The 57,109-nt window shown below is 70.2% G+C and carries 48 protein-coding genes and 1 other RNA gene (1 of these 49 cut by a window edge); 21 read left to right on the forward strand and 28 right to left on the reverse strand.

Going from position 1 to position 57,109, the window contains the following annotated elements; genetic code table 11:
• Positions 1-124: 124 nt before the first annotated feature.
• The gene (locus OEB96_RS02875; protein ID WP_266213868.1) at positions 125-724 is read right to left on the reverse strand and encodes a hypothetical protein; all 600 of its coding nucleotides are present in this window, start codon (positions 722-724) and stop codon (positions 125-127) included.
• A gap of 57 nt (positions 725-781) precedes the next feature.
• Between OEB96_RS02875 and OEB96_RS02880 the strand changes: the two genes are divergently transcribed.
• On the forward strand, positions 782-1,927 hold the full coding sequence (locus OEB96_RS02880) for a hypothetical protein (protein ID WP_266213869.1): 1,146 nt from the start codon (positions 782-784) through the stop codon (positions 1,925-1,927).
• A 32-nt stretch (positions 1,928-1,959) separates the two neighbouring features.
• Here OEB96_RS02880 and OEB96_RS02885 read toward each other — a convergent pair whose 3' ends face one another.
• Positions 1,960-3,747: a choice-of-anchor I family protein gene (locus OEB96_RS02885; RefSeq protein ID WP_266213927.1), complete on the reverse strand. Its 1,788-nt coding sequence runs from the start codon at positions 3,745-3,747 to the stop codon at positions 1,960-1,962.
• 234 nt (positions 3,748-3,981) lie between these two features.
• Here OEB96_RS02885 and OEB96_RS02890 point away from each other — a divergent pair, with 234 nt between their 5' ends.
• Entirely contained in the window at positions 3,982-5,706 is a 1,725-nt protein-coding gene (locus OEB96_RS02890) for a hypothetical protein (protein ID WP_266213870.1), read from the forward strand.
• Between the two features lie 23 nt (positions 5,707-5,729).
• Here OEB96_RS02890 and OEB96_RS02895 read toward each other — a convergent pair whose 3' ends face one another.
• Genes OEB96_RS02895 through OEB96_RS02905 form a run of 3 tightly spaced genes read right to left on the reverse strand, consistent with a single transcriptional unit; the run spans position 5,730 to position 8,628 of the window.
• Entirely contained in the window at positions 5,730-6,140 is a 411-nt protein-coding gene (locus OEB96_RS02895) for a sirohydrochlorin chelatase (protein ID WP_266213871.1), read from the reverse strand.
• Positions 6,137-7,387 (reverse strand): 4-phosphoerythronate dehydrogenase, encoded by a 1,251-nt coding sequence (locus OEB96_RS02900; RefSeq protein WP_266213872.1) that lies wholly within the window; start codon positions 7,385-7,387, stop codon positions 6,137-6,139. The genes OEB96_RS02895 and OEB96_RS02900 overlap by 4 nt, the downstream gene beginning before the upstream one ends.
• A 29-nt stretch (positions 7,388-7,416) precedes the next feature.
• Complete coding sequence (locus tag OEB96_RS02905; protein ID WP_266213873.1) at positions 7,417-8,628, reverse strand: 3-phosphoglycerate dehydrogenase family protein; 1,212 nt, start codon at positions 8,626-8,628, stop codon at positions 7,417-7,419.
• Between the two features lie 191 nt (positions 8,629-8,819).
• On the opposite strand from OEB96_RS02905, the gene OEB96_RS02910 reads away from it, so the two are divergent.
• The 7 genes from OEB96_RS02910 to OEB96_RS02940 all read left to right on the forward strand — a co-directional run bounded on the left by OEB96_RS02910 (position 8,820) and on the right by OEB96_RS02940 (position 15,453).
• Positions 8,820-10,901 carry a hypothetical protein gene (locus OEB96_RS02910; RefSeq protein WP_266213874.1) on the forward strand — a complete coding sequence of 694 codons (2,082 nt, stop codon included), beginning with the start codon at positions 8,820-8,822 and terminating at the stop codon, positions 10,899-10,901.
• Between the two features lie 111 nt (positions 10,902-11,012).
• Positions 11,013-11,348 carry a PilZ domain-containing protein gene (locus OEB96_RS02915; RefSeq protein WP_266213875.1) on the forward strand — a complete coding sequence of 112 codons (336 nt, stop codon included), beginning with the start codon at positions 11,013-11,015 and terminating at the stop codon, positions 11,346-11,348.
• A gap of 71 nt (positions 11,349-11,419) precedes the next feature.
• Positions 11,420-12,268: a hypothetical protein gene (locus tag OEB96_RS02920; RefSeq protein ID WP_266213876.1), complete on the forward strand. Its 849-nt coding sequence runs from the start codon at positions 11,420-11,422 to the stop codon at positions 12,266-12,268.
• Positions 12,269-12,342: 74 nt separating this feature from the next.
• Positions 12,343-13,365 (forward strand): peptidase MA family metallohydrolase, encoded by a 1,023-nt coding sequence (locus tag OEB96_RS02925; RefSeq protein WP_266213877.1) that lies wholly within the window; start codon positions 12,343-12,345, stop codon positions 13,363-13,365.
• A gap of 15 nt (positions 13,366-13,380) precedes the next feature.
• On the forward strand, positions 13,381-13,998 hold the full coding sequence (gene rsmD, locus OEB96_RS02930) for a 16S rRNA (guanine(966)-N(2))-methyltransferase RsmD (RefSeq protein WP_266213878.1): 618 nt from the start codon (positions 13,381-13,383) through the stop codon (positions 13,996-13,998).
• Positions 13,995-15,209, forward strand: coding sequence for a pyridoxal phosphate-dependent aminotransferase (locus tag OEB96_RS02935; protein WP_266213879.1), 1,215 nt, complete (start codon positions 13,995-13,997; stop codon positions 15,207-15,209). The genes rsmD and OEB96_RS02935 overlap by 4 nt, the downstream gene beginning before the upstream one ends.
• Before the next feature lie 64 nt (positions 15,210-15,273).
• Positions 15,274-15,453: a DNA gyrase inhibitor YacG gene (locus OEB96_RS02940; protein WP_266213880.1), complete on the forward strand. Its 180-nt coding sequence runs from the start codon at positions 15,274-15,276 to the stop codon at positions 15,451-15,453.
• Between the two features lies 1 nt (position 15,454).
• On the opposite strand, the gene OEB96_RS02945 is transcribed toward OEB96_RS02940, so the two are convergent.
• On the reverse strand, positions 15,455-17,233 hold the full coding sequence (locus tag OEB96_RS02945; protein WP_266213881.1) for a signal recognition particle protein: 1,779 nt from the start codon (positions 17,231-17,233) through the stop codon (positions 15,455-15,457).
• Positions 17,234-17,323: 90 nt separating this feature from the next.
• On the opposite strand from OEB96_RS02945, the gene OEB96_RS02950 reads away from it, so the two are divergent.
• The gene (locus tag OEB96_RS02950) at positions 17,324-18,220 is read left to right on the forward strand and encodes a DMT family transporter (protein WP_266213882.1); all 897 of its coding nucleotides are present in this window, start codon (positions 17,324-17,326) and stop codon (positions 18,218-18,220) included.
• A 106-nt stretch (positions 18,221-18,326) separates the two neighbouring features.
• On the opposite strand, the gene OEB96_RS02955 is transcribed toward OEB96_RS02950, so the two are convergent.
• From OEB96_RS02955 to OEB96_RS03010, 12 genes are all read right to left on the reverse strand, one after another.
• Positions 18,327-21,710, reverse strand: a complete 3,384-nt coding sequence (locus OEB96_RS02955) for a hypothetical protein (RefSeq protein ID WP_266213883.1) — start codon at positions 21,708-21,710, stop codon at positions 18,327-18,329.
• Positions 21,707-22,324, reverse strand: coding sequence for an RDD family protein (locus OEB96_RS02960; RefSeq protein ID WP_266213884.1), 618 nt, complete (start codon positions 22,322-22,324; stop codon positions 21,707-21,709). Before OEB96_RS02960 ends, OEB96_RS02955 begins: the two co-directional genes overlap by 4 nt.
• Positions 22,324-23,109, reverse strand: a complete 786-nt coding sequence (locus OEB96_RS02965; protein WP_266213885.1) for an RsmE family RNA methyltransferase — start codon at positions 23,107-23,109, stop codon at positions 22,324-22,326. Before OEB96_RS02965 ends, OEB96_RS02960 begins: the two co-directional genes overlap by 1 nt.
• Positions 23,106-24,050: a 50S ribosomal protein L11 methyltransferase gene (locus tag OEB96_RS02970; RefSeq protein ID WP_266213886.1), complete on the reverse strand. Its 945-nt coding sequence runs from the start codon at positions 24,048-24,050 to the stop codon at positions 23,106-23,108. Before OEB96_RS02970 ends, OEB96_RS02965 begins: the two co-directional genes overlap by 4 nt.
• Positions 24,051-24,171: 121 nt before the next feature.
• Positions 24,172-24,585: an ATP synthase F1 subunit epsilon gene (gene atpC / locus OEB96_RS02975; RefSeq protein WP_266213887.1), complete on the reverse strand. Its 414-nt coding sequence runs from the start codon at positions 24,583-24,585 to the stop codon at positions 24,172-24,174.
• Between the two features lie 43 nt (positions 24,586-24,628).
• A complete protein-coding gene (atpD, locus tag OEB96_RS02980; RefSeq protein WP_266213888.1) occupies positions 24,629-26,182 on the reverse strand; it encodes a F0F1 ATP synthase subunit beta in 1,554 nt (517 codons plus the stop codon).
• 66 nt (positions 26,183-26,248) lie between these two features.
• On the reverse strand, positions 26,249-27,136 hold the full coding sequence (atpG, locus tag OEB96_RS02985; protein ID WP_266213889.1) for an ATP synthase F1 subunit gamma: 888 nt from the start codon (positions 27,134-27,136) through the stop codon (positions 26,249-26,251).
• Positions 27,137-27,232: 96 nt separating this feature from the next.
• On the reverse strand, positions 27,233-28,741 hold the full coding sequence (gene atpA / locus OEB96_RS02990; RefSeq protein WP_266213890.1) for a F0F1 ATP synthase subunit alpha: 1,509 nt from the start codon (positions 28,739-28,741) through the stop codon (positions 27,233-27,235).
• Between the two features lie 95 nt (positions 28,742-28,836).
• Complete coding sequence (gene atpH / locus OEB96_RS02995; RefSeq protein WP_266213891.1) at positions 28,837-29,397, reverse strand: ATP synthase F1 subunit delta; 561 nt, start codon at positions 29,395-29,397, stop codon at positions 28,837-28,839.
• Positions 29,394-30,095 (reverse strand): F0F1 ATP synthase subunit B family protein, encoded by a 702-nt coding sequence (locus tag OEB96_RS03000; protein WP_266213892.1) that lies wholly within the window; start codon positions 30,093-30,095, stop codon positions 29,394-29,396. The genes atpH and OEB96_RS03000 overlap by 4 nt, the downstream gene beginning before the upstream one ends.
• The gene (locus OEB96_RS03005) at positions 30,092-30,496 is read right to left on the reverse strand and encodes an ATP synthase F0 subunit B (RefSeq protein ID WP_266213893.1); all 405 of its coding nucleotides are present in this window, start codon (positions 30,494-30,496) and stop codon (positions 30,092-30,094) included. Before OEB96_RS03005 ends, OEB96_RS03000 begins: the two co-directional genes overlap by 4 nt.
• Positions 30,497-30,891: 395 nt before the next feature.
• Positions 30,892-31,251: a bactofilin family protein gene (locus OEB96_RS03010; protein WP_266213894.1), complete on the reverse strand. Its 360-nt coding sequence runs from the start codon at positions 31,249-31,251 to the stop codon at positions 30,892-30,894.
• A gap of 216 nt (positions 31,252-31,467) precedes the next feature.
• On the opposite strand from OEB96_RS03010, the gene OEB96_RS03015 reads away from it, so the two are divergent.
• Positions 31,468-32,487 (forward strand): FHA domain-containing protein, encoded by a 1,020-nt coding sequence (locus OEB96_RS03015; RefSeq protein WP_266213895.1) that lies wholly within the window; start codon positions 31,468-31,470, stop codon positions 32,485-32,487.
• A 302-nt stretch (positions 32,488-32,789) separates the two neighbouring features.
• Here OEB96_RS03015 and OEB96_RS03020 read toward each other — a convergent pair whose 3' ends face one another.
• From OEB96_RS03020 to OEB96_RS03035, 4 genes are all read right to left on the reverse strand, one after another.
• Positions 32,790-33,491 carry a hypothetical protein gene (locus OEB96_RS03020; protein WP_266213896.1) on the reverse strand — a complete coding sequence of 234 codons (702 nt, stop codon included), beginning with the start codon at positions 33,489-33,491 and terminating at the stop codon, positions 32,790-32,792.
• Between the two features lie 100 nt (positions 33,492-33,591).
• Positions 33,592-34,974, reverse strand: coding sequence for a DUF1552 domain-containing protein (locus OEB96_RS03025; protein WP_266213897.1), 1,383 nt, complete (start codon positions 34,972-34,974; stop codon positions 33,592-33,594).
• A gap of 2 nt (positions 34,975-34,976) precedes the next feature.
• Positions 34,977-36,686: a DUF1592 domain-containing protein gene (locus OEB96_RS03030; RefSeq protein ID WP_266213898.1), complete on the reverse strand. Its 1,710-nt coding sequence runs from the start codon at positions 36,684-36,686 to the stop codon at positions 34,977-34,979.
• 26 nt (positions 36,687-36,712) lie between these two features.
• A complete protein-coding gene (locus OEB96_RS03035) occupies positions 36,713-38,701 on the reverse strand; it encodes a nucleotide-binding protein (RefSeq protein ID WP_266213899.1) in 1,989 nt (662 codons plus the stop codon).
• A gap of 596 nt (positions 38,702-39,297) precedes the next feature.
• Between OEB96_RS03035 and OEB96_RS03040 the strand changes: the two genes are divergently transcribed.
• Entirely contained in the window at positions 39,298-40,623 is a 1,326-nt protein-coding gene (locus OEB96_RS03040; protein ID WP_266213900.1) for a CotH kinase family protein, read from the forward strand.
• A gap of 124 nt (positions 40,624-40,747) precedes the next feature.
• On the opposite strand, the gene OEB96_RS03045 is transcribed toward OEB96_RS03040, so the two are convergent.
• Together OEB96_RS03045 and OEB96_RS03050 are read right to left on the reverse strand one after the other, a co-directional pair.
• The gene (locus OEB96_RS03045) at positions 40,748-41,620 is read right to left on the reverse strand and encodes an FKBP-type peptidyl-prolyl cis-trans isomerase (protein WP_266213901.1); all 873 of its coding nucleotides are present in this window, start codon (positions 41,618-41,620) and stop codon (positions 40,748-40,750) included.
• Between the two features lie 9 nt (positions 41,621-41,629).
• Positions 41,630-43,072 (reverse strand): DUF4215 domain-containing protein, encoded by a 1,443-nt coding sequence (locus OEB96_RS03050; protein WP_266213902.1) that lies wholly within the window; start codon positions 43,070-43,072, stop codon positions 41,630-41,632.
• A 296-nt stretch (positions 43,073-43,368) separates the two neighbouring features.
• Between OEB96_RS03050 and OEB96_RS03055 the strand changes: the two genes are divergently transcribed.
• From OEB96_RS03055 to rnpB, 5 genes are all read left to right on the forward strand, one after another.
• A complete protein-coding gene (locus tag OEB96_RS03055; protein ID WP_266213903.1) occupies positions 43,369-44,469 on the forward strand; it encodes a hypothetical protein in 1,101 nt (366 codons plus the stop codon).
• 105 nt (positions 44,470-44,574) lie between these two features.
• The gene (locus OEB96_RS03060; RefSeq protein WP_266213904.1) at positions 44,575-45,120 is read left to right on the forward strand and encodes a gamma-glutamylcyclotransferase; all 546 of its coding nucleotides are present in this window, start codon (positions 44,575-44,577) and stop codon (positions 45,118-45,120) included.
• 79 nt (positions 45,121-45,199) lie between these two features.
• Positions 45,200-45,790 carry an RNA polymerase sigma factor gene (locus OEB96_RS03065; protein WP_266213905.1) on the forward strand — a complete coding sequence of 197 codons (591 nt, stop codon included), beginning with the start codon at positions 45,200-45,202 and terminating at the stop codon, positions 45,788-45,790.
• 256 nt (positions 45,791-46,046) lie between these two features.
• Positions 46,047-46,661: a hypothetical protein gene (locus OEB96_RS03070; protein WP_266213906.1), complete on the forward strand. Its 615-nt coding sequence runs from the start codon at positions 46,047-46,049 to the stop codon at positions 46,659-46,661.
• Between the two features lie 119 nt (positions 46,662-46,780).
• An RNA gene (rnpB, locus tag OEB96_RS03075) (RNase P RNA component class A) lies at positions 46,781-47,161 on the forward strand.
• 2 nt (positions 47,162-47,163) lie between these two features.
• Here rnpB and OEB96_RS03080 read toward each other — a convergent pair.
• Complete coding sequence (locus tag OEB96_RS03080) at positions 47,164-47,940, reverse strand: class I SAM-dependent methyltransferase (protein ID WP_266213907.1); 777 nt, start codon at positions 47,938-47,940, stop codon at positions 47,164-47,166.
• Positions 47,941-48,031: 91 nt separating this feature from the next.
• On the opposite strand from OEB96_RS03080, the gene OEB96_RS03085 reads away from it, so the two are divergent.
• Complete coding sequence (locus tag OEB96_RS03085; RefSeq protein WP_266213908.1) at positions 48,032-48,955, forward strand: hypothetical protein; 924 nt, start codon at positions 48,032-48,034, stop codon at positions 48,953-48,955.
• A gap of 39 nt (positions 48,956-48,994) precedes the next feature.
• Here the strand turns inward: OEB96_RS03085 and OEB96_RS03090 are convergent, their stop codons facing one another.
• Both OEB96_RS03090 and OEB96_RS03095 read right to left on the reverse strand, forming a co-directional pair.
• Positions 48,995-49,930: an SMI1/KNR4 family protein gene (locus OEB96_RS03090; protein ID WP_266213909.1), complete on the reverse strand. Its 936-nt coding sequence runs from the start codon at positions 49,928-49,930 to the stop codon at positions 48,995-48,997.
• A gap of 1,017 nt (positions 49,931-50,947) precedes the next feature.
• Entirely contained in the window at positions 50,948-52,261 is a 1,314-nt protein-coding gene (locus OEB96_RS03095) for a hypothetical protein (RefSeq protein WP_266213910.1), read from the reverse strand.
• 521 nt (positions 52,262-52,782) lie between these two features.
• Here OEB96_RS03095 and OEB96_RS03100 point away from each other — a divergent pair.
• Genes OEB96_RS03100 through OEB96_RS03110 form a run of 3 tightly spaced genes read left to right on the forward strand, consistent with a single transcriptional unit; the run spans position 52,783 to position 55,855 of the window.
• Positions 52,783-53,184 (forward strand): BlaI/MecI/CopY family transcriptional regulator, encoded by a 402-nt coding sequence (locus tag OEB96_RS03100; RefSeq protein ID WP_266213911.1) that lies wholly within the window; start codon positions 52,783-52,785, stop codon positions 53,182-53,184.
• Positions 53,181-54,698, forward strand: coding sequence for a M56 family metallopeptidase (locus OEB96_RS03105; protein WP_266213912.1), 1,518 nt, complete (start codon positions 53,181-53,183; stop codon positions 54,696-54,698). The genes OEB96_RS03100 and OEB96_RS03105 overlap by 4 nt, the downstream gene beginning before the upstream one ends.
• 32 nt (positions 54,699-54,730) lie before the next feature.
• Entirely contained in the window at positions 54,731-55,855 is a 1,125-nt protein-coding gene (locus OEB96_RS03110) for an SMP-30/gluconolactonase/LRE family protein (protein ID WP_266213914.1), read from the forward strand.
• Between the two features lie 4 nt (positions 55,856-55,859).
• Here the strand turns inward: OEB96_RS03110 and OEB96_RS03115 are convergent, their stop codons facing one another.
• Positions 55,860-57,109: the 3' portion of a hypothetical protein gene (locus tag OEB96_RS03115; protein ID WP_266213916.1), read on the reverse strand. 268 nt of this gene lie beyond the right edge of the window; the window shows 1,250 of its 1,518 coding nt (coding positions 269-1,518); its start codon lies off the right edge, out of view — the gene reads right to left on this strand; its stop codon occupies positions 55,860-55,862.

Consider the following 57,109-nt stretch of genomic DNA (forward strand, 5'->3'; position numbering starts at 1 on the left):
TGAGGTGGTTCATGGGGTTGGGGGGGTGGGGGACGGGGGTTGGGGGACGGTTGGGGGATCGTGGGGAATGTAAGGCTGGGGGGTGGGGGGCGTTGAGGCAACGCACGTTGCCATGGCGCGTCATTTAGAACACGAAGCCCAGGTCTGCGGTGATTCGGGCGTAGGCGCCCTCTCGCACGGTGCTGCAGTGCTCGGCTCGGGTGCAGATGATGTCCGATGCGGCGATCCGTCGACCCCAGCGCAGGCCGCCCGAGGCCCCGAGCGACAGGCCGCTGCGGTGGGTCCAGCGGAAGCCCATCCCCAAACCAGGGGCCACCGCGGTGGTCGACAGCCGAGGCAGCCGGGACAGGAACTGGTGGGCCACCGTCAGCGAAGCCTCCGCAAACACCCCGCGGAAGGTGCGGCCCAGCCACAGCTGCCCGGCCAGCGTCTCGCCGAGGCCCGGCAGGTGCCAGTAGCCGCTGCGCGGGTAGCCGAACTCGACGGCGGCCTCGACCGAGAAGCGCCGGCCCAGCGCGCGCTGGTAGCCGAGACCGCTGGCCCAGTCGGGGATCTTGGCGTGGGTGTGCAAGACGACCGCGTTGCGCCCCGGCACGATCGCCGACCCGTCCTCGACGCTCGGCGAGGACGAGGGCTCGGTGGCGAAGGCCGGGGTGGCGAGGGCCATCGAAGCAGTCAGCGAAGCGCCGAGCAGGCCCACCGCGATCCTTCTCGACGACGCCATCACGAGCACGCAACGCAGCGACCTCGCCTGCGCTTTCACACCTCGATCGAGGCATCGATGATCGGCGTGCTCGCGACGATGCTCGGCACGATCGTCGGCTGCTCTCCGTTGCCCGAGGTCGCCTACGAGACCGAGCGTCTGCAGATCGCACCCGAGTTCGATGCTCCGATCTGCGAGGGCACGCTCGCGGCGCTCGACGAGCACCTGCGTGCGGTGGAGGAGGGACTGGGGCAGATCGGCAAGCGCGATCCGTATCGCCTGTACTGGATGGTCGATGGTCTCGACGAGGTGTGCGGCGAGGGACGGGGCGGCTGCTTCTTTCCCGCCACGCGCATGATGTTCGCGCGCGGCGGCAGCATCACCCACGAGATGACCCACGCCGCGCTCGATTCCGAGGGCGAGAGCTACTTCATCGAGGAGGGCATGGCCGAGCTGCTCTCCGGCGTGGGCGTGTACTACGAGGGCCTGGGCGACGACGAGGGGCCGGGGCAGCGGCTTCGGCTGTCGCGCTCGGCCTACCGCGCGGGCCACTTCGACTACGACGCGGCGGGCCACTTCATGCGCTACGTGTACGATCGTCGCGGTCAGCACGGCGTGCGACGACTGGCGGCCGAGGTGGAGGCGGGTGCGTCACCCGAGCGCATCGAGGCCACGCTCGAGCAGGTGATGGGCGAGCGCATCGACGCGATCGAGGCCGACTACCGCGCCAAGTCGTCCCCGGCCTACGAGGGGCTCGGCTACGAGCAGACGCTCGAGCTGATGGTGAAGGCGCTCGACGACGACCCCCATGCCCTCGGTCCCGAGCGCCTGAGCTTCGAGGTGGCGGTCGACCTCGACTGCGGAGCCGAGGACACCATGGGTCCGCTGCCCGACGAGCGCGAGGGCATGTATCAAGTGCGGCGGGTGGTGATCCCGCAGAACGAGGGAGCCCTGCTGCGGGTCGAGGGCGACCCCGGGACCTGGGTCGACGTGTTCAATCCCCACGCCCGGGCGCGTCACGGGCTGATGACCGACTGGATGCGACCCGACCCCGAGATCGACGGCGGTGCACTGCGGCTCTACCCGGGCGACGCGCTCGAGCGCCCGCTGCTGCCGGGCGTGCGCGCGGTCGTGCTGGCGGCCGAGGGGACCGGAGGAGGGAGCGTCTCGCTGCACGTGGAGCTGACCCCGGTGCCGCTGGTCGATCCCGTCACGCGGCGCTGATCCGAGGGGTGGAGGAACGCACGCGGCCGCGCTCACTCTGGAAGGGGGACCAGCACCAGCTCGTAGATCGACACGGTCCCGCTCACCTCGTGGGTCACGATCAGCAAGGGGTTGCCGGTGGGGCTGTCGCCGCCGCTCACGAACAGCATGCCCTCCGGGGCCAGATCGTCGGCCGTGCCGAGCTCGGGATCTCCCGTGAAGTCGCGCGGGTTGACGTAGCCCCACTCGACGGGAGCGAGCGGATCGCCCACGTCCCACACCATGAAGCCGCCGATCCGCTCCAGCCCCACGAACACGTAGGTGGTGCCATGGGCCCACCCCACCGCGAGGCCCTCGGGCTCGGGGCCCTTGTCGTCGCTGCGCGAGTCGAACGACTCGTTGGCGTCGTGGGTGGCGTTGAAGTCCATCGGGAACGCCGCCGCCGCGGCCTGCTCGATGGCGTCGCCGCTGTCCCACAGGAGGTTGCCACCGGGGTCGAAGATGCTGATCGAGCGCGAGCCGAACGCCCACAGCTGGTCGAGGTCGCCGTCGCCGTCGGGGTCGCTCGACACGGTGCTGATGTTGAGACGCCCGAGCATGGCGTCGTCCTGCAGCATCGCCGCATTGGGGAACACCACCGGGTCGAGCGTCTGGGAGGAGATCCGCGCCTCCTCGTCGAGCCCGTCGTAGTCGCGCGCATCGCCCTCGTTGGCCGTGACCAGGTAGGTGCTGCCACCCACCACGAAGCTCGCGATCGCGTCGGGCTGACGCATGCCCCACACGGGATGCGTGGCGATCGCGATCGCATCGTCTTGGTTGCTGGGGTCCAGGCCGGTCAGCGAGTGGTCGACCAGGCCCAGGCCCACCACGTCGGTGACGGTGGCGGTGGCCAGGTCCACGATCGCCAGCGCGTTGTTCTCCTGCAGCGTCACCCATGCCGTGGCGCTGTTGGCCGACACCGCCACGTACTCGGGCTCGAGATCCTGGGCGATCGTCGAGCCGGGGCCGAAGATCCGGGTGGTGGCGTCGAGATCGCCCGGCATCAAGCCGCCGAACCCCGCCGTGCTCACGTCGAGCTGGGTTGCGTTCTGCGGTCCCGCCGAGACGTCGATGAGGCTCACCGAGCCCTCGGGATCGGTCTCGCCGGGGCCGTAGCCGGTGGGCTCGCCCTCGTTGGCGGTGATCACGGTGTTGCCGTCGGGACTCCACGCCACCATGTCGGGCAGCACGCCCACGGTCACCGCGGACAGCTCGGTGCCGTCGATGTCGAAGAAGATCACCCGGCCCGGATCGGTGGACGTGGCGCTGGGGACGGCAGCCGCCACCACGCCGTCGTGGATCGCCACCGAGGTGGGTCCGTCCAGGCTGGGATCGGTGATGAGGATCGACTGCACCAGCGTGGGCATGGTGGGATCGGAGAGATCGAGCACGTCGATGGCACCGGTCATCCCATTGGTGACCAGCAGCGACTGCGAGACGGGATCGAAGGCGGAGATCTCGGCCGCGCCCTCGTTGAAGCGATCGGCGAGCGGCTCGGGGGCATAGCGGCCGATGCGGTGGATCTCCAGCACTCCCTCGTAGGTCTCGCCCGTGGTGCCGTCGGTGCCCGTGGAGTCCTCCGTGGTGCCGCCGGTCGTGTCGCCGGTGGACTCATCGGCTGGCCCGCGGGTGCTCGACGTGTCCGCCGTGGTCTCACCCACGGTCGTCGTCGTCGTCGTGGGGGCGGCGGTGGTCGGCCCGGCGGTGGTGGGACCCGCGGTCGTGGTGCCTTCCGTGGTCGTGGCGTCACCCTCGGTGTCGGTGTCGTCCTGGCCCGAGACCGGGTCGCCACAGGCAAGCATCAGCAAGGCGGCGGGGAGGAGCCCGATGGGGAGGGGAGATGAAAGGCAATGTCGCATGGCGTGGGCAAAGTAGAATCGCGCTGGGTGACAGCTCGTTCTCGGAGCCGCAACACGACGATCGCGAGGCGGTGAATTCGGGGCCTGGGTCCCGGGAGATCGCGGACCGGGGCGATCACCACCGCGCGCTCACAGCGCTTTACACCCGGCGCTCGAGCGGCGACGCTGGGGTGGAGCATGGAGCTGCGACCGTTCTATCTGGCCCATCGAGAGCTGGTGCTGATCCCGGTCGAGCACCTGTCCGAGCGCGGGGTCAGCGAGGAGCTGGCCGCAGTGCTGCGCGCGGATCGGGGGCTCGGCGACGGGTTCATCGCGCTGCTCGATCGAGCGATGTCGAGCTACTGGGAGCGTGCCGCGTGGCTCTACGAGCGCGCGCCGGACTCCTGGTTCCCCCCGCGGCTGCAGAACCTGTGCATTGCGCTCGATGCCCAGAGCACTCGCCCCTATCACCAACCATTCCACCGCAGCTCGTGGTTGCTGTACGCGTCGGACTTCGATCCCGACGCGTCCAACCTCGAGTACGCGACCCATCAGCTGCTGCACGCCGAGCGGCTGAGTACCTCGCGCGACATGGCGATGGCCGTGATCTGCGGCATGAGCTACTGGCTCGTGCGCAGCGACGCCGAGGTCGAGGCGTTCGTGGCGGCGTGTCGCCGTAGCTCGCGGCCCGACGCGGCGGTGTTCGTGCGCCTCGCCGAGGCGATGCCCTGGGTTCGCACCCTGTTCCACGATCCGCTGCGACCCCCCGCCCCGGAGGCGAGGTCCGGGCTGCGCAAGGTCAAGGAGGCGGGCCTGTGGGTTCCCGAGGCGCTGCAGGCCGAGCTCCATGCCCTGGTGCCGGCCTTGCGGGCCGATGCGAGCGCCGTGATGGAGGCGTACCTGGCCACCGCCGCCAAGGCGCCGGCCACCGATCCGGCGGTGGCGTTCGCCAGCAGTCCCGCCGACCATGTGTGCGAGTGGTTGGAGCGCGCGAGCCCGCCGGTGCTGGTGACCGACGAGCACGAGACGGTGCTGTGGGATCCCGAAGAGCCCCGCCGCGTGGGGGCGCTGCGACGGCGCCTGGAGGGGATCGGAGGCCGTGTGGCCCAGAGCCTGCGCGAGGATCTCGAGGTGGTGGGGGAGCGCTCGGCCGCGTTCCTCGCGTCGCTGCGGGATCCCGAGCGACTGCCTCGGCCGGGGGAGGGGGTCGAGCAAGACGGAGGCATCTACGTGCATGCCACCCGACCGCTGATGGTGTACAGCCTGGCCCAGCCGGGGCTTCGCCCGCTGCTCGAGCCCGCTCCGCCGTACCACCGCATGCTGGTGGGCGCGCGTACGATCCACGAGTGGGGGCACCTGGCCGAGGAGGCGGGCTGGGTGGCCGTGCCCGAGGCCCGCCGCGACGAGCACGAGCATGCCCAGGCGGAGCTTCGGGCCGCGGTGCAGGCCCTGGTGGACGAGGCTCCCGCGCCGTTTCGTCGCGCCGTCGAGCAGGAGGCGCAGGCGGCCGGGCGCGAGCCGGGGGCGCTGGTGTGCGCGCTGGTGCTCGAGCGCATGCCGGACTTCCTCGCCAACCTGCTGGCGCGTCGCTACCTGCCGCCGTGCGAGCTGGAGGCCTACGTGCGCGCCAACGTGTACACGCACTTTGGCGAGGAGGAGCGACCGCTGCACCTCCTGGCCCGACACGTCTACGAGTATCAGTACCTGTCGCTCAGCCGCATCGACGATCCGCTGCGCTACTTCCTGCGCAGCACGTGGTGGTCGGACTTCTTCGTCGACACCGGGCTGGTGCCGCTGCCGCATCTGATGGCGATCCTGGAGGCCACGGCGCGCCTTCGTGCCTGCTACGAGGTCGACGAGGATGCGTTCGTGACCCCGCCGCGACCGGCCGAGCATTCGATCGCCGCCCCCGACGGGCGCTGATCGGGCCCACCGCGCTCGTACCGTCACCGCCGTGAGGGCGGGGAGGAGCCCGCTTCGTGCAGCGCGCGCTCGGCCGCGGCGGCGAGCGCCTCGACCACCTCGGGCTCGGCTCCCAGCGCACCGGGGCGCAGGTGGAGCTGCAGCTCGGGATGGGCGGCGGCTTGCTCGGCGACCAGCCGGGGCACGTCCTCCTTGATGTGTCGGCCGCCCGGAGAGAGGAAGGCACAGAGCACCACCACGTCGCGATGCCCCTGGTGCGCGAGCGCGTCGATCGCCTCGGCGAGCGTGGGCGCCAGGAACCCGAGGTAGGCCACCGTCACCGTGGACTGCGGGCGGCGTTCCGAGAGCCGCTGGGCCAGCGCGTCGATGGGGCGCCGCCAGTCGGGGTCGGGGCTGCCGTGGGCCAGCAGCACGACGGCGGTCGGCTCGCTCATCCCGTGGGCTCCGTGGGGCGTACCGGTGGTGCGGTGGGCTCGGGAGGCACGCCGAGCCCCAGCGCCCCGAGGTGCATGTGGGTGTCGGGGTCGAGCGCGACCGCGTCGGGAATCGAGAACGCCGACAGCTCGCGTCGCAGTCGATGGCCACGTCGCAGCGCTTCGAAGGCCGAGGGGCGCTCGCCGACGGGCTGCTGCATCGTGGCCCGCAGAGCCGCCTCGTCATCCCGGATGGGAATCGCAGCCCGGACCCAGGGGCGCCAGTCGTGGGCGGCATCGGGGTGATCGCAGCGCAGGGCGTGGGTGCCACGGGGCCCCAGGACCGCGCGCCCGTCGAAATCGGGAGGACGGCCCAAGAAGCGGCACAGTGCCTCGTGCACCATGCGGGTGGCCGCGACCTTGCCCTCGAGCGAATAGCCGGCGACATGGGGCGTGGCCAGCACCAGACCGGCGGACGGATCGAGCAGCTCGGGTCGAAGCCGGGGCTCGCCCTCCCAGACGTCGAGCACGGCGCGACCCGAGCCTTGGCCGAGCCAGTGAACCATGGCGCCGTCGTCCACGACGCCACCGCGGCTGGTGTTGAGCAGCAGCTGCCCGTGGCGCAGCCGCGAGAGCCGAGCCGCGTCGAACAGGTGCCACGTGGGGTTGGGTCCGCCGAACACCAGCGGCACGTGGAGCGAGATCACGAACGACGAGTCGAGCAAGGCGTCGAGCGAGGACAGACGCTCGTAGCGCGCCATGTTGGCCAGCGAGGGGTCGGGATCGTGGATCGGGAGCTTGGCGGCGCGACGCTCGGCCAGCGGTGGATCGCTGACCATCACGTCGTAGCCCAGGGCCCGGAGGGCTCGCACGGTCCGTCGTCCCACGTGGCCCAGGCCCACCACGCCCACCGGGCCCGGCGGGGCGCTCACGCGATGCTCACACGCATGGGCCAGCGCCGAGACCACGTACTCGGCCACCGCCTGCGCGTTGCAGCCAGGAGCATTGGCCACCGTGATCCCTCGGGACTCGAGAGCCTCGCGCTCGATGTGATCCTCGCCGGCGGTCGCCGTCCCCACGAAGCGCACGGGGGTGCCCTGCACCAGCTCGGCCGTCACGCGGGTCACGCTGCGCACGACGAGGGCGTCGGCCGACGCGAGGGCCGAGCGGTCGATGGAAGGGCCGGGCATCGCGTGGAGCTGGGCCAGGTGGCCGAACGCCTCGGTCTGCCATGCGACGGCGTCATCGATGACGAGCCGTAGCCCCACGGAGGTGAGCCTACCCCAAAACGCGGGGGTCAGCGGGTGCCCACGCGCACCGAGACCGCGAGGATGTCGTCGCGCGTCTGCAGGCGCGCGACCAGCTCGGGGCTCGGCTCGCGCGCCAGGGTGATCGTTGCGCTGGCGGCGGCACGCCCGTCGAAGATCACGTTTTGCATCTCCTGGACGTTGAGGTCTTCCTTTTGGAAGGCGTCGAGGACGGCGGCGAGCACTCCCACGCGATCGAGGTGACGGATCACCACCGTACAGCCCTCGCCGCGCGGGCGCTGGACGTTGACGCAGTTGTGGACCACGCCCTGGGCCACGTAGTCGCGGACGATTCGCACCACCTCTTCGGCGATCGCATCCTCGGCCTGCGTGGTGGAAGCCCCGATGTGGGGGGTGCCATAGACGCCCGCGACCTCGAGCACGGGGCCCTGCCACTGTGCCTTGCCCTCGGCGGGCTCGCCCTCGTACACGTCGAGCCCGGCGCGGATTCGACCCGAGGCCACGGCGGCCGCGAGCGCGGTGTCGTCCACCACCCCGCCGCGGGAGGTGTGGATCAAGGTGGCGCCGTCCTTCATGAGGGCCAGCTCCTCCTCGCCCAGCAGGTGGTGCGTGCGTCCCTTGATGTACGGCACGTGCACGCTGATCACGTCGCACGTGCGCAGCACCTCCTCGAGGGAGCTGGCCCGCACGACGTCATGGGCGGCCGCGTCGGCGTCGGTCAGGGCCACGTCGAACGCGTGGACGCGCATGCCGAACGATTGCGCGCGTACGGCCACTTCGCGGGCGATGGCACCAAAGCCCACCAGGCCCAGGCGGCTGCCGCACAGGCCCCGGGCCTTGCCGAAGCGCTTCTTGTCCCAGCGGCCCGCGCGGAGCTCGGCCACCGCATCGGGGATGTTGCGGTCGAGGGCGAGCATGAGGCCCATGGTGAGCTCGGCCACCGCGATCGCGTTCTTGCCGGGGCAGTTGGCCACGAACACGCCGTGCCGGCCGGCGGCGGCGAGATCGATGGTGTTGACCCCGGCGCCCGCGCGGATGACCAGCGACAGCGTGGGCGCGGCCGCGAACACCTCGGCGCGGACCTCGGTGGAGCGCACCACCAAGATCTCGGCGCCGCTCGCCTGCAGCGCCGCCGGGATGTCGTCGGCGCCGAGCTCGGGCCGATCCTCGATGTGTAGCCCCATGGTCGCCAACGTGGCCTTGCCGTCGGCCGAGAACTTGTCCGCGATGAGTACCCGCATGGCCGCAGCAATAACACGCCGGTGCGCGACGGGCGGCCCAACCGGTGCCCAGACGCCCGACGGGCGGTCCCTCCGGGGTCGGCCCTTGGCGATGCGCAGGCTCTTGTCGTAGGTAAGGGGGCGCGATGTTGGGTTCGTCGGTCAGCTCTCGTGGGTCCCGCGCACGGTCGCTGCTCCGGGTGGGTCCCGGCGTGGCAACGGTTTGCTGGGCGCTGGTGGGCCTGGGCACGGTCTCGGGGGCGGGCGGGTGCGATCGCGCCGAGGCGGTGGTGCCGGCCTCGGGCGAGCCCGCCTCGGAGCGCGCCGGCTCGCCCGATGCCGCGGCCGAGCCGAGCACCATCCCGGCCCCAGCCGCGGGCGAGCGGTCACCCTCGGCCGACGCGTCGGCCCCGACGGTCACGCCCCCGACCGCCGCGACCCCTCGCGAGCCGCCGTCGTCGGCCGACGCGGGCGAGTGCCCCACGGACGTCGCCGATGACTTGGGCCTGATGATCTCGCCCGAGCGCGCGATGGAGGGCGAGCCCTTGCGGATCGTGGCGGCCACCCTCTCCTCCGAGGAGCCGCTGGCGCTGCGGCTCGAGGACGACGATGGACGGCCGGTGGCGGCCGAGCTGGTGCACTACGAGGGCGTACCCGCGGCCACCATCGCTCGCCTCACCGCGCCCGCGGCCGGTACCCGCATCGAGGTGGTGGTGGGGCGCAACGGCCAGGGCCTGGGGTGCCAGACCCTACGCGTCCGCGGTCGCGTGGCCGACAAGCGCAAGGTTCGAACGGCCCTCGAGGATGGGGTGTGGCCGGTGACCCGGGCCTGGGACGCGAGCGAGGAGGCGCTCTACAGCGCGTGGGTGCGCGAGCTGTTCCACGCCCCGCCCGGCGAGGAGCTGGCGTGGTCGGCCCTGCACGAGGTCACCACCGACGCCGATCGCAACGTGCTCCACGACTTCTTCGGCTGGGGCGAGGACTCGCCCCCCATGAAGGCCGGGCTCTACCTCAAGCCCGATTGCGCCGACACGCCCTACTTCCTTCGCGCCTACTTTGCGTGGAAGCGCGAGCTGCCGTTCGGCTATCGCCTGTGCTCCCGGGGCGCCGACGGCTCGGCGCCCTCGTGCGGCAACGTGCGGGGCGTGCTGGGCAAGCCCGACATCGAGCCCGACAAGCGCCTGCCCGGCGAGCTGGGCGTGGTGCAGCGCTTCTTTCGGCGCACGCTCTCCTGGGGCGTGCACACGGGCAACGGGCGCACCGCGTACGACGACGGCGACAGCGACTTCTATCCGCTCGCGCTGTCGCGTCGCAGCCTGCGGCCGGGCATCATCTACGCCGATCCCTACGGGCACATCTTCGTGCTGGCCGAGATGGTGCCGGCGCAAGGCGAGCAGCCGGGCATCCTCTACGCCATCGATGGACAGCCCGACGGCAGCATCACCCGCAAGCGCTTTTGGGAGGGCAACTTCCTGTGGAACCCCGATCCCGCGCTGGGTGGCAGCGGGTTCAAGGGCTTTCGCCCGCACCTCGTGACCGAGGATGGCGGGCGTCGCCGGCTGGCGGCGGCCTCCGACGAGCAGCTCCGCTCGCTGCCGGGCTATGGCGACGTGAGCCAGGAGCAGGCCACGCTCGATGCGGCGGCCTTCTATGATCACATGGATGGGCTCATCACCCCGGGCGTTCGCGATCCGTTCGTGGCCCAGGAAGAAGCCATTCGCGCCCTGCACGAGTCGGCCAAGGTGCGCGTGACCTCGGTCGACAATGGGGAGGCGAACTTCGCCAAGTCCGGCCGCGAGGTCTCCATGCCCGATGGCTTCGAGATCTTCGAGACCACCGGCGCCTGGGAGAATTTCTCCACCCCGGCTCGCGATCTACGGCTGCTCATCGCCATCGACGTGGCGACCGGATTCGAGGCCAAGGTGGCCCGCAGCCCGGCCGCGTGGGGGGTCGAGGCGGCGGGTGGGTTGGAGGCGGTGCGGACCCGACTGGCCGCCGAGCGCGAGCGGCTCTTGGCCGATCCGGCGCTGGCCTTCTCCTACACCCGCTCGGATGGGAGCGAGCAGACGCTGACCCTGGCCGAGCTGGTGGCGCGGGCGCCCGCGCTCGAGGTTGCCTACAACCCCAACGACTGCGCGGAGATCCGCTGGGGCGCGCCCGAGCGCTCCAAGGAGCGCTCGACCTGCCGTCGCCGGGCGCCGGAGGAACAGCGGCGCAAGATGAGCGCCTACCGTCCGTGGTTCCGCGACCGTCGCCGACCGCCCCGGGGCGACCCCGGGCCGGCCGTGGAGTGAGGGTGGTGGCTCGTTCGAATCCTGGCCCAGGGTCCCGCGGGGCTGCGCCGGTGGCCTGGCACCCCGCCTCGTTGACGCCGGGGCCACAAGGCCCCGACACTGGAGCCACTGATGTCTCCCAACGACAAGCGCGCGTCCACGCGCTACGAGGTCGATCTTCCCATGCAGGTGACGCGGGACGGGCAGGTGGCGCTGGCCCGAACCGAGAACCTGAGCTTGGGGGGCGCGCTGGTTCGCCTTGCGACCGAGCTGAGCGTGAAGGTGGGGGACCGCGTCGAGATCTCGTTTCGCCTGCCCGACCTCGACAAGCCGCTGTCGGCCAAGGCCGACGTGCGCTGGGTCGGCGACCTCGACCAGGGGATGATCGGATTGCAGTTCGTGACCGGTTTCCGAGCCAAGGAGACGTGGGCACTGAACCGCTTCCTCGAGAACCACGGGTCCACGTGAGGCCCACGCCATCGGGGATTTCCCGAGGAGCGAAGGCGCGCGGCTTCGCTTCGCTGATCGTGGCCGTCGTGGTGAGCCTGGGGCCAGCGCTTCCGGCGGCGCAGGCGGGTGGGCTGGACCTCCTGCGCATGCGGGGCGAGCCGTCCGTCGAGGAGGACCCGGCCGGTCGTGCCTACGCGGGTCCAACGGCGGTGGCGGACGAGCCCGGTCGGGTCGCGCCCTGGAACGACCCCAATCAGAAGAAGACCGAGGTGGAGGCCGGTGACGCCGAGCCCGACGGCGCGGCCGTGGGCGTGCACCCGGAGGGTGGCGCGATGGACGATGCTCCATCCGCGGCGCACGAGGGCCCGACGCAAGGGGCTGCGTCCGCGGACGGCGGTGTAACCGCGACGGTACCGCCGCCGTCTTCGGTCCGTGATGTCCCCGAGCACGTCACGGTCGCGGTGGGTCTGGCCCCCGAGGCACCCGGCACGCGCGACGAGAAGGGGCTGCTCGATGCGCTCGAGTCGAACGCGAGGGCATCGACCGATCCCACCACGGACGTTCGGCGCCTGCGACCGGGCGCGGGAGCACCACGCCAGACATGCCGGGAGCAACGAGACGACCTGGTCGTGGTGATCGGCTACGTCGCCGATCGACAGGCCCCGGTCGTGCTGGCGCACGACTGTCGCCTCGATCGCGCGCTGTCGGTGCGCGCCGCCGACGCGGCGCACTCGTCGGGCCTCGTGAGCGCGCTGTGGGACGAGCACCAGCAGCTGCTGCGAGAGGGCGTACGCGAGCGTCGTCGACTCTCGGTCGGACCGAAGGCGCGAGCGGGTATCATTGGCGGGGTCGCGTTCGTCGTGGTCGGAGTCGCCGTGGGAGCCCTGGTCGCCAACGCCTTGCGAGAAGAGTCCGTCGTGATCACGGTGCGCCCATGAACGTCGTGGCCCCTCTTCGCTCTGCGCGAGCCCATGTCGGCGCGAGTCGGCTCCCCCATCGCTGGCTCGCGCGCGTGGCTCGACGCGGCCGCGGCGTGGTGGTGGGGCTGTTGATGATCGTGATGCTGTGGCTCGGCGCGGCGAGCCCTGCGGCCGCCATCGAGGGGCGGCCCACCGGATGGGCCGTGGATCAGGCCACCGAGGTGATCCGCGTGGGACGGATGGAGCTGCGCTACGAGCCCGAGCTCGAGGATGCCGCCCGCGACCTCGCTCGCCACGCACCGGGATGGTGGTCGGAGATCGAGACCGACCTCGCCGGCGACGTGGACGATCGCCTCGAGATCACGTTCGTGCAGCATGCCGGGCGCGTGGCCGAGGCCAGCGACATGCCGCACTGGGTGGCCGGCGTGGCGCACCCGCCCTCGGGCGAGATCATCATCGCGCGACACGGGCCCGATGGAGCGCCGACCAACCTCGAGGAGCTGCTGCGTCACGAGCTCGCCCACGTGATCCTCTACCGCGCCACGGGAGGCAGCGAGGTGCCGCGGTGGTTCCACGAGGGCGTGGCCGAGAGCTGGAACGGCACCATCAGCTTCGGGCGCGCGCAGACCCTGGCCTCGGCCGTGTTCGGTCCGGGGGTGCCCGAGCTGCCGCGGCTCGAGCAGGGCTTCCACGGTGCCGATGGTCCGCAGGCGGCGGTGGCCTACGCGGCGGCCCGCGACCTGGTCGAGTTCATGCGATCCTACGATCCCAACGGCATGCGCCTGCGACAGGTGTTCACCGAGCTGCGGCAGGGTCGCCGCTTCGAGGTCGCGGTGATTCGGGCCTACGGCGTGAGCCTCGAGGAGCTGGTGAGGGAGTGGCGAGCCGGTCTGCCCGCGCGCTTCGTGTGGTATCCGCTGGCCGCCAGCGGAGGCCTACCCTTCATCCTGGTGGCGCCGCTGGTGGCCATCGGGTGGATCCGACGCCGCCGCGCGGTGCGACGGGGCTATCGCCGGCTGGAGCTCGAGGAGCAGCTCGAGCTCCAGGCGCGGATGCCCGGGATGCCCGGGATGCCCGGGATGCCCGGGATGCCCGGGATGATGGTCGTCTCCTGAGTTCGTTCGGCAACGATGCAGAGGATCGAGGCAGGCACGCTGCGAGGCCGCAAGCTGCTCCCGTTGCCGCCGGGAGTGCCGGGTCTGCGCCCCACCGGGGCACGCGTCCGCGGGGCGATCTTCGATCGTCTGCAGCGCGAGGTGATCGATGCGCGGGTGCTCGACCTGTTCGCGGGCTCGGGCGCGCTGTCGCTCGAGGCCCTCAGCCGTGGCGCGGCCACGTGCACCATGCTCGAGATCGATCCACGCGTGGTCCGACACCTGCGCCGCCAGCTCGACGTCCTTGGCCTGTCGGCGCGGGCGCGCGTGGTGCAGACCGACGCGCTCGCATGGCTCCGGACCGACCGCGTGGATGCCGCGGAGGTTCCCATGACCAGCGGCCCCTTCGAGCTCGTATTCGTCGACCCGCCGTTTCGCATGCCGGAAGTATTCGAGCCGGTCGCGCAGGCGCTGGTCGAGGGGGGCTGGCTCGCCGAAGATGCGTGGGTGGTCTGCGAGCGCGAGCTGGTTCGCGGTACAACTAGCCCGATCGCCTGGCCCAGGGCGCTGGCGCTCGAGCGCGCTCGCGACTACGGGCAAGCTCGACTCGAGCTCTTGCGACACCACGGCGATCCGACTGGGAGCCCACCGTGACCCAAGCACCGATTTCCACCCGAGCCGATCGCATCAAGCCCTCTGCCACCCTGGCCGTCTCCGGTCGCGCGGGTGAGCTGCGGGCCGAGGGCAAGCAGGTCCTCAACTTCAGCGCAGGCGAGCCCGACTTCAGCCCGCCCTCGGCGGTGACCCGCGCGGTCGCCGAGGCAGCCGCGGCGGGTCCGATCCACTACGCGCCCGTGCCCGGCACGCCGGCGCTGCGGGACGCGATCGCCAAGACCCTCTGCGCCGTCCACGGCCGCAGCTTCGAGCGCAACGAGATCCTGGTGTCGTGCGGGGCCAAGCACAGCCTGGCCAACCTCTTCCTGTCCATGTGCGACCCGGGCGACGAGGTCGTGATCCCTTCGCCCTACTGGGTCAGCTACCCCGACATGGCGGGCCTGGCCGAGGCGGTGTCGGTGTTCGTGCCCACCACCCGGGCCGAGGGCTGGCGCATGCGCCCCGAGGCGCTCGAGGCGGCGATCTCCCCCCGCACGCGGCTCATCGTGCTCAACAGCCCCAGCAACCCCACCGGGGCGGGATATCGCGAAGCAGACCTCGCGGCGCTCGGCGAGGTCATCGCCGCCAAGGCCCCGCAAGCCTACGTCCTCTCCGACGACATCTATCGCGACCTGGTCTACGACGACTTCACCTATGCGAGCCCGATCGCGGCCCTCGGACCCGAGGTGGGCTCCCGCGTGATCGCGGTCGACGGAGTGAGCAAGACCTTCGCCATGACCGGCTACCGCATCGGCTACTTCGCCGGGCCCAAGGAGGTGGTGGCGGCGGCCTCGCGGATCCAGAGCCAGACCACCTCGGGGGCCACGACGCTGTCGATGGTGGCGGCACTCGCCGCGCTCACCGATCCCAGCGTCCCGGCCGAGGTGGCGGCGATGAAGCAAGCCTTCACGCGGCGGCGCTCGCTGGTGCTCGAGGGCCTGGCCGAGATCCCCGGGGCCGAGGCGCTGCCGCCCGATGGTGCGTTCTACGTGTTCGTCGACGTCTCGCGGCACACGGGGGAGAAGGCGCGTCACGCCGACGACATCGAGCTGGCCAAGTGGCTGCTCGAGGAGAAGCTGGTGGCCGCCGTGCCCGGCACGCCGTTCGGGGCGCCCGGGCACCTGCGGATGAGCTATGCGACCGATGACGCGACGCTCACCGAGGGACTGTCGCGAATCGGCGATGCGCTGCGCTCGCTGCCCACCGGCTGAGCCGACGTGCGCCACACGATCTCGGTTGCTACCCTGGCGGCGGCCGCGAGCCGCCATCGCCATCATGAAGATCCGCTGCCCCGCGTGTGACAAGCAAGCCGAGGTCCCCGATGACTTCCGCTGGCGACCGTTCTGCTCGCGTCGCTGCAAGCTCGCCGACCTCGGCGCGTGGCTCGACGAGGCCTACAGGCTCTCGCGACCGCTGCGGGCCGACGACCTCGAGGACGATGATCTGTTGATCTGAGCTACTTGCGCCGGTTCTTGCGCTTGGCCTTCTTTTCCTTCTTGCGCTGATCCTTGCTCTTGGACTTGCCGCCGCCTCCCGAAGGACCCGCGGGCAGGCCGGGCAGGGACATCCCGGGGGGCAGGCTGGGCATGCCGCCGCCCATTCCCGGAAGACCGGGCATCCCCGGCATGCCTCCGCCGCCCATTCCCGGCAGGCCCGGCATGCCGCCGCCGCCCATGAGGGCCTGCAGCGCATCGGGGTTCTTGGCCAGCTTGCGCATGGCTCCCAGCTGCTTCATCTGCTTGACGCCAGGCAGCTTGGACAGCAGCCCTCCTCCGCCGCCCATCAGATCGCCGAGCATGCCGAACATGTCGCGCATGGCGATGAAGCGGCCCACCAGCGCACGCACGTCCTCTTCGTCGCGGCCGCTGCCCCGGGCCACCCGGTCCACGCGCGAGTCGACGAACGCGTCGGGCGGCAGCTCGGCCATCATCTTGGTGGGATCCTTGGGCTTGGGCTTGCGCTTCTTGTTCCGGTAGCGGCTGCTGCCCTTGTCCTCGTCGCCCCCCCGTCCAGAGAGGAGGAACAGGTCGGGCTGCGCCCGCTCCTGCTTGGTCATCGAGCGGATCATCGCCTCGATCTTGATGAGCTCGCGATCGTCGGTGGCCTGCTGCATCACGTCGTCGGGGATCTCGCCCCCGAAGAGGTTCCCCAGCGGCATCTTGTCCATCAGGTCCTTGAGGCTGCCCATCTTCTGGATCGACTTGATCTGCCCCAAGAAGTCGTCCATGGTGAACGATCCGCCGAGCATCTTGGCGGCGTCCTCGGCCGCCTGCTCCTCGTCGACCACCTCCTGGAAGTCCTGCATCAGGCCCACCAGGTCGCCCATGCCCAGGATGCGGCCGGCCAGGCCCTCGGGACGGAACTCGTCGAGGCGATCGAGGGTCTCGCCCATGCCCAGGAACTTGATGGGCTTGCCGGTGACCGCCTTGATCGACAGCGCCGAGCCACCGCGGGCGTCGCCATCGAGCTTGGTCAGCACCACGCCCGAGACGTCGATGCGCTCGTCGAACGCCTTGGCGGTGTTGACCGCGTCCTGGCCGATCATGGCGTCGATGACCAGCAGGATGTTGGCGGGCCTGACCTTGGCCTTGATCCGATCGAGCTCGGTCATCAGGGCTTCGTCGACGGTCAGGCGACCCGCGGTGTCGTAGATCACGAAGTCGCAGGCGCTCGCCTGCGCCTTGGCGGTGGCCTCGGTCGCGATCTCGACCGGGTCGCCACCTTCGCGGGCGAACACCTCGATCCCCAGCTGCTCGCCGATCACCTGCAGCTGGCGCACGGCCGCGGGGCGGTACACGTCGCACGCGACCAGCAGCACCTTGTTGCCCTCCTTTTGGAGGCGGCGCGCGAGCTTGCCGGTGGTGGTGGTCTTGCCCGAGCCTTGTAGGCCCACCATCATGATCCCGGTGACGCCCTTGCTCGCCGTCTCGAGCGTGGTGTCGACGGGGCCCATCAGCTCCACGAGCTCTTCGTGGCAGATGCGGACGAAGTGATCCTCGGAGCGAACGCGGACCTTCTTGTCGCCCGACTTGGCAACCAGCTGGACCTGCTCGCCCAGCGCCTTGTCCTTGACCGCCTGCAGGAACCGCTTGACCACGCGGAACTCGACGTCGGCCTCCAGGAGGCTCATCCGCACGTCCTTGAGGGCCGCGTCGATGACGTCCTCGGTGAGCTCGCCACGACCGGTGATCCGCTCGCGCGCGGCCCGAAACCCCTTGGAGATGGTCTCGAACATGGTCGGGGTACATAGCACCGCGGGCCGGCGCCTTCCACGGAGCCGGGGTCCTTGACGACGGGGCGTCGTGGAGCGCCAGAATCGGGCCTCGTGAGCTCCGTGCGACCCGGATCCCTCGTGCTCGGCGTTGGCGGGGCGGTCACGGCGATCTCGAGCGCCGCGCTGTTCATCCTGCTCGCGCAGCCCCTGCCGGCCACGGTGATCGCGGCGGGCCGGGTGGGGGTGACGGGCGTGGTGTTGGTGCTGCTCGGGGCGCGCGCGGTGCCGCAGGCCTGGGCGGTGCTCCGCCGCCCCGGGGTGCGGGGGCGCGTGCTCGTGGCGGCGGTGCTGCTGGCCGTGCACTTCGGCACGTGGGTGGCGTCGCTGTCGATGACCACGGTGCCGCGCTCGGTCACCTTGGTGGCCACGCAGCCGCTGTTCGCCGGGCTCCTGGGGCGCATGGTGGGGGACCGAGCCCCGTGGTCGCTCTACGGCGGGGCGGCGCTGGCCGTGGTGGGCACGCTGGTGATGGTGGGGGGAGGCGGGTCATCGACCGCGCCAATGGCCCCTTTGGGGTTCAACCTCGGCGATGGGCTGGCGCTGCTGGCGGCCGCGGCCGCGGCCGGATATCTGGTGGTGGGGCGCAGCGTGGGCCAGCGGCTGCCGCTGCGACCGTACCTCGGGCTCGTGCACCTCTTGGCCTCGGTGATGCTGTGGTCGGTGGCGGCGGTCTTCGAGCCATGGTCGTGGCCCGGGGTCGGCTGGATGCACCTGGGGGCGGTGCTCTACCTGGGCCTGGTGCCCGGAGTGGTGGGGCACGGGCTGCTCAACTGGGCCGTGCGGCACGTGCCCGTGCACGTGGTGGCGCTGGCGATCTTGTTCGAACCGGTGGGTGCGACCGTGCTCACGGTGCTGGTGCTGGGACATCCGGTGGGGCTGGCCGAGCTGCTGGGCGCGGCGGTGCTGCTGCTCGGGGTCGGACTGGGGCTGCCGCGGCGGGGGCGATGACGGCCAGGAGCCGTCATGACCCACGCAGTCGCGAGTGGGTGCGTCATGGTGACTCGTGATCACCGGAGCGCATCGAGTCCCTCGCTGCACTCGGCCCGAGCGAGGCTCACGCGCCGAACATCTCGCGGCCCCGCGCTTCCCACCAGTCCATCCATGCCTTGGCGGCCACCTCGCGCGCTCGCTTGTCGCCCATGGGAGAGAACGGGACGCGGTGTCCGGTGATCCGCACCAGCTCGTCGGCGGCCCAGCGGCGCACGGGGAGATCGCGGTGGCGCAGGCTGTCGATGATCCACTCCACGCGGTGGCGCTGGCCCTGCTCGTCGTACCATGCGCGCCAGCGATGGGGCTTGAGCCCGTGCTGCTGCCCGGTGATCGAGCACAGCGACTCGAGCGCGGCCTCCTGGATGAAGCGGTCGCTGGAGGCGAGCAACTCCACGAGCTGCGGGATGGCCCCGATGTCGCGCAGGGTGCCCGCCGCCCGGGTCGCGTGCAGCTGCTGGGAGCGCGACTCGTGGTCGAGCTCCTCGCGGACGACGGCGGCGGCGTCGGAGAACCCCTCGATTCGGCGGTAGGTCTCGAGCACGCGCATCGACACGATGCGCACGTCGCCGTTGGTGTCGAAGGCCAGCTTGGCCAGCGGGCGCATGCAGCGAGGGTCCCGCAGCTCGTGGAACACGAACGCGGCGTAGAACCGCACGTCGGGGTTGGGGTGCTCGAGCAGGTCGATGATGTGCGGGACGATGGCAGCACCCACCGCGATCACCGTGCGCAGCAGCGGGCCATGGGCCGAAGGAGGCGGCAGCGATCGCAGGTCGCGGCGCAGCACCTCGAGCGGGCCCGGAAACTGGGACATCAAGCGCAGCATGGCGGCATCGCCATACTCCTGGAGCTGGTCCACGCCAGCTTCGCCAGCGACCACGGCGTCGATCACCGCGTCGATGAGCCCCTGCTGCGAGTCGCTGGCCAGCTGGGAGCCGGGCGCCACCCAGTCCTCGTCCTCGAGCTCGATGCGCCCGCGCGCGGTGGCGGGCATGATGGGGGCCGCCAGTGAGATGATGTTGACGTCGTCCTCGTCGCCCGTGAGCACGGGCTCGCCCGACGGCACCCCCGTGCGCTTCTCGCCGGACCGCGTCTTGATCTCGGGTGGAGGGAGCCCATGGATGGTGGGGCTGCGGGTCCGGCGACCGCCCGACGGTGGTGCGTCGTCCACGTCACCCTCGCCCACGGCCGACATCGGAGGCGGAGGCAGGGGAGGCGGCGGCGGCGAGGAGTGCATGGTGAGCCTGCTCAGCGACGAGGGGCGCGACTCGTCGTCCTCGGAGGACGCGGGATCGGAGCCCGACTCTCGGTGGCCCGCCGCCGGGGAGTAGATCTCCATCGTCTCGCGGGTGATCGAGGCAGGGACCTTCGAGGGATCGAGTCGTGGGAGCTCGACCGTGGGGCGCTGCGAGGCTCGGCTGGCGAGGTCGTCCTCCTCCTCTTGGGGGAGGTCCTCGTCCTCGAGCGCGGGTCGTTGGACGACCTCAGTGATCTCTTCACGTCGCAGCCGCGGCAGCTCGGCCGTTCTCATCGCGCTCGGCAAGACGATCTCGGGGGCGGACGCCGAAGGATCGACCTCGGGCTCGGACGGAGGCGGCGTGATTTCGGGCTCGTGCGCAGGTGGAGTGACCTCGGGCTCGCGTGCAGGCGGATCGACCTCGGGCGCGGGGGACGGTGGCGTGATCTCGGGCGCGGGGGACGGTGGTGTGATCTCGGGCGCGGGAGATGGAGCGGGCGCAGGCGTGGGCTCGGGGGCAGGCACCGGCGTGGGCTCGGGGGCAGGCGAGGGCTCGGGAGCCGGCACCGGCGTGGGCTCGGGTGCAGCGCCCTCGTCCGTCGTCACTCGTGCCTGCTCCTGCAGCGCACGTGCAGCGAGCTCGGGGGTCAGCCTCCAGGACTCGGGCGGCGCCGGGGCCTCGACCGGGGGCACCAGCGCGGGCTCGGGTGCTTGGTGGGGATGCTCGCGCTCGGGCGTGCTCACGCGCGAGGTCACGGGCTCGGCGGGTGAGGGTTCGGCCGTCGCATCACCATGGGCCGCCCGCACCATCGGGGGGGCGGGTCCCCAGCCGCTGGTCGGTGGCTGGCCCAGTCCTGGGTTTGGCTGCGAAGTCGGCTGCGGAGTCGGTTGCGGGGCCGTCTGCGGGGTTGGCTTCGAGGTCGGACTCGGAGCGGCCGCGTCGGGCGGACCGGCGGCACCCGGCTGACGGCGACGCTTGACGATCTCCTCGAACACCTGACCGGCGAGGTCGGCGAGGTCGCCGAGCGCGGCGAGGTCTCGGCGCTCGATGGGAGCGCCATCGTGATCGAGGTACACGAACACCACCGGACGGTCTCGCACCTGTACGCGCTGGAGCACGCACGGTGTGGTGGCGCTGACTCCGGCGGCCAGGCGCAGGTCGGCCTCGGGCGCGAGCCCGGAGAATCGACCCAGCGACATGGCAATCCCCGCGGCCGAGCCGTCGCTGGCCGCGACGAGCTTGCCGCCCAGATCGGGCAGGTGGCTCCGCGGCGTGGACAGGCCCACCAGCTCGTTGCCTCGCACGCGGAACAGGCCCACGCGAGGGGACAGCACCATGGCCGCATCCACGATCGCCTCGAGCGCCTCGTCGCGCGAGCGCGAGGCCGACAGATGCGCGCGCGCCTGCTCGAGCCGACGCAGGATGTCGGCCTCCTGGTGCATCACCCGCGTGACGTGCGGCGGAGCCTGGGCGGGCTTGGAGGGCTCGACGGGCTTGGGGGCCAACGGAACGGCCGGCCCGGGCAAGCTCATCGGCGCCGTCTCGACCACGTCGATCGAGCCGGCAACCGGACCCGGCCGCTCGTCGTCGTCATCGGGCGTGGCCTCCCGGGTCGGGCTCGCGGGGCCTTGGCTCGCGGGGCCAGGGCTGGGACTGGGGCTGGGGCTGGGGCTGGGCGCGGCCTCGGCCGCAGGCTGGTGCCCGGGTACGCCAAACGCCCCCGACGTCGATGGTCGACGTCGAACCGCGCTGATGTACGCCGCACACAGCACCGCATACCGCTGCGGCACCACCGATCCGTGTCGCTCGGCCGCCACCTTCTCGAGGCAGCACTCGGGGGTCACCATGGGCCGCAGGCGTCGCACATTGCGAAGCAGCCGACCGAGCAGATCGTCGGGCAGGTCGGGGTGCACGGCGACGAGGACCTCGTTGCCCTCGATGGCCAGCGGCTCCACCCATCGCGAGCGCTGCATGTCCTCGGGGATCTCGGTCCACGGCCGCGTCAGGCCGTTCTCGAGCAAGTCTGGGGGCACGATCGGAAAGCCGCATGCGCGCTCGAGCAGCTCGCCCAGGGTCTTGGGATCGAGCAGCTCGAGCTCGAGCACCACGGTGTCGAGACTTCCCCCGTAGATCTGCTGGCGCCGCACGGCCTCGGCCAGCTGCTCGGGGTACAGCACTCCGTGCTCTTCGAGATACCGGCGCAGGTGCGTCACGACTCCCTCACCACGTAGGTTCGCGCCAAGTGGTCGTGTAGACCACGCTTCTCACGATCGAAGGCCACCCACAGCCAGCCCATGGCTCCGAGCAGCAAGCCCAGCCCATGCCCCACCACGCGCACCGCGGCACGCCACGGCGAAGGCGGCTGCCCGTAGGCATCGATCACCCGAAGCCGCAGCATGCGGTGACCGAGGGTTCGTCCCGTGAGCGACCAGAACAAGCCAAAGTAGAGCGCCGCCATCGCCAGTGCGGGTGCGCAGCGACGGAGCACCGCGGCGGGATCGACATCGAGCATGCTCAGCATGGCGTCGAGGCCGCGGGCATCGCCGAGCAGCGGCGCAAGGTCGAGCCAGCGCAGCAACAGGAAGTTCAGCAGCCCCGCCGTCGCCAGCAGCACCACGGCGTCCACCACCCCGGCCGCCGCGCGCAACCAAACGCCAGCCACGCGCACGGGCAGCAGCGGCTGCTCGCATCGCGGGCAGCGGGGATCGTCGTCGCGGGCGGTGGCGGGGTCGACCCCGGCATCGCACGCAGGGCACGCCGTGGGACACGAGGCGCGCCACAGGTTTCGCAGCCGCAGGGCGTGCGCGTCGTCGGCTCGCAGGCCCATCACCGCGCAGGGTACCATGGCCCGCGGTCGGCACCGCCCAGCAGCCGCGCCAGCCCGGCCGAGACCGCGGTGGGCGTGCGAAGCACCCACGGCCCCAAGGGGAGGGGGACGAGCCCCGCCGCATCGGCGCAGGCTCGTTCAGCGGGCGACAGCCCCCCTTCGGGCCCCACCAACAAGCGTCCACCCGTGGCCGGGTCGAGCTGGAGGGGACTTGGGTCAGGTCTGGGCTCTGGTCTTGGGTCAGGTCTGGGGTCTGGCGACGGGCCGACCATCTCCGGGACCATCTCTGGGATTTGGGCCACCCATCCCGGCCGGTCCGCCGCGTGCTCGAGTGCCTCCGTCAGCGAGACGGGACCGTGTACTCGCGGCACGCTGGGGCGTCCGCACTGGCGCTGCGAGGCTCGCAGGGTCCGGGTGATGCGCTCGGTCGAGGGCAGGCCTCCTGGGCTGTGCTCGCCCTCGACCAGCATCACCTCGGTGGCCGCCAGCTCGCTTGCATGCGTCAGGGCCTCCAGGGTCGCTCGGGGCTCGGGAACCACCAGCACCAGCTGCAGCGGCATGGTCACCGGCGCCGGAAGGGGGCCGCGCAGCTCGAGGGTGGCGGTGGCTCCCCCCACCGCCAGCAGCACCGCGTCCCATCGGGCCGAGCGTCCGTCGAGCAGCTCGACCGTCTCTCCGGGTCTGGTGCGGCGCACTCGTACGAGATAGTGGGACTCCTCGGGCGACAGCGGGAGCCGCTGTCCAACCTCCCAGGGGCCTGGTAGCGAGAAGACTCGTGCCGTCATGGCGGGGCTCGCAGCTCGATCGCCTGCCACTCGCCGTCGACGTCGTCTGCGGCAGGCTCGAACTGCAATCCTACCGCCTGATAGGCCGCGCGCACCACCGAGGCTTCCTCCACCAGGATTCCCGACAGCAAGACTCGGCCGCCGGGGGCCAGCAGTCCGCGGAGCCGACCGGCCGATGGGACCAGCACCTCGGGGCGGATGTTGGCGAGCAGCAGCTCCACGGGCTCGAGCTCGGAGGTGGGCCCGAGCTCCATCTCGTCGACCGGCGCCACCCAGAGCTTCGCTCGCGTGTCGAGCTCGTTGAGCACGGCGTTCTCCTCAGCTGTCTCGATCGCCTCGGGGTCGTAGTCCACGCCCCACAGTCGGGCCCCGGGGAACAGCCGCGCGGCCGCCATCAGCAAGATCCCCGAGCCGCAGCCGAGATCGAGCACCGTACGGGGGCGCAGGCCCTCCGCCCACCGCATGCACAGCCGTCGCAGGCAAAGCCGCGTGCTCTCGTGGAGACCAGTGCCGAACGCCCGCCCGGGATCGAGGATCACCTCGCGCTCGGGATCGCCGGGGCGGCGCTCCACCCAGCTCGGCCGCAGCAGCAGCGCGCCGTTGCCCAGCACCTGGGGCTGGTAGAAGCGCTTCCACGACTCGCGCCAGTCGTCGTCGTGGTGCACCTCCACCTCGGTGCTCACGCGAAGGCCCACGCTGCCCGCCAGCGCCAGCGCCCGGGCCACCACGGCCTCGACGCCCGGGGGGGTGGTGTAGGCCCATTGCTCGGGGGTCGCCGCATTGACCAGCGTTCCAGGGTCACGCCGCTCCACCCCGCCCACGGCGGGCTCGTCGGCGAGCAGCAATCCCAGCGCATCCAGACGGTCGACCGCATCGTTGGCCAACGCACCATCGGCGCCCCGCACCAGCTGAATGCGAACGGTGGCCCAGGGCTCCGTCACGCGTGCACCTCGCTGGATGCGGGGCGAGCAGAGCAGGGCGCCTCGGTCGGCCCAACCAAAGCCCCCCTCTGGGGGGCAAGCTGGGTGTTCGCGTGCACCTCGCTGGATGCGGGGGGCATGACTAGTCCGCGCAGCGGAGCTGCGCCTGCAGCCAGGTGCGCTCTTGATCGAGGTCGCGGAAGGTCGCCGCCGAGATCGGGCCCGTGTACTGCCGCAGCTCCGCTTCCACCTCGGACAGCCGCGCGCGCGCAGCCTCCTTGTCGATCTCGCCCGGCTCGAGGGCACGCTCGCACAGGAGCACCACGCGGCCCGCGTCGGTCACCTCGAGAAAGCCTGCGCCCACCGCCAGCCGCACCGACTCGTTGCCCTGACGAAAGCGCACCACGCCGGGCTTGACCGCGGTCACGAACGGCACGTGCTCGGGCAGCACGCCCAGCTCGCCCAGCAGGCCCGGGAGCTCGACTCCGGGCACGTCGATCCCCTCGCGCTTGGCACCGCGGGGGGTCAGGATGTCGAGCTTCATGCGATCGGCCATGGCGGGCTCCCTCTGGGTCGGGGTCTTCGGGTCGATCCCCGCGCTACTTGGTCTCGGCGGCGAGCTTCTTGCCCTTCTCGACCGCCTCGGAGATGCCACCCACGAAGCGGAACGCCTCTTCGGGCAGATCGTCGTGCTTGCCCTCGAGGATCTCCTTGAAGGACTGCACGGTGTCGGCGAGCTCCACGAACTTGCCCGACATGCCGGTGAACTGCTCGGCCACGTGGAAGGGCTGCGACATGAACACCTGGATCTTGCGGGCGCGCGCCACGGTCAGCTTGTCCTCCTCGGACAGCTCGTCCATGCCGAGGATCTTGATGATGTCCTGCAGCTCCTTGTACTTCTGCAGGGTCCGCTGCACGTCGCGCGCGACCTTGTAGTGCTCGTCGCCCACCACCTCGGGCGTGAGGATGGTGGAGGTGGAGTCGAGCGGATCCACTGCGGGGTAGATCCCGATCTCGGTCAGCGCGCGCGAGAGCACCGTGGTGGCGTCGAGGTGCGCGAACGCGGTCGCCGGCGCCGGGTCGGTGAGGTCGTCGGCCGGCACGTAGATCGCCTGCACCGAGGTGATCGAGCCCTTGGTGGTGGTGGTGATGCGCTCCTGCAGCACGCCCATCTCGGTGGCCAGCGTCGGCTGGTAGCCCACCGCGGACGGAATGCGGCCCAGGAGCGCCGACACCTCCGAGCCGGCCTGGGTGAACCGGAAGATGTTGTCGATGAACAGCATCACGTCCTGGTTCATCTCGTCGCGGAAGTACTCGGCGATGGTGAGGGCCGACAGCGCCACGCGAGCGCGCGCGCCGGGGGGCTCGTTCATCTGGCCGTAGACCAGTGCTACCTTGCTGCCCTCGGAGTCGATCGAGTTGACCTGACGGGCCTCGTGGTCCCAGTCGGCCTTGATGACGTTGGACTCGATCATCTCGAAGTAGAGGTCGTTGCCCTCGCGGGTCCGCTCGCCCACGCCGCCGAACACCGAGAAGCCACCGTGCTTCTTGCCGACGTTGTTGATGAGCTCCATCAGGAGCACCGTCTTGCCCACGCCGGCGCCGCCGAACAGCCCGATCTTGCCGCCGCGGCGGTAGGGCGCGAGCAGGTCGATGACCTTGATGCCGGTGACGAACGGCTCGACCTTGGTGCTCTGGTCGATGAACGCCGGCGCCTTGCGGTGGATCGGCCAGCGCAGCTCGGTCTCCACCGGGCCCTGCTCGTCCACCGGCGCCCCCACCACGTTGAGGATGCGGCCCAGGGTCTTGGGGCCCACCGGCACCGCGATGGCCTCACCGGTGTCGCGCACCTCCATGCCGCGGACCAGGCCGTCGGTCGAGTCCATCGCGATCGCGCGGACCGTGTGCTCGCCCAGGTGCATCGCCACCTCGACCACCAGGTTGTCCGGCTTGTCCGAGATCGACGGGTTGGTGATGGTGAGCGCCACATTGGCCTCGGGCAGGTGGTCGTCGAATTCCACGTCGACCACGGGACCGATGACCTGCAGGATGCGGCCGGTACGCTTCTTGACCACCTCGGTGGTCGCGGGGCCGCCGAGCGGCTGGCCGGGGTTGCTGAACAGGGGGGCCGCGGGGGTGCTGGGCGTGGTCATTGTTGGCTCTCGTCTCGCGGTGGAAGCAGTGGGTGGGGGGCGCGCTGGGAGTCGTCTCGAAGGGAACTAGCCCTTGAGGGCTTCGGCGCCGCCGATGATTTCCATGAGCTCGGTGGTGATGGCGGCCTGGCGCTCGCGGTTGTACTCGAGGGTCAGGTCGGCGATGAGGCCCGACGCGTTGTCGGTGGCGGAGTCCATGGCCACGCGGCGCGCGGCGATCTCGGCCGCCACCGAGTTGAACATGGCCTGCTGGATCAGCGACTCGACCGCCACGGGCACCAGGTGCTCGAGGATCGAGCCGCGATCGGGTTCGAACGTGGGCTCGCGGCTCGGGCCCTTGCCCTCGCCGGGGGACAGCGGCAACAGCTGCAGCTCGCGAGGCTCCTGGGTCAGCACGCTGACGAAGTGGTTGTAGAGCAGCACCACCCGATCGACGCGCCTGGACTCGTCCTTGGTGGTGAACAGCTCCATCGCCGACGAGGCGATGGCCTTGCCCAGCTCCACCACGGTCTTGTCCTCGGGCGCCGGATGGATGCGGCCGCTCATGTCCTCGCCGTAGTGCTTGAAGTAGGCCTGGGCCTTGCGGCCCACCGCCATCAGCACCGCCTTGCGGCCCGCCTTGCGCTCGGCCTCGAGCAGGCGAGCGGTGGTGCGGTTGATGTTGGAGTTGAAGCCACCGCACAGGCCGCGGTCGGCGGTCAGGGCGATGATCAGCACCCGCCCGACCGGGCGCTCCTCGAGCAGCGGGTGCGCCGCCTTGCGCTCGGCCGGATCGATCCCCGCCACCAGGCTCTGCATCACCTCGTGCATGCGCTCGCCGTAGGGGCGCGCCGCCATCAGGGCGTTCTGCGCCCGGCGCAGCCGGGCCGAGGCGATCTGGCTCATCGCCGCGGTGATCTTCCGCGTGTTCTTGATCGTCGCGATGCGCAGTCGCAGCTCTTTGAGGTTCGCCATCGGGAGTCTCGTGGTGGAGGCAAGGCCTGCCCCCGTTGGGGGCATCTGGTTGCTCGCTTGCCTACCGGTGGTTGCGGGGGGGCATGGACGGCAGGCTTACTTGAACGCCTTCTTGAACGCCTTCATCGCGTCGGTCAGCTCGGTGTCGACCTCGCCGAGGTCCTTCTTGCTCGCGGTGCGGATCTTGTCGAGCAGCGCCGCGCGGTTGTCCTTGAGCCACACGTGCAGCTCGCGCTCGAAGCGACCCACGTCGCTCACCGGCAGATCGTCGAGGTGGCCCTTGGTGCCGGCGAAGATCGAGGCCACCTGGAGGGCCACGTCGAGCGGCTGGTACTGCGACTGCTTGAGCAGCTCCACCAGGCGCTGGCCGCGGTCGAGCTTGGCCCGGGTGGCCGCGTCGAGATCGGACGCGAACTGGGCGAAGGCCTCGAGCTCGCGGTAGCTCGCCAGCTCGAGCCGCAGCGTGCCCGCGTACTTGCGCATCGCCTGGACCTGCGCCGAGCCGCCCACGCGCGACACCGACAGACCCACGTTGACCGCCGGGCGAATGCCGCGGTGGAACAGCTGGCTCTCCAGGTAGATCTGGCCGTCGGTGATCGAGATGACGTTGGTGGGGATGTACGCCGACACGTCGCCGGCCTGCGTCTCGATGATCGGCAGCGCCGTCAGCGAGCCCGCGCCTTCCTTGTCGGAGAGCTTGCAGGCGCGCTCGAGCAGGCGGCTGTGCAGGTAGAACACGTCGCCCGGGTACGCCTCGCGGCCCGGCGGGCGGCGCAGCAGCAGCGACAGCTGGCGATAGGCCACGGCCTGCTTGGACAGGTCGTCGTAGATGAGCAGCGCGTGCTTGCCGTTGTCGCGGAAGTACTCGCCCATCGTCACCCCCGCGTAGGGGGCCAGGAACTGCAGCGGCGCCGACTCGGACGAGGTGGCGGCCACCACGATCGAGTACTCCATCGCACCCTCGCGGCGCAGGCGATCCACCACGGTGGCCACGGTCGACTGCTTCTGACCGATGGCCACGTAGACGCAGATCATGTTCTGCCCCTTTTGGTTGATGATGGTGTCGACGGCCACCGCGGTCTTGCCCGTCTGGCGGTCGCCGATGATGAGCTCGCGCTGGCCACGACCGATCGGGATCATCGAGTCGATGGCCTTGAGGCCCGTCTGCATCGGCTCGTGCACCGACTTGCGCTGGATGATGCCCGGCGCCTTGATCTCGACCACGCGGTCCTCGGTGCCCTCGAGCGGGCCCTTGCCGTCGATGGGCTCGCCGAGCGCGTTGAGGACGCGTCCGACCAGCGCGTCGCCCACCGGGACCGACATGATGGTGCCGGTGCGCTTGACGGTGTCGCCCTCCTTGATGAGGTGGTCGTTGCCCAGCAGCGCGGCGCCCACGTTGCCCTCCTCGAGGTTCAGGACCATCCCGCGCACGCCGTGCGGGAAGTCGAGCAGCTCGCCGGCCATGGCGTTGTTCAGGCCGTCCATGCGGGCGATGCCGTCGCCCACCGTGAGCACGGTGCCGGTCTCCTCGACCGCAAGCGCATTGTCGTAGCCCTGGACCTGCTCGCGGATGATGCGGCTGATTTCGTCGGCTCGGATTTCCATGGCGATGGCGTCTCTTGGTGGGTGGGGTGCGAGCCCGTCTACGGGCGGTTCTCGTGAGGCGGCGAGGGGAGCCCCTCGAGGGGGCATGGACGGCCCTAGCCGCGGAGGGATGACCGAAGCTGGCCGAGGGCGGAGCGGACGCTGCCATCGACCACGGTGGAGCCGACCTTGGCGATCACGCCCCCGATGAGCTCGGGATCGACCGCGGTGGTGGCGATGACCTTCTTGCCGGTGGCGCGCTCGAGCGCTGCCGTGATCTTGGAGACCGCGTCGGGGGTGAGCGGGGCGGCCGAGGTGATCTCGGCGTTGACGCGACCCGCCGCCTCGTCGGCCATGCGGCGGTAGGCACGGGCGATGTCGGGCACGCCCTCCATGCGCCCTCGGTCGAGCACGTAGTGGAGGAACTTGCCCAGGATCGGGTCGGCTCCCCCTGGAGAGAGTCGGCGCAGGAAGCTGTCGACCAGCTTCTTGCGATCGGCCAGGGAGTAGCGATCGGACGACAGCACGGTCAGCACGACCATGCCGTACGAGTCCTGGCTGCGGCACACGTCGGCGAAGGCGTCGAGGTCCTTGGCCAGCTTGTCACGCTGGGCGGCGCTGTCGGCCAGGCCGATGAGGGCCCGCGCGTAGCGACGGGCAAGGCTACCGGGGATCATGATGGGCCTCCGAAGCTCACCGAGCCCAGCTGGTCGACGTAGCGGTCGACCATGCCGCGCTGATCGGCGGGTGTGATGCGCTGGCGCAGGATGGCCTCGGCGCGCTCGACCGCACGGTCGACGATCTCGGCCTCGAGCTGGCGGCGTCGCGCGGCGGCCTCGCGCTCGGCGGTGGCCACGGCCGTCGCCTTGATCTGCTCGGCCTCGCGCTCGGCCGCCTCGACGATGCGCTTGCGATCGGCCTCGGCCTTGGCCTTGGCGTCGGCCATCAGCGTGCCGATCTCGTCGTCGAGCTCGTCGAGCCGGTCCTTGGTCTGCGCGAGCACCGACTCGGCCTCCTCACGGGCGGCCGTGGCCTTGTCGATCTCGCTCTTGACCGTGTCGTGCTTGTTGCGGGTGCGGGCGCGCAGCGGTGCGAACAGCAGCCGCTCGAGGATCCACAGCAGCGCCGCGAAGTTGATGAGGATCCACAGCAGGCCCAGCTTGCCCGAGCCGCCGAAGATCGGGGTCACCCACTCGATGCCGCCATGGGCCCCGTGCCCGGCGGCCTCGGCCGCCCCTGCGGCCCCTGCCCCGTGAGCCGCGGCTCCGGGCTCGGCCTCGGCCATCGGCGCAGCCGACACGAGCGAGGGGATGGTGACGGGCAGCATCGCCAGCGTGGCCACGGCCACGAACGCAATCGAACGAAGACGGCTCACGAGGCCCTCCCCAGCAGCTTGGCGGTGATGGTGTCGGCCAGCTCGTCCACCCGACTGGCCAGCGAGTCGCGGGCCGCACTGGTCTCCGACGCGATGCGCTCGCGCTCGCGCGAGAGGGTGGCCGCCGCCTCGTCACGGACCGCGGCGAGCTTGGTGCCCTGCGCCGTCTCCTCCTCGCGGCGCGCCTCCGAGCGCACCCCGTGGGCCTTCTCGCGCGCGGCCTCGATCCGCTGCTCGTAGTCCCTGGCCATCTCGTCCGCCTCGCTGCGCAGCGTCTTGGACTTGGCGAGCGCTCCGTCCACGGCTTGCTTGCGACGCTCTTGCGCCTCGAGCCAGGGCCGGAACAGGAGCGGCCCCAGGATGAGCACCAACCCGAGATAGATGCCCAGCTGGATGAACATGGTCCCGTCGATGTCTACGACGGGAATGGCGAGGAGAGGGCGGCAGATGTCCATCAGCGCGGGGTGGAGGACGGTGAAGGGACTCCCGAAGGGGCCCGGATCCGAAGCGGGATCCGACGACGGATCCGATGCGGGACCGGGAGGGTGGATTCCGCGGGATTTGGGGCGCTAGATGGCCGCAAACCTTGAAATAGCCCGGTCGACGCGGCGGCTAGCTACCACTTCGAAGGGGGTCCGTCAACGGTGCCCCATCCGGTCGACGCCGGGGGGCTGTCGGGGTAGGGAGGCCGCGCGAGCGGCCTTCCTCGAGCATCGCGCGTGGGGTGGGCGATCGCGTGAGCTTTCGGACCTCGGTCGGACGGGGAGCCGATCCGCTCGCCCCTCGGGTCCGGCGTTCAGGCGTCGGCGTCGGCGCTCGTCGGGACCGGGGTGGACGTCATCACGCTGCGCCCGTCGAAGACCGCGCCGCGCTGGATCTCGAGGCTCGGGCAGTAGAGGGTGCCCGCCACGCGACCGGTGCTCGACAGCTCGATCCGCTCCGAGGCACGCACGTCGCCCTCCACCCGGCCCTCGATGACCACCACCGACGCTTCGATCTGCGCGGTGACCTTGGCCGAGTCTCCCACCACGAGCGTGCCATCCGTGCGTATCTCGCCCGAGAAGTCCCCGTCGATGCGGACCGTGCCCTCGAAGGTGAGCTTGCCATCGAAGGCGCTGCCCTTGCCCAGGATGGTGATGATCTCCGGCGCGTTCATGCCCGACTCCTCGTGGGTCTCGGCCAAGGTGGGACAAAGTGCGAGTCGATGGCCGCTGCGCGCGCAACCTAGCCGGGATCGGGCGCGGGTGCCTACTGCGTTGGTGTTCAGCCTGCGCGGTCCTGGCTCGGGGGGTCGGGGCCGGGGTTGGCGGGGTCGCATCAACCGCGCTTTGGGCATGGCCATTCGAAGCGGTCTGGCCTAGGCTGCAAGGCGGTGGCGCTCAACCCGGACGACAGCGCGGATCAACACCGTCCTGGCGAAGCGCCCGGGCGCGACGGACTGACCCCCACGCAGCAGCTCGCGGGCTGCTTCGCGAGGGCTCGCCCAGTGCTCCAGGCGCTGGTCGCCGGGGTCGACTCCGGCGATGCGTTGGTGGTCGCGACCGATCGCAAGGGCTTTCCCGTCGCGCAGCGAGTGCTGCGTCGCCCTCGCGATCTGCCGCGTGCGTTGGTCATCGGTCGGCACAACCGCTGCGCGCTCTCCATCCCCAACGACAACCGGGTGAGCTTGCGACACGTGCTGCTCACCGCGTGGCCGGGCGATGGTCCCATCCACTACCGCGGCTACGACCTCGGTGGTCGGGCGGGGGTGCTGCTGGCCGACGGCAAGCGCGTGCCCGGGTTCTCGTTCCAGTCGCAGGGTCTCATCAGCCTCGGTCGCACGGTGGTGTTCGTCGCCCCCGGTGGACCCGAGGGCGTGGGCCTGCTCGATGGTGGCGACGACGTTGCCTTCCGCAACCTCACCGGTCTCGATCCCACCGGGAACGGCGTGCGCTTGGCGATGAGCGCGACCTCCGAGCCCGGCGTGGCGCACCTCGGCGGCGACGAGCCGCGCGAGTACGGCGGCTACCGTGGTCTCGATCTCGAGGCGCGTCCGCAGCCGCGAGGCGTCCTCCGTCTGCGCTCGACCAAGCCCTCGGGGCGTGGCGAGGAGGTCCGCGAGCTCGACCTCGACAGCCGCCAGCTGCAGCGCGGCTTGCTCATCGGTCGCTACAGCGATCGCTGCTCGCTCGCCGGTCACGGCCGCAACCTCTCTCGCGTGCATGCCCTCGTGACCGAGGAAGCGCCGCGATCGCTGCTCGTGTACGACCTCGCCAGCACCAACGGCGTGCGACCGGCCGGCATGACCGAGGGGCCCAGCCACTCGGTGGTTCGGCTGACCGAGGACTCGCCGGTGATGCTCGGGCACTTCGAGCTGGCGTGGGTGCCCAACCGGGCCGTCAAGTTGCACTAGCCATGCCCCCCGCGACCGGTTGCGGGCTGGCGGTGCAGCGAGGTCGCCCCCCGGAGGGGGGCGTTGTTGGTGGGCGAGCGTGACGCAGTACTGTGCTCGCCCCGCAAGCGGTTGCGGGCTGGCGGTGCAGCGAGGTCGCCCCCCGGAGGGGGGCGTTGTTGTTGGGCGACCGTGACGTAGTACTGTGCTCGCCCCGTGAACGGTTGTGGGCTGGTGGTGCAGCGAGGTCGCCTCCGGGGGCGCCCCGCAACCGTCGGATGCGAAATCGATTTCGCGTTTGCGACCAAGCGGTGGTGGTGGGCTCAGATGTGTCGCTCGAGCTTGGCGTCGCCGAGGGCCTCGAAGGCGGCGTGGCTGAGCTTGAGCTCCAGGTCGATCTTCAGCGCCTGCTCCTTGTCCTCCTTCTCGTTGCCACCGTAGACCGAGACCTCGGGGTCGGACTCGATCTGCACCTTGGTGGCGCAGCGGAGGCTCCCGTTGGGCTCGAACACTCGCAGCTGCCCCTTGGCCCAGCCGGGGTCGAACGAGTGCTCGCTGGTGAGCTTGGCCGCCTCGACCTCGTCCGTGCGGAACACGACGAACGACTTCAGCGCGGCGTGGCACTCGGTGGCGTCCTCGACGGCGTTCAAGACCTGGATGGCCTTGACGCCCGAGCGTAGCTTGCGCTCCCGGTAGTGGGCCACGATCTGGAGGTCGGACACCCGGGCCTTGCGGTGGCAAGGGTGACCCTCGACGGGATCCCACGCCGGGTGCATCGAGACCTCGCCCGTGCCCGCGCGGAGGCTGTCGAGTCGCTCCTGCGTGAACAGCAGGGTCGGCATCGGGACCGGACCGTCACAGGCCGGAGCATCGGCGGCGTTGGCCTGAGCATCGAGCAGTGCGTCGACGAAGGCGCCAGCGGTGGGGAGGCCCTGGTCGGCCTTGGCCAGCATTTCCTGTTCCTCGTCCTTGCAGCCGAAGTGGACGATGACCAAGCCCATCAACAATGCGTGCCGGAGGTGCATCGAGGCGACGGTAGTCGGGTCTCCTCGCGTGGGCAAGCGCGGCAGACCCACGAATGCGCTCCTGCCTCGTGCGTTCGCTCGACCCCGCCGACGTGCGGGCTCAGGTGAGCCCGGTCAGCGGTCCCGTCCCGTAGATCGGGTTCCCGAACTCGTCGGCGTCGATGCCCATGGCGTGGAGCAGCGAGATCAGCAGGTGATTGTGGCCAGTGTCGCCGGAGAACTCCACGTAGCGACCCGTCTCGAAGAAGCCGCCGGCACTGCCGGAGAGCACGTAGGGCAGATCGTGGCGGTCATGGTTGTTCCCGCGCGACTGCTCGTTGGTCCACAGGATCACGGTGTTGTCGAAGACCGTACCGTCGCCCTCGGGGATGGCCTTGAGTCGATCGATGAGCGACGCGAGCTGGCTGGCGTACCAGGTGTTGATCAGCGTGTTGTGATGGACCTTGACCGTGTCCTCGTCACCCTTGTGGGCGAGCGCGTGGTGTCCGTCCTTGATCGCCGGATCGATGAACGAGAGCACGGCGCTCGACGTCGAGTGGGTCCACATCAAGGTCGCGACCCGGGTGATGTCGCAGGCGAACGCCATGGCCAGCAGGTCCATCTGCAGGCTGCCCACGATCGGCATGTTCTCGATCTTGTCGACGTCGAGCATCGCGCCGAGCTCGAGAGGCTGGCAGGCATCCCCGAACTCGATCACGGCCTTGTCGAGCCGCTCGCGGATCGCGTCGATGCTCAGGAGGTGATTGTGGAGCTTGTCGCGGTCTTCGCCACCGAGTCGGCCGCGCAGCTTCCCGTAGTCGTCGGCGACCACGTCGAGCACCGACTGGCGTCGCGCGATCCTTCGCTCGATCTCGAGGGGCTCGCCGAGCGAGTCCCCGAACAGGCGCTGATAGGCGGAGTAGGGGCTGTTCTCCGGCGGGAGGGGCTGACCGGGGCCGCGGTACGCGATGCGCCCGCTGACGCTGGCGGCCTGCACCGCGACGCCGAGCTCGAGCGAGCCGTAGGGCGTGTCCTGGCCGATGTGCTTGGCAATTTCCTGATCGACCGAGATCCCTCCGGCCCAGCCCGCCGATTGCCCGCCGCCGCCGATGAAGTTGCCCGGGAGCAGCTCGGTGGCGGTCAGGCACTGACCGGTGCCCTTTTGGTGGGCGTCGCCGGGGGAGCTTCCGTTCTCGTTGGGGGCCATCGCCGAGAGCATGTCGACGCCGCCGACGATCAGCAGGTCGCCCTTGTGGGCGGCGAGCGGAGTGAGGATGGGCGAGAGCTGGAAATCGGTCTCCGAGTTCACGTCGGTCGGCCAGAAGTTCTTGGGGACCGTGCCATTGGGCGTGTACATGACGACGAATCGCTTGGGGAACTCGGAGCCCCCTGCGTGTGCCAGGGACCCGCGCATCGCGTCGAGCAGCGGGAGCCCAATGGCCAGGCCTCCCAGGCCACGCAGGAGCGTGCGTCGTTTCATGGGACAACGGCGGATGAGGGTCATGGTCAGTCCTCCTGGATCGCGTGGCGGTAGCGAAACGCGTCGGTCTGCGTGAGCGCGACGATGAGCTCCTTGATGTCGTAGTCGGAGGCGGCGAAGGCGGCGTGGAGCTCGGCGATGGAGTCCTCGTCCTCTTCGGTCTCGTAGCGCCCGTAGCCGAACCTGAACCACTGGCTCACCACGCACGCCTTGACCTGGTCGCTGCTCGCGAGCCGGTGGGCGAGCTCGACGGCGCCGTCGAACGTCCCGTCGACGTCGGTACCCTTCAGCTCGCCGGCCGCATCGACCTCCAGCCCCCACTCGGTGGCGCGGTAGCGTCCGATGCCGTCGAAGTGCTCGAAGCCAAAGCCGATCGGGTCCATCAGCGCGTGGCACCCCGCGCACACCGGATCCTCCGCGTGCTGGGCGAATTGCTCGCGCGTCGTCTGGCTCTCGTCCACGGAGGGCGGCTCCGGCACGTTGTCCGGCGGCGGCGGCGGGGTCTGGCAGAGGATCGTCTCGCGCACGAACATGCCGCGGTGGATCGGCGACGAGCGATCGGGCTTGGCGAAGAGCGCCATGAGACCGGGCTGGGTCATGAATCCCGCGTACTTGCCGGGGTCGAGATCGACGCGGGTGAACCCGATGCCCGTCGGGCCGTCGACGCCGTAGAACCCGGCGAGCTCCTCGTTCATCATCGTGTAGGGCGCAGTGAGCAAAGACTCGAGGTTCGCGTCTTCCTCGAACACGACGTGATCGATGAACGCCTCGGTCTCGGAGCGCCACAGCGAGGGCAGCCCGTCGTAGAACTCCGGGTAGATCTCGGGGTCCTTGCCGTTGGCCAGGATGACCGGCTCGATCTCGTCGAGGTGCAGCCACTGGCGATGGAAGTTTCCGACCGCCTCGTGGGCTCGCGGTGTGTCGAGCATGCGCCGGGCCTGGGCCTCGAGCTCGGCGGGATCATGGAGCCGCTCGGCGTCGGCCGCCTCGAACAGGAGCGCGTCGGGCATGGAGTTCCACAGCAGGTAGGACAGTCGCGACGCGATCTCGTAGTGGGTCAGCGCCACGACGTCACCTGCACGGGGGTCGGCCATGCCCAGCTCGACGCGATAGATGAAGTGAGGCGACTGCAGCAGGGCCTGGACGACCAGCTGGACTCCCATGTCCGGCGAGTAGGGCACCTGCGCGAGGGTCGTGCCCCGAGCGAAGAGCTCGACGTAGGTCCCGACCTCCTCGTCCGTCAGAGGGCGACGAAAGACCAGCTTGCCGAAGCTGCGCACGAACGCGTCGGCATCGCCCTCGCAGCTGGCCTCGTCGACCGAGTCGCCCTGGCAATGCGGCAGCTGCTGCATCAGGGTGGGCGTGTGGGTCGCGGCGAGCTGCTCGGCGGCGCTCAGGTAGCTCTCGGCGAGCAGCGGGCTGACGACGAGTACGTCGGCCTGGTTGTCGAAGCCGCCGGCCTCCTCGTCGGGCGGAAAGGCGTCCGCAGGATGGCTGTTGTCGCCGAACAGCTGGTAGATCGTGTTGTCGTACTCGACCCGGGTCAGTCGACGAATCGGGGTGGGACCGGGTCTCGGAGCCGCCTCGCAATCACCATCACCGACGTCGCACTCGCCCATGTCGTCGATACCGTCCGTGCCGTCGGTGTCGTTCGTGTCCTCCGCGCCTGGCGTCGACTTGCAGGCGAGGACGGGGAGCACGGCGAGGGTGAGCGAGGCGATTCTCGAGATCGACATGGTCATCAAGCCTGGTGGTCGTGGATCTAGAGCGGGGCCAACTTGACGAGGAAGCCGTCGCTGCGGCCCGCGTTGGTGAGCGCTCCGACGCCGGTGCCGGAGAGGCTGCCCTGGGTGCGTCCGGCATGGAGCACGTGGCCCGACTCGGTCACGGCCAGGTCGTGGCCGTAGTCCGAGGCCTGGCCGCCGAAGCTCCGGCCGCCGATGTAGTCGCCGGATGCGTCGAATTTCGCGTGGAAGACATCGGACTTGTCCCCGTTGGCGACCAGCTGCTCGCCGCCACCGAAGTCGAGGACTCCGTAGAGCGTGCCTCCGATGTAGATGTTGCCGCTCGCGTCGAGGTCCATGCTCAGCCAGCTCTCGGTGCCGTCGGTCTCGAACTGATCGGCCGCGTCTCCGTAGCTGACGCTCCACGAGTGCGATCCCTGGTCGTCGAACGTCGCCAAGAAGACGTCGCGCACGCCGGCGCTGACGAGCGAGCCGCCGCCGAAGTCCACGCTGTCGGAGATCGCCCCCAGCAGCACGATGTCTCCGTTCTGCTGCAGGCGCAGATCGTGGACCTCGTCCTTGCCGGAGCCCCCGAACGACTCGGCCCAGAGCACGTCGCCGGTCTCGTCGAGCCGCGCGAGGTAGATGTCGAGGTCGCCGGCGTGGGTCAGCATGTGGCCGCCGAGCTCGAGCGGCGCACCGAAGCGACCGGCGATGACGACGTCGCCGTCTTGGTCGACGTCGACGCCGAAGCCGTAGTCATCGCCCTCTGCGCCGATCTGCATGAAGAAGGTGGGCTCGCCGGTATTGCGATCGAGCTCGGCGACGAAGGCATCGCGCTGACCCCAGGACTCGACCTCGTACTCGCCGAACTCGGCCTTGCCCGTGAACGCGCCGGTGATGATGACGTTGCCGTCCGCGTCGAACGCCATCCGCGCGGCGCGGTCGGGCTCGTTGCCGCCGAAGATCCGGCTCCAGACGTGGTTCCCCGCGCCGTCGAGCTTGAAGACGATGATGTCGTTGCCTCCAGAGGCGTGGAGCGTGCCGCCGCCGAGGTCGATCGTGCCGTACATGCGACCGACGAACACGAGGTTGCCGTCGTCGTCGATGGCCATCTCCTGTGCAATCTGGGTGCTGCTGTCGCCGAACCCACGGCTCCAGATCGGATTGCCGTAGAGGTCGTGCTTGGCGATCACCAGATCTTGCTTGGGAGGGACCGAGAGCGCGGCGATCAGGGGGTCTCCGCCGAAGCTGACGACGCCCTCGAAGTCGCCGAAGCTGTAGATGTTCCCGGTGTCGTGGTCGACCGCCACCGAGCGCATGGCCTGGTCGTCGGGGTCGCCGAACAGGCGCGCCCAGACTTCGGTGCACGCGGGAGTCTCACCATCACAGTCCTCGTCCACGTCGGGGGTGAAGCAATCTTCGCCACGGGGAGTGATCTCACCCACGCACTCGAGCCAGCCCATGCCGCTCGTTTGACACGTGTGCGTTCCGCTCTTGCACATGCCGACGTTGGCCGTGCCCTCGGGGCCGGCGTAGCAAGCCTCCACGACGCCCGGCTCGCACTCGCAGTCCTCACAGTCACCACCGGGGGGCAGCAGGCCGGAGATCCAGCTCTCGATGCAGGACACCTCGCCCGCGTCGAGGGGCTCACGACCGGTCGGCATCAGCACGCCGCAGACGGGCTCGGTGACCTTGGTGTAGAGCAAGCTCGCGCGCGGATTGGCTGGGTCCGCGATGATCCCGTTGCAGGTCGTGCCCGGTGCACCGGAGACCCTGTGCTCGACATTGGGAGACAGCAGATCCAGATCGGCCGCGGGCGACGTGCCAGCACCATGGCATGTTCCACCGTCGCAGCGTTGGGCGAAGAGATCCGAGATGTCACAGTCGAAGCTGGGGATGTCGCCGCTGGCTTCGGTCGTGGGCTCCGGCTCCGGCCCCGGCTCCATGTCCATGTCCGTGTCCGTGTCGGCAATGGGCTCCTTCGTGTCAGCCGTGCAGCCGAGCACGAGCGCGAGGGTTGCCACTGGTAGTGCGAGCCATCCGCCGGTGTGTGCGATGGCCCTCGGTCGATCGATGTCTCGATCTCCGGTGCATCCATCCGGCGCTCGAGGCTCTTGGAATCCTATTTTCGTCTGATCCTCGATGTCCACCGAGATACTTAATACGCCGGGAATCGATGGCGCTCAAACTCAATTGTCGAGCGGAACAACCGTTGTCTGCGCCGCCGCCGTCGTCGACGACTGATGTGCGCGCCGCGGCCGTCGGTGCATCGAGCGAATGTCCGTACTTCTGGCGATTGTAGGGGGTAGCCGTAGTGATGTTGCGACTTCGGCGACAGTGTGTGTCGTCATGACGGTGGCGCCAACGGTGCCAGCGTTCTCGTCGCCAGTGTGTGATCACGATCGTGGTGCTGCGGCGCCGCGGATCCGTCCTAGCCTGATTGCTGGGTGAGCCCGTGACGCGGGATACAAGTGGCTCGCGCCAGGCGAAGGACATGATTGTATCGAATCGACGATTGTTGGCAGTTGCGTGTTGCAGTTCCGTCGGGTGCTATACGGGGCTCCCGGATAACACGGCGGACTCGGCGGGCTCGGATTGCACGACCGGCGGGGACGTCATCGTGGCGTCGGCGGAGGACCCGACGAGCGATCAGGCGCCGCCGCCAGGGCGGGTGCCCCCCTCCGGCGCCGATGGAGCGACGTCGGGCGGCGACGAGCCGAGCCCGGCGGGTGACACCGGCGGAGTCCCCGAGGATCCGCCCGAGGAGGCCTACCCGGTCGACGAGGAGGGCTGCCACGTCATCTATGCCCAGGACATCTTGCCCACGTTCGAGCTGACCATCCACCCCGCAGTCTGGGATCAGCTGCAGTACGAGTGGAACACCGGTCACATCTACGAGGACGTCGAGGGCTACGACATCAAGCCGTATCACTCGGTGGCCGAGTTCAGGTACGGGGACACCGTCATCACCAACGCCTCGATCCGCCTGCGCGGCAACGCGACGCATTGGTACCCGATCCCCGAGGACAAGATGCAGTTCCAGATCGGGTTCCACGTGCAGGACCCCGAGGGGAATTTCATGGGGCTGCGGCGCATGGCGCTCGACGCCGCCACCGGCAACAAACACTTCTTGCGCGAGCGGCTGGGATTCTGGGTCATGCGCCAGGTGGGGCTGCGAGCGCCGTGTGCCAACAACGCGCGCCTGGTGGTCAACGGCGAGTACTACGGCATCTTCACCAACACCGAGAAGATCGACGAGGTCTTCCTCACGCGTACCATGGAGGACCCCACCGGGGATCTGTGGAAGCGGAATGGATGGGAGCTCAAGACCAACGAGGACATCGCCACCGAGGAACGGCTGGACGAGATGCTCGAGGCGGACACGCACGAGGCGCTCGGCGAGTACCTCGACTTCGAGCAGGCACTGCTGCTGTGGGCGACGGAGGCGGTGATCCCCAACTCCGACGGGTTCTGGGCAGGCGGCCTCAACGGCTACTACTACGACGATCCCCATCGGGGCAAGTTCATGCTGCTGCCCTGGGACCTCGACGGCTGCTTCGAGCGCTTCGACGACGGGTCCGGCGGTGCCTTCCCCGACGACCCCGATCCGGTCACGTGGGAGCGGCTCACGAGCCACGGGCGCCCCTTCTATGACCTCGCGCTGGAGGATCCCGACCACTTCGATCTCTACATCGACTACATCGACCAGGTCGTGCACCAGCACTACCAGCCCGCGGACATGGTGGTCTTGGTCGACGAGTGGTCGGCGCAGATCGAGCAGGCGGTGCTCGAGGACACCAACAAGCCGTGGAGCAACGACCGGTACTACGAGGACGTCGACAAGCTTCGCGAGTTCGTGGTCGACCGCTACGAGTTCCTCGAGGAGTGGCTCGAGTGCTGGCAGAACGGCGGGGAGAACGACACCTCCGGGCACTGCGAGGACTAGGAGGTCGTCGCACTTCGTCATCAATCACACTTGAGGCACCGAGACGCGGCCACCTGACGCGCTTCGGTGCCTTCGTTCATTCTCGTCCGTTCGCGTCCAGCGCCCGCCGCTCCCCGAACTCCGCTCACTCTTCGATGCGCAGCAGCTCGATGTCGAAGATCAGCATGCCCTGCGGCCGACCTTTCTCGTGCCCGTAGGCCAGCTCCTCCGGGATCCAGAACCGAGTCTTCTCGCCCTCGACCATCAGGGGCACGGCCTCCTGCCAGCCCGAGATCACCGCGGTGAGCGGGAACGTGGTGGGCTTGCCGCGCTCGTAGCTGCTGTCGAAGCGAGCGCCGTCGGCGGTCCAGCCCTCGTAGTGCACGGTCACGCGGGCGTCGGGGGCCGGATGGCGCAGGCCGGTGCCCGAGCGCAGCACCAGGAACCGCAGGCCGGTGGTCGTGCGCAGCGCCTGATCGGGCGGTGGCATCAGCGGGACCCGCTCGGCGGGCGTGGCCGTGCTCTCCAGACTCACCAGCCACACGTCCACGCGCAGATCACCCTGGGGCCCGTCGGGCTGGCTCTCGTAGGCCTGCGCGGCAGGGATCCACACGTGGGCATGCGCACCCACGTGCAGCATGAGCATCGCCTCGGCCCAACCACGCGGCAGCCACGTGGTCGACAGCCGCTCCGTTCGCCCGGGTCGCGACTCGCCCACCAGCCGTCCCGCTTCGTCCCACACGCGATAGCGCAGCTCGAGCTCGTCCCCGGTGTGAGGCTGGGGCCCGCTCGGATCGCCGGGCTCGAGCACGTCGACGATCACGCCGGACGCGGTGGTGAGCGCGCTGGCGGGTGGCCGGGCGGGCACGTCCGGAACCGAGGCCGGCGCGCCGGCGGCAGGGGGTGGTGGAGCCTCGCGCGGGGCCGGTGAGGACGCGGGCGGCGGCGGGTGGCACGACACCACCGCGCCGATCACCATGCACGACCCGAGCGCGGCAAGGGCAGGGGAGGATCCCATCGCGAGCCGTCAGCCGGGGCCGAACCTTCCGATCCAGATGTCGCCGTCGTTGCCCACGCCGTTGCGGATCTCTCCGGTCACCACCAGCGTACCGTCGGCCTCGGCCGCGATCGCGGTGGCCTCGTCGCGATCGCCGGCCGAGCCCTCCACCACCTGCGACCACAGCACGTTGCCGCCCTCGTCGTACTTGCGCAGCCAGATGTCGGTGTCCGAGGGGCTCGCCCCGCGAAATCCCGCCACCACGAGGTTGCCGTCGCCGTCGGCGGTCACCGCGAGGCCCGTGTCGTCCACGTAGGCCTGGCCCCCGAACTGCTTCCACCACAGCAGCATCCCGTCGCCGTCGAAGCGACCCAGCCACACGTCCTGGTTGTCGGCGATCACGGGCGTCATGCCGGCGACCGCGATCGAGCCGTCGGGGGCGATCGCCACCCCCCAGCCCACGTCGTCGCCCGAGTTGGCGCTGTCCCAGATCTCGGTCCACTGCTCGCCGCCGCCCGCGTCGTACTTGCGCAGCCACACGTCGCGGTTGAACCCGCCGTTGGACACGTAGCCGCTCACCACGATCTCGTCGCTTCCGTTCACGGCGACCCCCGTGGCGCGGTCGTCGAGGGTCTTCGGGCCGGGCACCAGCTCGCTCCACTGCGTGGCTCCGCCCGCGCTCAGCGCGACCACGAAGATGTCCACGTCGTTGTTGGCCACGCGCTGGAACCCCACCGCGATCACGTTGCCGGCCGAGTCGCAGGCCACTCCGCGTCCGCCGTCGTCGCCCGCGTCGGGGCCGTCGAAGGTCGCGCTCCACAGCTCGCCGCCGTTGCCGTCGAGCTTGGCCACCCACACATCCGAGGACGACGGCGCCACGTCCACGTCGCCGACCACCACGATGTTGTCCATGGGGTCGATCGCCACCCCGTAGATCCGGTCATCGAGCCCGCCCGAGGGGTCGTAGGTCGTCGCCCACAGCTCGGTGCCGTCGGGCGCGTACTTGGCCAGCCACATGTTGGGGTCGCCGATCGCGTCGACCTCGTAGCCCCCGACCACGATGTTGCCCGCGCCGTCGACCGCGATCCCGTGCCCGCCGTCGCGCACCCCGGCATCACCGGCGTGAGTGGTCTGCCACAGGCTGGTGTCGAGGTTGAGCGTGCAGTCGGCGTCGCAGCCGTCACCATCGACCTGGTTGCCGTCGTCGCACTCCTCGATGCTCTCGAGGATCCCGTTGCCGCACACCGGCTCGGGCTGGGTGGTCACCCCCATCGTGGGATCGGGTCCATCGTCGCTGGTGGTGCCCGGTGGCCCCGTCTCGTCCTCGACGGCCGTGGTGGGACCTGCACTCGCGCTCGTATCGGGGTCGTCGCTGGTCGCCATGGAAGCGCTGGCCTCCTCGCTCTGCCCTCCATTGCCACACCCCATGCTCAGAGCGACCGAGGCGGCCGCGAGTCCCGGAATCCAACGCATGCCCCATGCTAGCTGCATCCGTGGCCTTGCGTGGTCCGTCGACCACCACGTCGACCGAAGCCGGATGCTCGCTCGATCTCGTAGTGATCTCGATGACGTGAACCGCGAGGCGTGGGCCCGCGACTTGCATCTGGCACGATCGGCGCTATCATGAAAGAGCCATTGCTCGCGTAGCGCTCGAGCCGTTGCGGCCTCGTGGCCGTTGGTGCTCGTCCGTGGCGCGGGCTCGATTCCGGTGAATTCGGCCTCCGAGCGGGTTCGATTCGCCTCCACCCTTGCCCAGAGGAGATCCTCCGATGTTCGTTGCCCAGCACTCGACCCCCGATTCCCATGTTGCCCATGCCCATGATGCGCCGCCGCCCATGGTCTACGAGCACGTCAAGCGGGCGCAGTGGGGGTTGGCGGCGCTGCTGTGGGAGCAGGACGGCAAGCGGGGCTACCGGTTCGAGGACGGCAGCGAGCGCGTGTTCTCCGAGGGATACTACCACTTGCTCGAGCCTCGGCCCGCGATCGGCGAGACGGCCGAGAAGCTGCTCGCCAGCGTCCATCGCGAGACCGGCTCGGGATCGGCCGGTGCGAGCGCGAACCGAGCGAGCGCGGTCTCCAAGCCCGTTCCGCCGACCCTCGAGGAGCTCGTGGCCGTGTTCCACGAGACCTACGCCGGGGGCTTCTCCGATCCGCGATGGCAGCAGCAGGTCCGAGGTGAAGGGGCCAAGCGTCGCACCAAGAAGCACCGCGAGCCGGCGGTCCACGATGCGAAGCAACGGCTCGATCGCGACACGCTCGACGAACTGCTGGCCCAGGGCAATGCCGCCGAGGTGCTGGCACGAGCGGTGGCCGTGCTCGGAGCCACCGACCTGGTCACCGCCACGCAGCTCGAGGTCCTGCGCGGGGCCACGCCGAGCCTTGCGCTCGCCCACGCCATCCGCGACCTCGTCCACGAGCCCGATCCCGAGGGCGTCGCCTTCGATCGCGCATGCACGCTCATCATGCGCGCGCGCGGCAAGCCGCCCTCGTGGCCGCTGCTGAGCGGGCTGCGAGCGCTCGTCCACCCCGGCGAGGACGTGTGCATTCGGCCCAGCGTGTTCTTCGGCATGGTCGGCGTGATCGCACCCTACCGTGCCCGCAAGGTCACGCCGCAGGGCCTGCACTACCGGCACCTGTCGGGGGTGGCCCGCGAGCTTCGCGAGCAGCTCGTGGCCATGGGCGAGCAACCCCGTGACATGCTCGACGTGCACGACTTCATCTGGGAGACGTGTCGACCGTCGGCGGCGCCGCTGCTCGAGCGCGTGCGGCTGCGGGCGATCGAGACGGCGGCCGCATCGTCGCGTCCGTCGTCGCCCGCGGTCGCCGACGCCCCCGGTGCCGACGAGGAAGAGCACGCCGAAGCGGCCTGAGCGGCCTGACGCTCGCGATGCTCCTGGCCCGTGTTCCTCGAGCGAGGAATACGGGCTAGGTTGTCCATGGGCAGGCTCGGAGCCCGGCCCGATCCCGTCCCGATCATGACCAGCGCCGATCTCGATCTGTGGATCTTCGGCTACGGCTCCCTGGTGTGGCGCCCGGCGTTTCCGTTCGCCGAGCGCTGCCCCGGATGGGTCGAGGGATGGGCGCGTCGCTTCTGGCAAGCCTCGACCGATCATCGCGGCGTGCCCGAGGATCCCGGCCGCGTCGTCACGCTGGTGCCCGCGCCCGAGTCCCGCTGCTGGGGCATGGCCTACCGCGTCGCGCCCGACCAGGCCTCGTCGGTGATCGCTGGGCTCGACCACCGCGAGCAGGGGGGCTACCGCCGGGTCGCGGTCGACGTGCGCCTGCCCCAGGGCTCCATGCTGTCGGGTGCCGTGATGTACCTGGCCACCGAGGACAACCCCAACTACCTCGGTCCCGCCCCGCTGGCCGAGATCGCCGCCCAGGTTCGCCGCTGCCGCGGCCCCAGCGGCCCCAACGCGGAGTACGTGCTGCGGCTGGCCCAGGCCTTGCGGGAGCTGGGGGCCAGCGAGGACGAGGACGAGCACCTGTTCGAGCTGGCGGCGCGGATCGGACCGTCATGACGTCGTCGTCGGGGCGCCCCCGGACGAATTCGTGTCACCATCGGCGGGCTCGCCCGTAGAGGGCAGGGAACGCCGCTCGATGTCGCTCCGCGAGACGCTCAGCGCTGCTCGCCTCTCCCGCCAGGCCGTTGCCGCCTCGGCGGGGGATACGGCCGCCTTTCGCCAGCTCTACCGGGCCTTGCACCCGTTGGTGTGGCGCTACGTCTCGCGTCGGATCGCCGGCCGGGCCGATGTGGAGGATCTGGTGAGCCGTACGTTCATGCGGGTGGTCGAGCACCTGCACCGCTTCGAGCCCGAGCGTGGCAACGTGCGCGCCTGGGTGCTGGGCATCGCACGCAACGCGGTCATCGATCACCTGCGGCATCAGCGGGCGAGCGGCGATGCCGACGTGCTCGAGCGCCTGGCCGACGCGGCCTTCGATCCCGCGCGGGCGCTCGAGGACGACGAGCGCCAGGCTCGGCTGCGAGCGCTGCTGTCGAGCCAGCCCGCGGTGGTGCGGGAGATGTTCGCGCTGCGCTTCGGCGATGGCCTGCGCGTGCGGGAGATCGCCGCGCTGCTCGACATGAGCGAGGCCGCGGTCAAGCAGCGCTTTGCTCGGACCCTCCGCGAGCTCCGCGGCAAGCTCGAGGTCGAGGCCTCGCAGAAGGGAGCGGCCGGCTATGCCATCTGATCTGGACGATCGCCTGCGTGGCCTCCATCGCCGAGCCGATGCCTCGTTGGACGAGGGCCAGCGCGAGCACCAGCTGGCCCAAGAGGACACGCTCGTGGCTGCGGTGGCGCGCCGTGGGGCAACGGCCTCGGAAGAGGGGCGGACCCTCGGCCCGAGCCGGAGCCCGAGCCGGGGCCCAATCCGGAGCCCAATCCGGAGCCCAATCCGGAGCCCAATCCGGAGCCCAATCCGGAGCCCAATCCAGAGATGGTTCCGAGTGCCTCGCTTCGCGCTCGCCGGTGCCCTGGGTCTGGCCGTGGCGGTGGGGGCCTGCGTGATGCCGGCCGAGTACCCGGTTCAGCTCGGCTACGGGTTCGAGATCATCGTCGATCTGGCCGACATCGCCGACATGGGCGGTACCGATGCGCTCGATCCCGATGCGATCGCCCGCTGGCTGCACGAGCGCGAGGCGGTCGAGCGCGTCGAGCTGATGGTCGCCATGCACCGCGCCGAGCACAGCGGCCCCCAGGGCGCCCCGGTGGTGCACGACGAGCTGAAGGTGCGCATGTTCGTGGCCGGTGATGCGCTCGATCCCGACGCGCTCGTCGACGACCTGCGCCGCAGCTTTCCCGTGCTCGCCCACGCCGAGCTGCGCGATGCCCCGCTGTCGGGGATCGTGCACGGGACCGTCGGAGGCAAGCTGTCGCACGATCTGCTCGACCTCACCCTCGATCGCCACGGGGTCGAGGAAGCCGAGCGTCGGATCCTCGCCGAGCTGCGCGCCGAGGGGATCGACGTCGAGCACGCGACCGTGGACATCACCCACCAGCAGGGGGCCGATGGCCAGCACCGCATCGAGGTGCGGGTGGAGGCCGAGGCGCCGGCGCCCTGAGCCCTGGCGTCTTCCTCGCTGGCCTCGCGTGGGCCTCGCGTGGGTCATGGACCCCCGGGTCTTCGCGTGTTGGCGCTCGGGGTCGTTTTTGCTAGACGTACGCCGGGAGGTGAGACGGCCGAGGAGGACAAGGTGATCGCGGCGGCGTGGGGTCTTCGACCACCACGACCGTCGAGGAAAGTCCGGGCTCCGCAGGGCAGGATGCTGGCGCAGGCCAGTCGGGGCGACCCGAAGGAAAGTGCCACAGAAAGCAAACCGCCCGCGTTCGCGCAGGCAAGGGTGAAAGGGTGCGGTAAGAGCGCACCGGGTTCCTGGCGACAGGGGCCGCACGGTAAACCCCATCCGGAGCAAGGCCGAGCAGAGACGCGCCCAAACGTGGCAACACCGCTGGGCAGGGACGGCCCGTCCCGTCTCGGGTAGTGCTGCACAGAGGAATGATCACCACCCGGCAAGAGCAATCGACCCGGGGACAGAACCCGGCTTACGACCTCGCTCGACCGTCTCACCGTCCCACTTCTCGCTCGGCCCGTACGACCATCAGCGCGTCATCACTACCGTCGGAGTCCCGCTCGGGTCGGTCGGGGTCGAAGCGGTCGGTGAGCTCGACGATGCGCAGGCCCGCCCGCGAGAGCGCGGCGCGGAGCTGGGGCTCGAGCAGGTAGCGCTGGGCGATCGTGCCCTCGACGGCGCGGCCGTGGTCGTCCACGTAGAGGTACGAGACGTCGATGCGCTGCCGCGGCTTGTCCCACGTGCTGCGCTCGAGCACCTCGTAGTCGACGCCATCCACCTCCACCCGACACAGGGGCTCGTGGGCGTCGTCGGGCACGTCGTCGGGCTCGGACTCGCGGTGGAAGGCATCGGCCCGGTAGACGTCGAGTGCCACTTGGCCTCCGGGCGCGAGGTGTCGCACCGCGTTGGCGAGGGCTGCGTCCACGTCGTCGTCGGTGAGCAGGCAGTAGAGCCCTCCGAAGGGGATCAGCACGCGGTCGAAGCCACGATGCAGGCTCACCGTTCGCATGTCGCCCTCGCACAGCGACACGCCGGCCTGGTGCGCCTTGGGGAGGGCCTGCACCGCCTGGCGGGCCATCGCCAGCAGCTGCGGATCTCGCTCGACGCCCACCACCACGCGGCCCGGTGCGGCCAGCGCAGTCACCACTCGGCCGTAGCCGCAGCCCAGCTCCAGCACCGAGCCCGCTCCTTGGCAGACGCGTACGTAGTGGTCCAGGTCACCGGCGGTACCGCGATGGAGCGCGGCAAAGAAGGGAGCGGGGTAGCTCATGGGGTTGCGCGGGAGCATACGCCGGCTCCTGGGGCCCGGCACGGCGGGGGAAGTCACGGTCGCGGCTCGGGTGCGCTACCATGGGCGAGCGATGGCGGGGTTTTTCGGGGTGCGCAGGATCTTGATCGTGCTTGGGGCGTGCGGGCTGGTCGGCTGTGCGACCGGTGTGGAGCCCGAGGGCACCAGCCAGGCCTTCGATGGCAACGCCGATGCCTCCGACGACGACGACGGGCCGACCACGGGGAGCATGAGCACCTTCGACGGACCGATCGAGACCAGCTCGGCCGATGGTCCGGGCACGGGCTCGGCCGATGGCCCGGGTCTGCCCGATCTCGGCATGTGCAACGACGACACCGACTGCATCCTTCCGCCCGGCACCTGTCTGCAGGAGCAGGGGATGTGCGTGGGGGGGCTGTGTCAGCATGGTGCGGCCGCGCCCGGGGCCACCTGCGACGATGGTGATCCGTGCTCCACGGGCGACGCCTGCGATGGCGAGGGGGTGTGCTACGGCGTGCCGCTCGATTGCGGCGGTGGTACGTGCGTGGGCGGCGAGTGCATGGGCGGCGACTGCCCGCAGGGGTTTGCCGACTGCAACGGGAACGCGGCCGACGGCTGCGAGACCGAGCTGGGGACGACCTCGGACTGCGGCGGCTGTGGGGACGGCTGCAGTGCCGGAGCGCATGCCAACGCCTCGTGCTCGGGGGGCGCGTGCCAGTACTCGTGCCAGGCCCCGTGGGACAACTGCGACGGCAACTGGGCCAATGGCTGTGAGGTCCCGGTGGGGGTCGAGCACCAGTGCAGCGCCAGCGGCATCGATGCCAACGGCTGCTGGACGGCCTACTGCGGCGCCTCGGGGGATCCCAGCGCGACCAACTTCGGCACGTTCTACTGCATGGATTGCGCGACCTGCCGCGTGCCCGCGGCCGGGCAGTGCCAGTGGTGCAACCATGCCTCGGGGACGTTCTACCCGGCCGATGCCTGCGCCTGCGGGTCGTACGAGGACCTGGCCTGCTGAGGGGGCGCTCGAGTCGGATCGCTCGATCCAGGGCGAGGATCAGTCCGCGTCGGGGGCGAGGGTGCGTCGGCGCCGGATGGGGACCTTGGTCCAGGTGGAGCGGGTCGCCGCGGCGATGCTCGCTCGCTCGAGCATCACGAGCAGCCACTCCTCGAAGGTGGTCCAGCGCTCGGCCCCGGGCATCGCGACCACGGTGGCCGTCTCGCCGCGTCCCTCGAACGAGTACGCGACCGCGTCGTCCATGCTGTGGGCGAAGATCAGGCGGTCGTGCTCGACCACCAGCTCGGACGGGGCGAGGAATCGCACCGGTCGTTCCCAGCAGCCAAAGGTGCATAGGAAGTAGCGCCACGGCTCGGGTGCGGTCTTGCCCAGCTCTTGCGTGGCCGCGACGACCTCGCGGGGCGAGGGGGAGAAGCCCCGGGCCGACACCGGGACCATCCGCTCCATCTCGGTGGTGATGCGGAGCTCGAGCTCGGCCCGTCGCTCGCGGCGCTCCTGGGTGAGCGCCGCGTGGATCCTCTCCTCGAGCCAGTCGAGGAACGCGTCTTCGCTCGCGGAGCTGTCGAGCTGGTCGAGCGGCCGAGGAACCTCGTGATCCCAGAACACGATCGGCAGCTCGGGTGCGGGCGACCGCACGTCGAAGCAGTCGTCGTTGCCACCGCCATCGGTGGCGAACGCGACCAGCCACGCCGGGCGCTCGGCGATGCCCTCCTCGCGCACCAGTGCATCGGGTCCAAAGATGCACGTGGGCCAGTCGCATGCTCCGAGCTCGCGCAGCAGTCGAGCGAAGCCCGTGGGCAGCGGCAGACCAAGGCGTGCCTCGGCGCGGACGATCGCTTCATCGGACGCAGGTCGGGCCATGGGGTTGCGGCGGCGGAGGACGGCGAGCGCCTCGGCCCAACGCCCGCCTGCTCCGAACGCCGTCCGAGCGGGCTCCGAGACCGCTTGGCGGGTCTTGGGGTCCGAGGCAGGCACTGCGGGGAGTATGCCGCAATCGCGGTGGCGTAGGGGGGTCGCGAGGGACGCGCGATGAGGATTGGGGCTGGGAAGGCGCGATGCGGGGTGACTTCGTTCGCATGCGCATCCGTGCCGAGCGCGGTTTCGGGCGTCGTGGTCTCGAGGGCAGCGGGTTTGGCCACGACCTCGCGGCTCACTGTGATGGTGACACGAACGCATTCCATCGTTGACCGGCTTGCTCACGAGCTCGCGTGCTCCGATCGCCGTCGTCGAGGCGAGGGCATGAGGGAGATCCCGGAGGTCGATGGACCAGGAGCCCGTAGCACGACCGCGAGGAGTTCGTCATTCTCGCCCGCCGATAGGAGGTGCGCAGAAGGGTGCACGCCCCGCCGAGTTGCGGTTGGCTGGTTTGCCCGCGGATTGCTGGTCCTCACAGGCCCATGCCACCATCCCGCCTCCTCACCCCAGCGTGGAGAGCTTCCAATGTCTCGTACCTTCTCGACCTTGACCCTGGGCTTGCTCGTGGGCCTCCTTGGCTGCCCCAGCGGCGACGATACCTCCACTTCGGTGGCCGACGGCAGCACCGGTACGCCCGGCACTAGCGGCAACACCACCGAGATGACCTCGGCCGACAGCACGGACGGACCCGTCACCTTGAGCACCACGGATACCCCAGGGACCACGACGAGTGAGCCCGAGACTACTGGTGCGGGTCTTTGCGACCCGGATCCCATGGGGGATGACTGCGAAGAGTGCTCAAAGGCGAACTGTTGCTCCGAGATCGAGGCTTGCGCAGCTGTTCCCGAGTGTGCGTGCTTCCAAGATTGCACTGCAAAAGCGGGCCCAGCCGGCGTGGGGCAATGTCAAACGGATTGCATGACGAGCGGGGTTGCCGAGGTCGACGATTTGATCCAATGCTCGACTGCGAACTGCCTCGCCGAGTGTCTCTAGCCAGTATTCGTGTGAATCGAATCGACGTGCAATCGATCGCCTGGGTCGTGTGCGCGTCGATTCGAGCAGAGCGTTCGCTCGGTGCTAGGGCGCGTACTTGGCCAGCCAGATGTCACGCTTGGACGCCTCTTCGCTGTGGATCGCACCCGCTGCCAGGATGTTTCCTTGTGTATCCACATCAATCGACAGAGTGACGTCCCAGCTCAGTGGGGTGTCGAAGTCTCCGTCGTGAACATTGGTCCAGGTCTCTGAATCGTCAGCGTCATACTTCGAGACCCAGCCCTCGATCGTTGTGTCGTCGACTAGATTCGTGCCTCCTGCGACGACGTTGCCGTCGTCATCCAGATGGACGGTTTCGATCGTGAATAGGGGGGCCGTTGGCAGCGGGAAGATCACGGTGGTTTCGGCTCCGTTGGGGGTGAGTCGAGTGATGCGGGGTGAGGCCCCGCTCGGCGAAACGGCGATGGCGATGTCGCCGTTGCCGTTCATCGCGAGCGCGTCGGGATGGGTCTCGCCGGCCAGGTTCGGATTCTCGGTCCAGAAGTCCGCGCCGTTGCTGTCTTTGAGCTGAAGCCAGGCTTGCTCGACCCCGCCGGCGACGGACACCCCCGCGAGGAGGATCCGGTTCTCCGCGTTGACGGTCATTCGCATTGCCCGTTCCGTGCCGCTCTGAGCCTGGGTCCATTGCTCCGTTCCATCCGGGGCTTGCTTGCGGAGGACCGTTTGGTAGCCGGTCTCCGTCGTTGGGTCGCCATATTCGAAGAGCACGTAGACGAACCCCTCGGTGTCGATGCCGATGCCTCGGATGCGATCCCAACCGCCCTGAAGTCCGGCGTGGGTCTGACTCCAAACGGTCTGCCCGGTACTGCTCACTCGCATGAGCCATGCATCGTTGGGACCGCCGGGATCGAAGCTGCCACCGACGACGAAGCCATCGTCGGGCAAGGTTGCGATCGGACCGAGGCTGGCGTTGCTTCCGGGGCTGGTGAGGTTGGCCGTCCAGACCGGCGAGCCGTCGGGCGAGTACTTTCGTAGCCACGGCACCGACTGGGCACCGTAGCCAAGGGCTCCCGCGACGATCACGTTGTCCATCGAGTCCGCCGTGATCCCATAGGCCGTATCCACTCCATGCTGCAGTGAGTCGTACGTCACCTCCCACAGCACCGACCCGGACACCACGCAGTCGACGTTGCAGCCATTCCCGTCCACCTGGTCTCCGTCGTCGCACGCTTCTGCGTCATCGAGGAACCCATCGCCGCAGTGAGGTCCCAGCTCGCTGCAATCGGGGCTGCACCCGTCGTACGCTCCATCGTTGATCCCGTCGTCGCAGACCTCGCCGTCCTCGACCACCCCGTTGCCACACACGGCCGGCGTCTCGCCGCTGCCATCCGGATCCACCTCGCTCGAGCTGCCGTCCCCGCTGGCGGTCGATCCCGGTCCCGACCCCGAGTCCGAGTCCGAGCCCGCGCTGCTGCTCTCGTTACCGCCGCTGCTGCTCTCGTCACCGGTGAGGTCGGTCACGATGGGGGAGAAGCACCCCGCCGAGGGCAGGGCGAGGACAAGGGCCGGCAACAGGGCGAAGGATGGACGGGGACGCACGCAAGGGAGCGGCTCGCGAGGGCTGCGAAGGTCGGAGGAATGGGACGCGGGAGCAGAAGGGCTGGATGGCCTGGTCATTGCGATTGCTTCTATCGGCCACCGCAGCCCTCCGTTGCGTCCCCGTCGCAAGAAATTTCTCGGGGAGCCGACCGACCTGCGGTCTCTGCGTCCAGGGGGTCACACCAACTCATTGAAATCCATTGGTTTTCGTCGTCGATCACGATGGAGCGAACGAGTCGGCAGTGCAGGCATCTGCGCGTACCGCGGAACCCGAAAGTACGACGAGCATCGTATGATGCAGACCCGAGCCGCACTCGCCCATGACCGACGAGCTTCCCCGACCGACCGAGGCCGAGACGGCGATCCTCTCGGTGCTGTGGGCTCGCGGTCCGTCGACGGTGCGGCAGGTCCACGATGCGCTGGCCGATCGAGGCACGGGCTACACCACGGTCCTCAAGCTCATGCAGATCATGGCGCACAAGGGCCTGCTGCGGCGTGACGAGTCGCGCCGCAGTCATGTGTACGAGCCCACGATCGACCAGGGGGCCATGCAGCATCGCTGGGTCGACGACCTGCTCGAGCGCGGGTTCGGAGGATCGACCTCGGCGCTGGTGCTGCGCGCGTTGTCGAGCAAGCGCGCGTCGGCGGCCGAGCTCGCACGGATCCGGGCGCTGCTCGACGCGCTCGAGGCCGACCCTGACGACGGAGGCGACCTGGGATGACGAGCACGATCGCGCTGTCGTGGGCCGAGGCACTGCTGGCGTCGCTGTGGCAGGCACCGCTCGTGGCCGCGCTGTCGTGGCTGCTCGAGCACGCGTGGGCCGAGCGCGCGAGCACGCGTCATGCCATTCGAGCGAGCGCGCTGCTGCTGGTCCCGTTGGTCGCGATCGCCACGGCGCTGCAATGGTTGCCCGGGCTCGGCTCGTGGGTCGTGCCCACGTCGGTCGATGCTCCGCTCGGTGATGGGCTCGCCGTCACGTCGACCCTGGGCACCGCGCCGCATCCCGCCACCAGCCCCGGTTGGGTGACGTGGGTGCTCGTGGTCTGGCTCGTCGGCATGCTGCTGATGACCGCCCGCACGGCGAGGGCATGGCGCGCCGTGGTGGCGCTGCGCGCCACGGCCGTGCCGCTGCCGCCGGAGTGGCTGGAGCGCGTCCGGACCCTGGCTTTGCGCATGGGCATGCGGGCGCCCGCGGTGGCGCAGTCGTCGGCCTGCGACTCCCCCCTGGTGCTGGGCTTGCTGCGCCCGCTGGTGCTGCTCCCCGCGGGGCTTGTCCACGGGGTGAGCCCACAGGTGATCGAGGCGGCGCTCGCCCACGAGCTGATGCACCTGCGACGCCTCGATCCCTGGCTGCACGCGGCACAGGTCGCGGTGGAGATCGGCCTGTTCTTCAATCCCGCCGTGTGGTGGATGTCGTGGCGTCTGAGTCGCGAGCGCGAGCACGCGTGCGATGAAGCGGTGCTGCGCATACCCGCGGCTCCCGCCCCCGTGGCCTACGCCCGCGCGTTGCTCGAGCTCGAGCAGTGGCGTGTGCGGCCCTCGCCCGCGCTCGCGCTGGGACTGGGCGGGCCGAGCCTGCGCTCGCGAGTGCTGCGGCTGGTCCAGCCCCGTCGCGCTCGAGGGGCCCGTCGCTGGGCGGCCCGCGTGGGCATGCTGGCGGTGGTGGGCGTGCTCGTGGTCGCGCTCGAACGCGCAGAGGCGCCCGCGCTCGCCCCCGTACCGAGCGATGCGATCGGCGTGGCGTGGCTACCCGCCTCGGTGCGCCGCCACGAGCCCGAGATCGTCCGCGCCGCGCAGCGCCACGGCGTGGACCCGGCGCTGCTGGCCATCGTGGTCCATACCGAGTCGCGCGGTCGCCCCGAGGCCCGCAGCTCGGCCGGGGCGAGGGGCTTGATGCAGCTGATGCCGTCCACGGCGGCCGAGATCGCCGAGCGCCGGGGCTTGCCTCCGCCCACGCCCGATGCGCTGGACGAGCCGGCGTACAACCTCGACCTCGGGGCGTGGTACCTCGCTCGCCTCATCGAGCAGCACGAAGGGCACCTACCGCTGGCGCTGGCGGCCTACAACGCGGGTCCGGGCCGGGTGGCGGCGTATCAGCGCGGCGAGCTCGAGCTGCCCGAGGAGACCCGCCGCTATCAGGCCACCATCGAGGCGCTCTGGCGCGAGCGCTGGTTGCCGTGGTCGCCCACGCTCGCGTCGCGGCACTCGGGAACGTCACGCGCGGGTGAGCGTTGAGCGACCGCTTCGCTTGACGTAGCGTGCCGTGCATGAGCCCGACCTGGACTGTGCCGTCACCCTCGAGCGGATGCACGATCGCCCTGTTGTCGACATGGATGGCGCTCGGTCCGGTCGCGTGTGGCGACGACGCCACGGCCGAGGGCTCGGACACCAGCACCGGCCAGACCACCAGCGAGGGGACGACCGCGGTCGATTCCTCGGGCCCGGGCACGACCGATGACGGAGCAACGTCGTCGGGCTCGAGCAGCTCGAGCGACACGGGCATGGTCGACTCCTCGGGTTCGGGCACGAGCACGGGCGCCGAGACCGAGACCGACACGGCGGGCTTCGATTGCTCGACCCTGCCCCCGGGCCCGCTGCCCTTCGAGGAGGTGTTCGCGGCGGGCACCGTGTTCGATGGCAGCGAGGACATCGCCTTCGATGGCCAGGGCCACCTCGCGGGCAAGAGCGGCGCCGAGGTCCGACTGGTGTCGCCCGACGGCACGGTCGTCGATGACTGGCCCGACCCGGGCGGCACCTACGGCCTGCGCTTTCGGGCCAACGGCGAGCTGCTGGCCGCCAAGTACGCGAACGGGGAGATCCGCATCGTCAACGGCGCGGGTCCGCTCGTCACCATGGCCGGCGGGGTCAACGGGCTCTACCCCGACTTCGATGACAACGTGTGGTTCACCAACGGGAGCTCCGTGCGGCGGATCAACCCCGATGGCAGCGTCGACGCGATCGTGACCGGCAACCCCGAGGCGGCGAGCACCAATGGCGTGGTGCTCGATCCCACGCGGGGCCTGCTGTTCTACAGCAACTACGGTCCGGGTCTCATCCGCTCGGTCGTGATCGACGGCGACGGCAGCCCGGGGGTCGTCTCGATGGTCGCCTCGATTCCGAACGCGTTCATCGACGGCCTGAGCATGGATGCCTGCGGCAACCTCTACGCGATGGATCAGGGCAGCGCCACGCTCTACCGCGTGTGGCTCGACGAGGCCGGCGTGGCGGTCGGCATGCCCGAGGAGCTCGCGCAGTTCCCCACCAACGTGGCCAACGCGGTGTTCGGCCGCGGCCCGGGCTTCGACGAGCACAGCCTCTACGCCGCGGGCATTCCGGGTGGAGTCTACCGCGTGGAGGTGGGGGTCCCCGGCGCGCCGTACCCCACGCCGTGATCCGTCAGAACGCGTCGGGGAGGTCCCACGCAAAGATCGCGTTGGGATCGAGGTATGCCACCGGCGAGAACCATAGCTGGCCGTTGGGGCTCACCGTCACGCGTCCCCGCCCCGGCATGACGTCGAACGGCTCGACGGTGCCGGTACGAGGATCGAGCACCACCACCTCGAGGCTCCGCAGCCCCACGTAGACCCGACCATCGAACGCGTCGTGGCTGAGGCTGGTGACGTCTTGGGCGAGATCGACCAGCAGCTCGGACTGCAAGGTGAGCACGTTGAAGCGATGGACCTCGCCACCCTCGATCGCGAACAGCAGGTGCGCCGCGCTGATGGGCGCCCCGGCGGTGATGCGCGCGGTCAGGGTCCCCAGCGCGTTCTGGGTGCCCGAGTCGAGATCGGCGGTCACGATGTCGCCGTTGGCGGTGCTGTTGCCCACGTAGAGCACGCGGTCGATGCCCCAGGTCAGACCGAAGGGCCCCGCGTCGGCGCCGGCCGACCCGAACGGCCCGCTGCCCTGGGTGACGACGGCCTCGATGACCAGCGGCAGGGGATTGGCGGGATCGTCCTCGACCAGCCGGGCCACGCCCTGCGGCGGATCGGTGAAGCACCCGCAGCTCGCACAGCAGGTGTAGGTGATCGCGACCTCACCGAGTCCCTCGACGCCTCGGGCTCCCGCATCGAACAGACCCCCGGGCATGCCCGGTCGGGACCGGCTCGGGAGCGTCGAGCCGGCGGACAGCCCCCCGGGTCGTCCGGGGGTGATGCCCGCCGGCGGGGTGACGGCCTTGAGCACCTTGACCTCGCCCATGTTGAGGTTGGAGACGCCGGGCCACTCGGTGAGCGTGCCGTCGGGGAGCAAGCGTCGCACGTAGTCGGTGCCGCTGCGCAGGGTGACCATCCACGCGGTGCAGTCGTCGGCGAATTCGAGGTCGCCGATCTCGACGGCGAACGGGCCGTTGAGGTCGAGCTCGGACGGCGGCGCGCAGTCGATCGTGCGCTCGCAGGAGCAGTAGGTCCCCCAGCACTCGCCGCCCGGCAGGCAGACCACGTCACCGCAGGGGGCCACGGGGATGCACTCGCCCTGGCCATCGCACACCGTGCCGGGCCCGCACTGCTGGCCGTCGCAGGCCTCGTAGCCGCCCGTCAGCGTGCAGGCCGCTTCGGGATCGCGACACTCGCCGCTCATCACGTCGCAGACCTCGGTCGGGCCGCAGGGGTCGGGCACCTGGCCCTGGCACGTGGTCACGCACTGGT

Origin of the sequence: Paraliomyxa miuraensis (assembly GCF_026337845.1) — a bacterium.
Classification (GTDB): domain Bacteria; phylum Myxococcota_A; class Polyangia; order Nannocystales; family Nannocystaceae; genus Paraliomyxa; species Paraliomyxa miuraensis.

Bases quoted from the DNA above. Each gene is read 5' to 3' on its own strand.
- OEB96_RS03005 (WP_266213893.1), bottom strand. From the start codon at position 30,496: ATGTTCATCCAGCTGGGCATCTATCTCGGGTTGGTGCTCATCCTGGGG.
- OEB96_RS03105 (WP_266213912.1), top strand. From the start codon at position 53,181: ATGACGAGCACGATCGCGCTGTCGTGGGCCGAGGCACTGCTGGCGTCG.
- OEB96_RS03050 (WP_266213902.1), bottom strand. From the start codon at position 43,072: ATGCGTTGGATTCCGGGACTCGCGGCCGCCTCGGTCGCTCTGAGCATG.
- OEB96_RS03065 (WP_266213905.1), top strand. From the start codon at position 45,200: ATGTCGCTCCGCGAGACGCTCAGCGCTGCTCGCCTCTCCCGCCAGGCC.
- OEB96_RS02880 (WP_266213869.1), top strand. From the start codon at position 782: ATGATCGGCGTGCTCGCGACGATGCTCGGCACGATCGTCGGCTGCTCT.
- OEB96_RS02885 (WP_266213927.1), bottom strand. From the start codon at position 3,747: ATGCTTGCCTGTGGCGACCCGGTCTCGGGCCAGGACGACACCGACACC.
- OEB96_RS03080 (WP_266213907.1), bottom strand. From the start codon at position 47,940: ATGAGCTACCCCGCTCCCTTCTTTGCCGCGCTCCATCGCGGTACCGCC.
- OEB96_RS03060 (WP_266213904.1), top strand. From the start codon at position 44,575: ATGACCAGCGCCGATCTCGATCTGTGGATCTTCGGCTACGGCTCCCTG.
- atpC (WP_266213887.1), bottom strand. From the start codon at position 24,585: ATGGCCGATCGCATGAAGCTCGACATCCTGACCCCCCGCGGTGCCAAG.
- OEB96_RS02945 (WP_266213881.1), bottom strand. From the start codon at position 17,233: ATGTTCGAGACCATCTCCAAGGGGTTTCGGGCCGCGCGCGAGCGGATC.
- OEB96_RS02895 (WP_266213871.1), bottom strand. From the start codon at position 6,140: ATGAGCGAGCCGACCGCCGTCGTGCTGCTGGCCCACGGCAGCCCCGAC.
- OEB96_RS03085 (WP_266213908.1), top strand. From the start codon at position 48,032: ATGGCGGGGTTTTTCGGGGTGCGCAGGATCTTGATCGTGCTTGGGGCG.
- atpD (WP_266213888.1), bottom strand. From the start codon at position 26,182: ATGACCACGCCCAGCACCCCCGCGGCCCCCCTGTTCAGCAACCCCGGC.
- OEB96_RS02940 (WP_266213880.1), top strand. From the start codon at position 15,274: ATGAAGATCCGCTGCCCCGCGTGTGACAAGCAAGCCGAGGTCCCCGAT.
- atpG (WP_266213889.1), bottom strand. From the start codon at position 27,136: ATGGCGAACCTCAAAGAGCTGCGACTGCGCATCGCGACGATCAAGAAC.
- OEB96_RS03025 (WP_266213897.1), bottom strand. From the start codon at position 34,974: ATGACCCTCATCCGCCGTTGTCCCATGAAACGACGCACGCTCCTGCGT.
- OEB96_RS03030 (WP_266213898.1), bottom strand. From the start codon at position 36,686: ATGTCGATCTCGAGAATCGCCTCGCTCACCCTCGCCGTGCTCCCCGTC.
- OEB96_RS02875 (WP_266213868.1), bottom strand. From the start codon at position 724: ATGGCGTCGTCGAGAAGGATCGCGGTGGGCCTGCTCGGCGCTTCGCTG.
- atpH (WP_266213891.1), bottom strand. From the start codon at position 29,397: ATGATCCCCGGTAGCCTTGCCCGTCGCTACGCGCGGGCCCTCATCGGC.
- OEB96_RS02905 (WP_266213873.1), bottom strand. From the start codon at position 8,628: ATGCGGGTACTCATCGCGGACAAGTTCTCGGCCGACGGCAAGGCCACG.
- OEB96_RS02890 (WP_266213870.1), top strand. From the start codon at position 3,982: ATGGAGCTGCGACCGTTCTATCTGGCCCATCGAGAGCTGGTGCTGATC.
- OEB96_RS02965 (WP_266213885.1), bottom strand. From the start codon at position 23,109: ATGACGGCACGAGTCTTCTCGCTACCAGGCCCCTGGGAGGTTGGACAG.
- OEB96_RS03055 (WP_266213903.1), top strand. From the start codon at position 43,369: ATGTTCGTTGCCCAGCACTCGACCCCCGATTCCCATGTTGCCCATGCC.
- OEB96_RS03020 (WP_266213896.1), bottom strand. From the start codon at position 33,491: ATGCACCTCCGGCACGCATTGTTGATGGGCTTGGTCATCGTCCACTTC.
- OEB96_RS02915 (WP_266213875.1), top strand. From the start codon at position 11,013: ATGTCTCCCAACGACAAGCGCGCGTCCACGCGCTACGAGGTCGATCTT.
- OEB96_RS03045 (WP_266213901.1), bottom strand. From the start codon at position 41,620: ATGGGATCCTCCCCTGCCCTTGCCGCGCTCGGGTCGTGCATGGTGATC.
- atpA (WP_266213890.1), bottom strand. From the start codon at position 28,741: ATGGAAATCCGAGCCGACGAAATCAGCCGCATCATCCGCGAGCAGGTC.
- OEB96_RS02960 (WP_266213884.1), bottom strand. From the start codon at position 22,324: ATGGGCCTGCGAGCCGACGACGCGCACGCCCTGCGGCTGCGAAACCTG.
- OEB96_RS03010 (WP_266213894.1), bottom strand. From the start codon at position 31,251: ATGAACGCGCCGGAGATCATCACCATCCTGGGCAAGGGCAGCGCCTTC.
- OEB96_RS03110 (WP_266213914.1), top strand. From the start codon at position 54,731: ATGAGCCCGACCTGGACTGTGCCGTCACCCTCGAGCGGATGCACGATC.
- rsmD (WP_266213878.1), top strand. From the start codon at position 13,381: ATGCAGAGGATCGAGGCAGGCACGCTGCGAGGCCGCAAGCTGCTCCCG.
- OEB96_RS03100 (WP_266213911.1), top strand. From the start codon at position 52,783: ATGACCGACGAGCTTCCCCGACCGACCGAGGCCGAGACGGCGATCCTC.